The organism is Streptomyces sp. NPDC002324 (genome assembly GCF_053593335.1).
In genome coordinates this window covers 1-57,244 of record NZ_JBSFCF010000029.1, presented here as the reverse complement: position 1 = coordinate 57,244, position 57,244 = coordinate 1, and the positions used below count along the sequence as shown (strand labels likewise).

Genomic DNA, 57,244 nt, shown 5'->3' with positions numbered 1-57,244 from the left:
CGCTCCGCCGTGACGACGTCGGCCGGCTCACGCCGGGCGCGTACGCCGATCTCGCCCTGCTGGACGCGCCCAGCCACGTCCACCTCGCCTACCGTCCCGGGGTGCCGCTGGTCACGGGCGTGTGGCGCAGGGGCGTCCGCGTCGTCTGACCGGCACCGGATCGCACGGGGCTCGGACCGGTCTCAGGCAGAGGCCGGTCCGGACCCGGCCCGCCACCGCTGCCCGTCGCGCCCCGAGGCCACGGTGAAGCCGACGGAACCGAGCACGTCCGGCGTCACGGCGAACCGTCCTGCGATCGCCGGGCGGATCGCACCCCGGGAGTCGACCTCGAACCTGAGGTTGTCGCCGTTGTCCCCGTCGAGCGAGTCGCACTCCCAGACGCCCACACCGTCGTCGATCGCCCCACGGCTGTCGAGGCACAGGTCGGGGTCGGCGAACGACTGCAGGGCGTCGCGCCCGGAGTCGACACGCCACCGCTGGGTGGCGCGCGAGGAGCAGGTGGCCGTGACGACGTCGGTGCCCTTCGCCAGCTCGCCCCGGATGTCCAGGCACAGCCCCGAGGCGATGTTCACCACCTGCGTGTAGGCACCGCTCAGCGGCGGCCCGTACGGCGACGACGGCGTCGGCGGGCCCGTGTCGGACGGACTCGGGCTCGGGCTCCGCGTCGGCTTCTCCTTCCGCGGGGGCTTCGAGGGGCTCGCGGTCTGCGAGGGGGTCGGGGACGGCGTCGGGCTCGACGGGACCGTGGGGGCCACCGCCCCAGACGGCGGCGCCGCGGGCGTGCCGCCGGAACCGGCCGCGTCGTCGGAGGACGACGAGCCGACCGACCCCGAGAACACCAGGAAGGCCAGCAGCGGCGCCAGCGCCACCCCGAGGGCCACCGAGGTGAGCACGATCCGCCGGGACCGGGACCACTTGGCACCCGCCCCCCGCGCCCCACTGCCGCCCTCCGCCGTCCAGACTCCGGCCCCGCTCGCGGTGGTGAAGGGCTCCGTCTCGGGTCCCTCCGCCGCCCAGGGCCCGGCCCTGTTCCCGGCCAAGGCTTCCCCATCGGCCCCGGCTACCGCTCCGGCTCCGTCCCCCACCCCTGCCCAGGTCCCGTCCCCGGGCCCCGCCCAGGCCTCCGCCCAGGCGGACGCACCGCCCGAAGGCTCCGCAGCCGCCCCGTCCACGGAACGATCCCCGGCACCGGCACCGGCACCGCCACCGGGTCCGCCGCGGTGGGCGCCGGATCCTGACCCGACAGGGCCGGAGCCGGAGCCGGGCCCCATGCCCGACCCGGGCACCCCGCTCCCGCCGGACCCGTCGCCCGGGCCGGACCCCGTCCATGCCTCCGCCGCGGCGGCGTCAGCGGCCGCGGCTCCCGCCCACCCGCCCGCTCCGGCGCCCGCCCAAGTCCCGCCGGTCGTCCCGCCGGTGCCGTCCGCACCGTTCCGTGGCTCCGAGAAGTCCGCCGCCGCACCGGCGCCCGCCCGCCTGCCGGCTCCGCCCCGCGTGTACGCCGTACCGCCCCAGGGCAGCAACCCCTCCGCGAGCGTCGCGCGCGGGCTGTCGCGCAGGGCGCACAGCTCCTCGTACGCGCCCGAGCAGTAGGGGCAGTGCTCCATGTGGGCGCGCAGATCGGTGCTGTGGCGAGGGGAGTCCGGCCGTACGGACTCCTCGATCAGCCGCCGGAAGTCCTGGCAGCGCGGGTCGTCGGAGGCGGCGAGACGCACGCGCAGACAGGCCTGGCGCAGGGCCTGGAGCGCGGACTCGCGCATGTACGTCACGTCGTCGGGGGTGAGACCGAGCAGCACGGCCGTGCGGTCCTCCGGTTCCTGCTCCACGACGCCGTACCAGATGAGCCCCTGGGGCCTGGTCGGCAGGGACCGGAACGCCGCGAGCAGGGGCGGGACGGGGCCGTCGGGGCCCGCCGTGGCCAGCACGGGGCGCAGGGCGGGCGCGAGACCGGTCGCGTGTTCGTCCGTGGTCCAGGTGGCGGCCACCCGGACGGTCAGCAGGAGCAGTTGATGGCGCCAGGGGACGGCCGCCTCGGAGCCGCGCGCCGTCTCCCGGGTGGCGATCGTGAACGCCTGCGTCGCCAGCTCCCGGGCCGAGGACTCGCTCGCGGCACACAGCCGGGCGTAGGAGAGGACCGACGGGTGGTGGCGCTCGCGCAGCTCGCGCAGGGCCGTGTACGCGATCGGCGAGTCGGTGCGCAACAGAGCGGTGAGCCGCGCGTCGGACGCGTCTGCGTGCCGGTGCTCGGACCCGTCGTCGGGGCGTGCGTCCGGCGCGCCGGTGCCCTGCCGGTTCTCATGGCTGTCGTCGTCGGGGCGCTCGTCCCGAGCCCGAGTCATCCTCGTGCCTCCTCGCACCCCCGTGCCCGCCAGTCGGCTTCTGGGACACCGAACAGTCTGGCGCGTGACCATAGTGACGGAAGGTGAACCGAAGGGAAGGGGTTTCTTGCGGTAAGGGGGCGAGAGAGTGGGCAGGCCGGAAACGGTTCGGCCGGGTACGGGAGGAGTGTCGGAACTCCTGCCGCACCCGGCCGACTTCATTCACTGCCGCTGCCGCTGCCGCTGCCGCTGCCGCCGTCGCCGTCACGGTCGTCCGTGCTCGTCGACGGTGGCAGTGGCAGCGCTCACTCCTCCAGCGTCAGCCCCTTGCGCAGCCGTACCAGCGTGCGGGACAGCAGCCGGGAGACGTGCATCTGGGAGATGCCCAGCTCGTCCCCGATCTCGGACTGCGTCATGTTGGCCACGAAGCGGAGGGAGAGGATCTGCCGGTCGCGCGGCGGCAGTCCGGCGATCAGCGGCTTCAGGGACTCGACGTACTCGATGCCTTCGAGTCCGTGGTCCTCGTAGCCGATCCGGTCCGCCAGCGCGCCCTCGGAGTCGTCCTCCTCGGGCTGGGCGTCCAGCGACGAGGCGGTGTACGCGTTCGACGCGGCCATGCCCTCGACGACCTCGTCCTTCGTCAGCCCCAGACGCTCCGCCAGCTCGCCCACGGTGGGGGCGCGATCGAGCTTCTGGGCCAGCTCGTCGCCGGCCTTGGCGAGGTCCAGCCGGAGTTCCTGCAGCCTGCGCGGCACCCGCACGGACCAGCTCGTGTCACGGAAGAAACGCTTGATCTCACCGACGATGGTCGGCATCGCGAACGTGGGGAACTCGACGCCACGGCTCAGTTCGAAGCGGTCGATCGCCTTGATGAGGCCGATCGTGCCGACCTGGATGATGTCCTCCATGGGCTCGCTGCGGGAGCGGAACCGGGAGGCGGCGAACTTCACCAGGGCCAGGTTGAGTTCGACGAGCGTGTTGCGCACGTACGAGTACTCGTACGTGCCTTCCTCGAGGGACTCCAGCCGCTCGAAGAGGGTCTTGGACAGCGCCCGGGCGTCCACCGGTCCCACCTCGTCGAACGGGGGGATCTCCGGCAGGTCGGCGAGCGCGTCGCCCGGATCATGGGCGAGGTCGTCCTGAGTCTCTTCCGGGGCGGATGCCGACGTCGCCCTCTGGGTATGCGATGCGTCGAGCCGGGGTGACATGATGTCCTCCATCGTTCTCGGCATATGGCCGCCGATGCCTGTACGTGCACTGCGGTGTGCGGCGCCTCCAAAGCCGGCCGTGTCGTTTGGTGCACTACTAGCCCTACCCGGTTTCAGGACGTCGTCGCAAGTGCGTGGTGTACTGAAATGTCCCTTTTCGGGGGATTGTTCGGGTGTCGGAGAGTGTGGAGAAGGCGTAGTGTTCGAGGCCGAGTCAGCAGTCACAACGGTCGGGAGAGAGACGGCATGGACCGTGGGACGGTCGGCAGCGCACAGTCGGGCCGGCTACGGGTCGAGGTGCGGGAAGAGGGCTCCAGTGCCGTCGTGACGCCGGCGGGTGAGCTGGATCACCACACCGCCGATCTGTTGCGCGAGCCACTCGAAAGCTGCCTGGAAAAGGGATTCACGCGTCTGGTGGTGGACTGCTCGCTGCTGGAGTTCTGCGACTCCACCGGGCTGAACGTCCTGCTGGGCGTGCGGCTCAGGGCGGAGGCGGGGGGCGGTGGCGTCCATCTGGCGGGCATGCTCCCGGCGGTGGCGCGGGTCTTCGAGATCACCGGGGCGGACGCGGTGTTCACCGTCCACGACACCCTCGACGCGGCCCTCGGCGATTAGGTCCGCGCCGGTCGGCCGCGCTCCTGTCCGAGGGGGCCGTCGCTCCGGTCGCCGGAGCCGTCGGACAGGCCCGTCCGGCCTGCGAGGTCGGCCCTGGGCCCCCGTCCCGACCCGTTGGTTGTTCGCGTCACAGCTTCTGTGCCGAAAACATGGGTGTTCTGACGGTTCGCTCGGGCAGGAGACATCCTGAACGGGTCGGCGAACGGGTCGGCCGTGACGCGGGAGGCTCGGTGGCGGGGCGGCGTGGACGGGCGGTGGGGCGTACGGCGGTGCTCCGGCAGCGGCCCGGCGACGGTCCGGCGGAGCTCGACGGCGGCGCGGCGGAGAGTCGACGGTGGCTCGGCGGTACGGCGAAGTGTGACGGGAAGTACGGATGGCGCAACGGATGACAGCACAAGACAGCACGTACCGCGGGGCCGCGCCCCGCACCCTTGATGAGTCCTGAATCGTGTACTGGTGAATCGGTGAGGTGAAGCGCTGATGAGCACCACCCGGCCCTTCTCGCCGGGCGACCGCGGCCCGGAACCGGGTGCCGGCGGCGCTTCGGGGGTGCCCGGGGCGGACCCGCCCGCTGCCCCCTCCACGGGTCGTCAGTCCCGTCGGCTCAGCTTCGAGGGCGAGAGCGGGGTGGTGCCGCTCGCCCGCGACTTCACCCGCCAGGCGCTGCACGAGTGGGGCTGGCTGCCCGCCGCGACCGCGGACCAGCGGGCGGCGGCGGAGGACGTCCTGCTGGTGGTGTCCGAGCTGGTCACCAACGCGTGCCTGCACGCGGAGGGCCCGGCCGAGCTGCGCATCGGGTGCGACAACAAGGTGCTGCGGATCGAGGTGTCCGACCGGGGCGCGGGCAATCCGGCGCCCCGGACGCCGCACCGGGCGGGCCGGCCGGGCGGGCACGGGATGTTCATCGTGCAGCGGCTGTGTCTGGACTGGGGGGTCGTACGGGCCCCGGGGGAGTCCGGGAAGACGGTGTGGGCGGAGCTGGGGGCACCGGCCTGAGCCCCGTGGGAGCGTGATGCGCCGACGGCCGCGAATCCGTGGCGGTCGGCGGTCGGCGTTCGCTGTGCGGGGCGCCTCGTAGGCGTAGGGGGGCACCCCCGTGGACCTGCCGACCCGTCACCGTGTACCCGCGAACCTGTCGCCATGGACCGGCGAACCTGTCGCCATGGATCGGCGAACCCGTCCCCGGTGAACCGGCGGACTTGATCGGCGTGGAGCCTCCCCGGTTCATCGACACTCATCCGACACCTGCGTGTGTCTTCCTTCTCCACGGGCCCCGGCGTACCTTGAGCCGCCGATCTGATGTTCCGTCAGAAATGTGGGGTGCCGAGGTGTCGTACCGGACGTACCAGAAACGAACCGCCGCGCTCGCGTCCCTCGCGGCCCTGGCCGGCTCAGCGGTGCTGATGGCCGCCCCGGTGGCCCATGCCGAGGTCGTGGACGTCGAGTACAACTGCAAGACGCCCATCGGGGACAAGTCCGCGGTGTCGCCGATCGACATCAAGGGTGTCGAGAGCGGCGACGGCTACAAGATCACGATGTCGTGGCAGCAAGGCGTGTCGTCCAGCCCGGTCGAGCTGGGCAAGGGCGCGATGACGCCGAGCGCCACGATCGTGCTGGGCGGGGCCGACAGCGGGACGCTCACGGTGACCGGGCCGGCGAACCAGGAGGCGATTCCGGCCAACACACCGATCAAGATCAATGATCTGAGCGGTACGTACACCCCGAAGAAGACCGGCAAGGTCGACTTCACCGCGGGTGTGCTCACCATCAAGGCTCTCGGCACGGTGACGACCTGCACACCGGGGAACGAGCCCGGACCCTCGCTGACCCTGGACGTCACCGCCGGAAGCGGGGGCACCTCGGGCGGTACGGGAGGCGGGTCCGCCACCGGCGGCTCGGGCGGCTCGGGTGGCGAGCTTCCGCGGACCGGCCCCCTGGACTCCGCGGTCGCGCTCGGCACGCTCGGCGGCACGGTGCTGCTCGCGGGCGCGGCGGGGGCTCTGTGGGTGACACGCAGGAACCAGGCGGTACGTCGCTGACGGGAGCCGGAACGTGATCACAAGGCGGCCGGTCCCGGCGGCGCACCCGACACAGAACCCCACCCCGCGCATCTCGGCGCTCACGGTGGTGCTCGCCCTCGTCGTCGTGCTCCTGGCGCCCTTCGGCGGCGGGAGCGCGCAGGCCGCGGACAAGCCGACCGTGAAGCTGTCCAAGACACAGGCCGGGACCGGCGGTTCGGTCACCGTGACCGGTGGTGGCTGGCGGCCGAAGGCGATCCTGATGGTGCTGATCTGCGGTCGGTCCACGCCGGCGCGGGGGGTGCCCGACGGCACCGACTCCTGTGCCAACGCCGACGGGCGGGCCGTCACCGCCGACGACGAGGGCCGCTTCCGCCGGGAGTTGCCGGTGTCCGAGCCCCCGGTGCCGTGTCCGTGCGTCGTGCACGTCTCCACCATCACGGGCCCGAAGGCGGCGGCCGACGCGGCCTTCCAGGTCGCCGGGCACTCGGTCGAACCGTTGCCGAGGGAGGCGGCCGGCGGGCAGCTCTCGTTGCTGAGGGACGCTCGACTGACGGGCTCCGGCGGGCTGTTGACCTGGTTCGGCGCGCCCCCTGCCCGTGAACTGGTCCTCACCGTCGGCAACGTCGGCACCTCGCCGGTCAGGAACCCCGTCTTCCAGGTCGGCACCTCCCACGGCGTGTTCGCGCCACGCTGGGAGGAACAGCGCTGGCGCGGGACGATCCGGCCGGGCGGCAAGGCCCGGATCATCCTGCCCGTCGACCTCGCCGCCGGAGCGCACGGCGACTACACCGTCTCCCTCGAGTACGGCGGCAGGGTCCTCGCCGAACAGCCGTGGACCGTGGGCCGCCCCTGGGGCGTCACCCTCTTCTGGCTGATGCTCTGCCTCGTCGTACCGGCGACGCTGTTCCGGATCGGGATGGCGGCGGTGGACCGGGCACGCCCGGCGCGCAGGGCTCCCGAGGGGCACAGGCGCGGGCCGCGGCTCCCCGCGTGGGTGCCCCGGCCGAGCCCCTCGACCGCCGCCCACGCACACCCTCGTATGCCCTCCCCCTCACGTACGGCCCCGGCCCCAACCCTGCCGTGGTTCACACCCGACACGGGCACGGGCACGGATGCGGACGCGGGCATGGGCGCGGACACGGAAACCGCCACCGCAACCGACACGGCCATCGGCCCCGGGGCGACACGTCAGTGACCGGGAAAGGGCCCGGAGGTGCGGCGGCCCGTTCCGTAGATCGGCCGGTGTGTGGTCGGGGTTGCCCAGGCTGACGAAGGCGTTGCCGGTCACTCTCACGGGTGATGTCGGTCGAAGGCGTGCGCGGGAGGAGAACGGGGTGTCTAGGTTTGTGGCATGGCGCGTTTCCGGATGTACCCGTCGCGCGCGCAGGCCGAGCAGATGCTCACGCACTGCGCGCACGCGCGCTACGTCTGGAACCTCGCCGTCGAGCAGCACGCGCACTGGCGGCGGTGGCGTAAGTCCGCGCCCGGTTTCGTGGAGCAGTGCCGTCAGCTCACCGAGGCCCGGCGGGACAACGCGTGGCTGGGTGCGGGGAACGCGGATGTTCAGCAGCAGGCACTCAAGGACTTCGCCCGGGCCAAGAATGCCCGGTTCACGTCCGGGTTCGGGGAGCCGACGTGGCGCAGGAAGCATGTGCACGAGGGTTTCCGTGTCATCGGTACCGACCGCGTGCCGGCAGCCGGTGCCGGAGGGACGACACCGCCCACCAAGCGGTCGAGCGTCCGTGAACCTCAACCCACATGGGTTGGAATCCCCCTCTTTTAAGAGGGGGAGGATGTCAAATCTCGGTCATGAAGAGAGTGGCCAGTCCGCGGGGGTGGCCGAAGAAGGTGCCCTCGGTGCCGGGGGTTCCCCGGCCGGCCGAGTCCTTCGTCAGGCTGGACGCCATGGTCGTTCCTTGCAGGTCGGGACGGCGCACGTGGGGCGCGCGCCCGGTGGAGGGGCGGCCGGCACCGGTCGGGCCGGAACGTCCGCCCCGAAGCCGGGGGGAGTCCGCCCCGGGTCACGGGACGGCGGACGGCGACCGCCGGGATCCACGCCCCTCTACGCGCGTCGACGCGTCGATGCGTCCCGCGTGTCCGGGGCCCGGCCACAGGTCATTACGCACAGGAAGGAGACCTTCAGCACGGATATGCCGCCAAAGGTCCCCTCGTGTTGCTACAGGCGTTCCGTCACCATACGTCAGAAGACTGCGGGAGACGGAAGGGCTTGAGAGGCGGATCACAGGTAAGAACGCAACCGTGCGGAACTATTCGAAGGTCATTGCAGGGTTGGGGGCGCGTAGACGCAGGCTGCGGCGGGACACCGTGCGGCACCGGGGGCATCATCCCCACAGGATCGGCTCGTGATCCGCACCGGATCCGGGCGCGTTCTTCGCGTGACCCCGCGAAGCCTTCACGCGATGCCACACGTCCTGCACCTGCCGCCACACACCCTGCACCTGCCTCCACATGTCCGGCACGTGTCGCCATCCGACGGCGCGGATCTTCATGCGATGGCGGGACGAAACGCCCGCCGCCGTGGATCATGCCGGGGGCAGGTAAGAGAACCCTCGGGCAAGGTGTGAATCGTGCTTGCCGATCACCCTCCACCTGCGGTTCTCGGCGGACTACCATCACCCCATGACCCGTGTACTGCTCGCCGAGGACGACGCGTCCATCTCGGAGCCGTTGGCTCGCGCACTGCGCCGGGAGGGGTACGAGGTGGAGGTCCGTGAGGACGGCCCCACCGCGCTGGACGCCGGTATGCAAGGTGGCGTCGACCTGGTCGTCCTGGACCTGGGGCTGCCCGGCATGGACGGCCTGGAGGTGGCCCGCAGGCTGCGCGCCGAGGGCCTCACCGTGCCGATCCTCATCCTGACCGCGCGCGCCGACGAGGTGGACACCGTCGTCGGCCTCGACGCGGGCGCCGACGACTACGTCACCAAGCCCTTCCGGCTCGCCGAGTTGCTGGCCCGTGTCCGGGCCCTGCTCCGGCGCGGCGCCGCGGAGCCGGCGCAGCCGCCCGCCACCCACGGGGTGCGGATCGACGTCGAGTCGCACCGGGCGTGGATGGGCGACGACGAGCTCCAGCTCACGGCCAAGGAGTTCGACCTGCTGCGGGTGCTCGTGCGCGACGCGGGCCGGGTCGTCACCCGCGACCAGCTGATGCGCGAGGTCTGGGACACCACGTGGTGGTCCTCGACCAAGACCCTCGACATGCACATCTCCTGGCTGCGCAAGAAGCTGGGCGACGACGCGGCGAATCCGCGGTACATCGCGACCGTACGAGGCGTCGGGTTCCGGTTCGAGAAGAACTAGAACCCGGACGGGGCCGCCCACCCCGTCGTCCCGGCCGCGCGCCCGCGCGTCGCCGGGGCGCCACGGGGCGCGTGCGTCACCCCGTCCGCGCCGGGGGGCGCCGCCCGCCCCCGTCCAGCCCCCGGCCCGGGTGCCGCCCAAGGCAGCGGCACATCGGACCACGTAAAACACCCCGCCCCGTCCGGAGGGCACCGTGCGCCGCCGTCTCATCCAGTCCACCCTCGCCGTGGTTCTCGTCGTCATCGCCGTCTTCGGGGTCTCCCTCGTCATCGTCGAGACCCGCACCATCAGCAACAGCGCCCAGGAACGGGTGGAGTCCGAGGCCGTCCAGCTGACGAGCATCGTGGACAGCCGCATCATCGGCGACGAGCGGATCACCGCCGAGGTCCTGCGGGACCAGGTCGGGGACCAGCGCTACGCCCGCATCGAGATCCCCGGCCAGAGCACGATCGAGATCGGCGAGAAGCCCGTCGGCGACGTCATCCGCCACGAGGCCAGGGGCGAGAAGGACGAGACCGTCACCGTCGAGGAGTCCCGCTCGGCGGTCAGCCGCGAGGTCGGCCGTACGCTGCTGATCATCGCGGCGGTCGCCCTGCTCGCCGTCATCGCCGCGGTCCTGCTCGCCGTACGCCAGGCCAACCGCCTCGCCTCCCCCCTCACCGATCTCGCCGAGACCGCCGAACGGCTCGGCTCCGGCGACCCCCGCCCCCGCCACAAGCGGTACGGCGTCCCCGAGCTGGACCGGGTCGCGGACGTCCTGGACGCCTCCGCCGAGCGCATCGGCCGCATGCTGACCGCCGAGCGGCGCCTCGCGGCGGACGCCTCCCACCAGCTGCGTACGCCGTTGACCGCGCTGTCGATGCGGCTGGAGGAGATCACCCTCACCGACGACCTCGCCACGGTGAAGGAGGAGGCGCACATCGCGCTCACCCAGGTCGAGCGCCTCACGGACGTCGTGGAACGGCTGCTCACCAACTCCCGCGACCCCCGTAACGGCTCGGCCGTCTCCTTCGAGCTGGACGAGGTCATCAAGCAGCAGCTGGAGGAGTGGCGGCCGGCCTACCGCAGTGCCGGTCGGGCCGTCGTCAGCTCGGGCAAGCGGCATCTGCAGGCCGTGGGCACGCCGGGCGCGGTCGCGCAGGTGCTGGCCGCCCTGATCGAGAACTCGCTCATGCACGGCGGCGGCACGGTGGCCCTGCGCACTCGCGTCATCGGGAACCAGGCGGTGATCGAGGTCACCGACGAGGGGCCGGGCGTGCCCGCCGACCTCGGGGCGCGGATCTTCGAGCGGGCGATCAGCGGTCGCAACTCCACGGGCATCGGGCTGGCCGTCGCGCGTGACCTCGCGGAGGCCGACGGAGGGCGCCTGGAGATGCTCCAGGCGCAGCCGCCGGTGTTCGGGCTGTTCCTGTCCCGCACGCCGGTGCGGACGCCGTCCGGAGACGACCGGCCGGTCCGGTAGGGCTCGCGCCCGCTCGGGCGCGGCCCTCAGTGGTCTCAGCGGCCCTCAGTGGTCTCAGCGGCCCTCAGTGGTCTCAGCGGCCCTCAGTGGTCTCAGCGGCCCTCAGTGGTCTCAGCGGCGCTTGCCCGTGACCGCGGGCGGGTGGGTGGGCGCCGCCTCCAGGAACGACTCCGCGCTCGCCACCGCCTCGCGGGCCGGGAGCGCCCGGAACACCCAGGTGCGGTACGACCAGAACCGGAACAGGGTCGCGACGCCGATGCCGAGGAACTTGAAGACGTTGGACTGCAGCGGGCTGTCCCAGTCGAAGCCGTAGGTGGCCGTGTAGAGCACGCCGTTCTCGATCACCAGTCCGACCGCGCTGAACAGCAGGAACAGCGACAGCTCCTTCGTACGGCCGCTCTTGTCGCGCTCCCGGTACGTGAAGTAGCGGAACCCGACGTAGTTGAACGCGATCGCGACGACCGTGGCTATGACGCTGGCCCGGACGACCTGCAGGTCGGTGGTGTGCCGAACGAGGTTGAACACCGCGAGGTTGACCAGCAGCCCCACACCGCCCACCGCGCCGAACTTGGCGACCTCGCGTACGAGCAGGTCGATCCGGCGGCGCAGGGCGCCGTGGGGCCGTGTATCAGGCCCCGAGCTGGTACTTCCCATCGTGTGCGGCCCCCGTCGCTCGGTCCGGTCGGTGTGGTGCCGGTGGTCAGCCGGTCGCTGCCCCGTCCGAAATGAGTTGATCTTCGGTCGAAATCCACTGGTTCAGCCATGCTAACCAGCGCCCCTGGGCAATGCCTGTGCGGAAGCTCACAGCCGGGGCGCGAAGGAGGTCCGGGGGCGGTCCTGGGGCGCTCCGGTGGGGAAATGGGCGGGGAAATCGGGCACCCGGGAGTGGCCGATTCCATGGCCGATACCCTGGGGGCGTGACGTTCCCGGTAGTCGGCATGGTCGGCGGGGGGCAGCTCGCTCGTATGACACACGAGGCGGGCATCCCGCTCGGCATCAGGTTCAAGCTCCTCAGTGACACCCCTCAGGATTCCGCGGCGCAGGTCGTCGGCGATGTCGTCATCGGCGACTACCGCGACCTCGACACGCTGCGTGCGTTCGCGCAGGGCTGCGACGTGATCACCTTCGATCACGAACACGTACCCACCGAGCATCTACGGGCTCTGGAGGCGGACGGCATCCCCGTGCGCCCCGGCCCGGACGCGCTCCAGCACGCCCAGGACAAGGGGGTGATGCGGGCGAAGCTCATGGAGATCGGCGTGCCCTGTCCACGGCACCGCATCGTCGCGGACCCCGAGGACGTGGCCGCCTTCGCCGCCGAGGGCGAGGGTTTTCCGGTCATCCTCAAGACGGTCCGCGGCGGCTACGACGGCAAGGGCGTCTGGGTCGTCCGCTCCGTCGAGGACGCCGCCGAGCCGTTCCGCGCCGGGGTCCCGGTCCTCGCGGAGGAGAAGGTCGACTTCCTGCGGGAGCTGGCCGCCAACGTCGTACGGTCGCCGCACGGCCAGGCCGTCGCGTACCCGGTCGTGGAGTCGAGGCAGGTGAACGGCGTCTGTGACACCGTCGTCGCGCCCGCCCCCGACCTGGACGAGGCACTCGCCCTCAGGGCCGAGGAGATGGCCCTGCGCATCGCCAAGGAACTGGACGTCGTCGGTCACCTGGCCGTCGAGCTGTTCCAGACCCGCGACGGACGCGTCCTCGTCAACGAGCTGGCCATGCGCCCCCACAACTCCGGCCACTGGAGCCAGGACGGCGCGATCACCTCGCAGTTCGCCAACCACGTACGAGCCGTCCTCGACCTGCCGCTGGGCGACCCGCGCCCGCGCGCGAAGTGGACCGTCATGGTCAACGTCCTCGGCGGCGACTACCCCGACATGTACTCCGCGTACCTGCACTGCATGGCCCGCGACCCCAAGCTCAAGATCCACATGTACGGCAAGGACGTGAAGCCCGGCCGTAAGGTCGGTCACGTGAACACCTACGGCGACGACCTCGACGACGTGCTGGAGCGCGCCCGTCACGCCGCCGGTTACCTGAGAGGCACGATCACAGAATGAGCCCGGTCGTAGGCATCGTCATGGGGTCGGACTCCGACTGGCCCGTCATGGAGGCCGCCGCGCAGGCCCTCGACGAGTTCGAGATCGAGTACGAGGTCGACGTCGTCTCCGCGCACCGGATGCCGCGCGAGATGATCCGTTACGGCGAGGAGGCCGCGGGCCGGGGCGTCAAGGTGATCATCGCGGGTGCGGGCGGCGCCGCCCATCTGCCCGGCATGCTCGCGTCCGTGACCCCGCTGCCGGTCATCGGCGTGCCCGTGCCGCTGAAGTACCTCGACGGCATGGACTCCCTGCTGTCGATCGTGCAGATGCCGGCCGGTGTGCCCGTCGCCACGGTCTCCGTCGCCGGGGCCCGCAACGCCGGTCTGCTGGCCGCGCGCATCCTGGCCACGCAGGACGAGGAACTCCTCGGCCGTATGCGGGAGTTCCAGCAGGAGCTGAACGACCAGGCCACCGAGAAGGGCAAGCGCCTGCGCACCAAGGTCGAGGGCGCCGGCGGCGGCTTCGGCTTCGGGAAGTAGACGCCAGGGATGACGGGGGACACGGGGGATAGGGTCATGAACATGACATCAATGGAGGCGGCCCGGGAGCTGCTGCGGGAGTTCCCGGTCGCGGACGGGCACAACGACCTGCCCTGGGCGCTGCGCGAGCAGGTCCGCTACGACCTCGACGCGCGGGACATCGCCATCGACCAGAGCGCGTTCCTGCACACCGACCTGGCGCGGCTGCGCGCGGGCGGGGTCGGTGCGCAGTTCTGGTCGGTGTACGTGCCCTCGGACGCGGCGTTCCTGCCCCGAGCGGTGTCCGCCACCCTGGAACAGATCGACTGCGTACGGCAGTTGATCGACCGTTACCCCGCCGAGCTGCGGGCCGCGCTGACCGCCGCCGACATGGAGGCGGCCCGCGCCGAGGGCCGCGTCGCCTCCCTGATGGGCGCCGAGGGCGGCCACTCCATCGACAGCAGCCTCGCCACCCTGCGGGCGCTGTACGCGCTCGGCGTCCGCTACATGACGCTCACCCACAACGACAACATCCCCTGGGCGGACTCCGCGACCGACGAGGCGGCGGTCGGCGGTCTGTCGGCCTTCGGCCGGGCGGTGGTGCGGGAGATGAACCGCGAGGGCATGCTCGTCGACCTCTCGCACGTCGCCGCGACGACGATGCGTGACGCGCTCGACACGTCCGTCGCCCCGGTGATCTTCTCCCACTCCTCCTCGCGGGCGGTCTGCGACCACCCCCGCAACATCCCGGACGACGTCCTGGAGCGGCTCCCGGCCAACGGAGGAGTGGCGATGGTGACGTTCGTGCCGAAGTTCGTGCTCCAGGCCGCCGTGGACTGGACGGCCGCCGCCGACGAGAACATGCGGGCCCACGGCCTGCACCACCTCGACACCACCCCGGAGGCGATGGCGGTCCACCGCGCCTTCGAGGAGCGGACCCCCCGCCCGGTCGCCACGGTGTCCACGGTCGCGGACCATCTCGACCACATGCGCGAGGTCGCCGGCATCGACCACCTCGGCATCGGCGGCGATTACGACGGCACGGCCTTCACCCCGGACGGCCTGGGCGACGTCTCCTGCTACCCGCACCTGATCGCCGAGCTGCTCGACCGAGGCTGGTCCCGGACCGACCTGGCCAAGCTGACCTGGCGCAACGCGGTCCGGGTGCTGGGCGCGGCGGAGGACGTGGCCCGGGACCTCCAGGCCCGCACGGGCCCGTCGAACGCGACGCCGGAGCAGCTGGACGGGTGACGCGGCCGGACGGGTGACGCGGCCGGACGGGTGACGCGGCCGGACGGGGTGACCCCGGCCGTCACCCGGGTGGCGTACGGCGGCCCCGGCACCGCCGTACAACCCGAACGCCCCACCCACCAGGAAGGCGGACGGCCCCCGTGCCACGGTGACGAGTACTGCGATCACCCAACGGCTACGGAGGTCCGCCATGGCAGATCTGCAGGACGAACTGCAGGCCGCAGGGGAGGCCGGCGAACTCGACACGCCCCCCGACCCCACCCGCGCCGAGCCCCCGCCGGAACACGGCCACCACCCGCCGGGTGCCGAGCCCATAGCCCCCGGCGACGGCAGCCGACCCGACGACGGCGCGGCCGCCACCCCGCCCGGCACCGCCACCGAAGCCTCCGCCGCCCGGACCGCCGAGCCCTCCTCGGAGCTGGCCGAGGCACACGCCTTCCTGGCCGCGCACCCCGTGGCCGACGGCTACAGCGGTCTGCCCTGGGTGCTGCGGCAGCTGCCCCGGTACGACCTGGAGCTGGGCGAGGGCGGTGTGGACACCGATGTGCCGCGGATGCGCAAGGGCCACATCGGCGCGCTGTTCTGGTCGCTGCACCTCCCGGAGGGCCCGGCGGGCGAGCGGGCCGTCGACGCCACCCTGGAGCAACTGGACCTGGTCCGGACGGTCGTCCACGCCCACCCCGAGGGCCTGCGGCTGGTGAACAGCGCGGGGGAGACCACCGACGCCCGCAACTGCGGCCGCGTCGCCGTGCTGCTCGGCCCCGCCGGAGCGCCGGCGATCGGGGACTCCCTGGGCATCCTGCGCTCGCTGCACGCGCTCGGCCTGAAGGTCCTCACCCTGGCCGGCGCGTCCTGGGCGGGCGAGTCGGGGCTGACCAGGTTCGGCGAGGAGGTGGTCCGCGAGATGAACCGCATCGGCGTCCTCGCCGACCTCTCCGGCGCCTCCGAGGCGACCGTCCGCCGGACGCTCGCGCTCTCGCGCGCGCCGGTCGTGTGCACCCGCTCGGCGGCGCACGCCCTCCGGCCGCACGCCGCCAACCTCCCCGACGACCTCCTCGCCGCGCTGGGCGAGGCACGGGGCCTGTGCATGGTGCCGCTCACCGCCGAGCAGACCGGCCCGTCCGTCCGCGATGTCGCCGACCACCTCGACCACGTCCGCGCGATCGCCGGCCCCGAGTGCGTCGGCCTCTCCGGCACCTACGACTCCGGTGCCGCCCACCCCCAGGACCTCACCGACGCCTCCTGCTACCCCCACCTCGTCGACGAACTCATGCACCGGGGCTGGTCCGAGGCCGACCTCGCCCTGCTCACCTGGGGCAACGTCCAACGGGTCCTGCGCACCGCCGACTTCACGGCGCGAGCGGCACGGGACCGCCGCGAGGCCTCGACGGCGAGAATCGCGGAGCTGGACGGCTGACCGCCGACCCGCGCCCCTGCCGGACGGCGCAGGGGCGCGGTGACCCTTCTGGAGGCTGCGGGGGCCCCGGCCCCTACGGCGTCATCAGCTCCGGCACAGACAGAACGGATGCCCCGCGGGGTCCGCGTACACCCGGAACCCCCGCTCGCGGTCCTCGGCGTCCAGCACCGTCGCCCCCAGCGCCAGCACCTCCTTCTCCGCCGCGTCCATGTCCTCCACGTCCAGGTCGAGGTGGAACTGCTGCGAGCGCTCCGCCGAGGGCCACTGCGGTGCCACGAACCCGGGCGCCTGCTGGAACGCCAGCCGCACACCCCCGCCCGGCACCTCCAGATCCACCCAGTCCCCCTCCCCGCTGACCTTCCCGCCGACCACCTCGGCGTAGAAACCGGCGAGCGCGGCCGGGTCGGGGCAGTCCAGGACGACGACATCCAGCTTGGCGATGGCCATGGCCTTCTCCTTGCTCGTTGGTGCGCGTGACTTCGGTTGCTGCGGTTACCTGTAGAAGAGAGTAACCAGTAACGGTTACCCCATGCACCCCTCTCAGAGGTAACGTCGGCGGCATGAGTGAGAGAGCGTCCGCCCCCGGCGGCCTGGCCCTCGTCGAGAGCCTGGTGAACACGCTGGACCTGGAGACGGGCGCCGACGCGCTGGACGCCCCGGAAGGGAGCGTCCGTCTGGGCCTGGCGGCCGACGAGGACATCACGGCCGTACGCGACCTGCGGGAATCCCTCCGGGCGGCCCTGCTGGCCCACGCCGGTCACGCGCCGCACCGCACGGTGACCCCGCTCGGCGAGCTGCTGGCCGCCGCGCCCCTGGTCGTCGCGGTCTCGGCCGAGGACGGCTCCGCGACCCTGCGCCCGGCCGCCGACCCGGCGCCCCTCGTCTCCCGCGTGGCCGCGGCCGTCGCCGAGGCCCTCACGGCGGGCACCTGGCAGCGCCTCAAGGCCTGCGAGGCCCCCGACTGCCACTGGGCGTACTACGACCGCAGCCCGGCCGGACGGGGCCGCTGGTGCTCGATGCAGGTGTGCGGCGCCCGCGCGAAGATGCGCCGCTACCGGGCGAAGTAAGCGCTTCGCCCCCACCGGCCGCCGGAACGGTGGAGAATGCGGGAAGACGTCGTTCCGGCCGACTGAGCCTCGGCCGGAGCGGCGTCGCCCCGTCTGTCCTCAAGGGACGCCGCCGCCGAGTCCTGGATACGGCCCTACGCCGTCGGCCGCCCCATCGCCCGGTACGTCCACCCCGCCCGGCGCCACAGCTCCGGGTCGAGGGCGTTGCGCCCGTCCAGCACGAGCCGGGTCGACGCGACCTCGCCCAGCGCAGCCGGGTCCAGCTCACGGAACTCGCGCCACTCCGTCAGATGCAGCACGATGTCGGCGTTGCGCACGGCCGCGAGCGCGGAGTCGGCGTACCCGAGCGTCGGGAAGAGCCGCCGGGCGTTCTCCATGCCCTTGGGGTCGTAGACGGTGACCTGGCCGCCCTGGAGGTGGATCTGCCCGGCCACGTTGAGGGCGGGGGAGTCGCGTACGTCGTCGGAGTCGGGCTTGAAGGTGGCGCCGAGCACGGCGACCCGCTTGCCCAGGAACGAACCGCCGCCCAGCGCCTGCCGGGCCAGCTCCACCATCTGACCGCGCTGGCGCATGTTGATGGAGTCGATCTCGCGCAGGAACGTCAGCGCCTGGTCGGCGCCCAGCTCACCGGCACGGGCCATGAACGCCCGGATGTCCTTCGGCAGACAGCCGCCGCCGAAGCCGATACCGGCCCGCAGAAACTTCTTCCCGATCCGGTCGTCGTGCCCGATGGCCTCCGCCAGCTTGGCGACATCGCCCCCGGCGGCCTCGCACACCTCCGCCATGGCGTTGATGAAGGAGATCTTGGTGGCGAGGAAGGAGTTCGCGGAGGTCTTCACCAGCTCGGCGGTCGGGAAGTCGGTGACGACGAACGGGGAGCCCTCGGTCACCGGCGTCGCGTACACCTCCCGCAGCAGCTTCTCGGCCTTCTCGCTCCGCACGCCCACCACGATCCGGTCCGGGTGCAGCGTGTCGTTCACGGCGAAGCCCTCGCGCAGGAACTCCGGGTTCCAGGCCAGCTCGGCATCGGCCCCGGCGGGCGCGTGCTCCGCGAGATACGCGGCCAGCCGGTCGGCGGACCCCACCGGCACCGTCGACTTGCCGACGACCAGGGCCGGGCCCGTCAGGTGCGGGGCGAGCGAGGCGAAGGCCGCGTCGACGTAGGACATGTCACAGGCGTACTCGCCGTGCCGCTGCGGGGTGTTCACACAGACGAAGTGGATGTCACCGAAGGCCGCGACCTCGGCGTAGTCGGTCGTGAAGCGCAGCCGTCCGCCGGACCCCTCGATCCCGGCGACATGCCTCCGCAGCAGCTCCTCCAGCCCCGGCTCGTACATCGGGACCTCGCCCCGGCGGAGCATGTCGATCTTCTCTTCGACGACATCCAGCCCGAGCACCTCGAATCCCAGTTCGGCCATGGCGGCGGCGTGGGTCGCGCCGAGATAGCCGGTGCCGATCACGGTGATCTTGAGGGCCATGGGGTGCTCCTGGGATGTCCGGCCGAGGGTGTCGAACATGTGTCGCACATGCTCTGTCGTGGGCGCTGCACGAGCATAGTCGGGGCGTGTTCGAGCCCCTCACCGGGCAGATCTCCCGGGGTGGCGGCCTGTCGTCAAGCTCACGTATCACTCGCGTGGGCGGACCACTAAAATTGGGTTACTTAACGGTAGTTAGCGTCTGGAGCGTGAGAGACCTTGGCCGGATCGGCTGATTTCGACCTGTACCGCCCGTCCGAGGAGCACGACATGCTCCGCGACGCGATCCGTGCCCTCGCCGAGGCGAAGATCGCGCCCCACGCCGCCGCCGTGGACGAGGAGGCCCGCTTCCCCCAGGAGGCGCTGGACGCGCTCGTCGCCAACGACCTGCACGCCGTGCACGTGCCCGAGGAGTACGGCGGCGCCGGCGCCGACGCCCTCGCCACGGTCATCGTGATCGAGGAGGTGGCCCGCGCCTGCGTGTCCTCCTCCCTCATCCCGGCCGTCAACAAGCTCGGCTCGCTGCCCGTGATCCTCTCCGGCTCCGAGGAGCTGAAGAAGAAGTACCTGGGCCCGCTCGCCAAGGGTGACGGGATGTTCTCGTACTGCCTCTCCGAGCCCGACGCCGGCTCCGACGCGGCCGGCATGAAGACCCGCGCGGTCCGCGACGGCGACCACTGGATCCTCAACGGCGTGAAGCGCTGGATCACCAACGCGGGCGTCTCCGACTACTACACGGTCATGGCCGTCACGGACCCGGACAAGCGCTCCAAGGGCATCTCCGCCTTCGTCGTCGAGAAGTCCGACGAGGGCGTCTCCTTCGGCGCCCCGGAGAAGAAGCTCGGCATCAAGGGCTCCCCGACCCGCGAGGTCTACCTCGACAACGTCCGCATCCCCGCCGACCGCATGATCGGCGAGGAGGGCACCGGCTTCGCCACGGCGATGAAGACCCTGGACCACACCCGTATCACCATCGCCGCCCAGGCCCTCGGCGTCGCCCAGGGCGCCCTCGACTACGCCAAGGGCTACGTCCAGGAGCGCAAGCAGTTCGGCAAGCCGATCGCCGACTTCCAGGGCATCCAGTTCATGCTCGCCGACATGGCCATGAAGATCGAGGCCGCCCGCGCCCTGACCTACCAGGCCGCCGCCAAGTCCGAGCGCGGCGACAAGGACCTCACCTTCCAGGGCGCCGCCGCCAAGTGCTTCGCCTCGGACGTCGCCATGGAGGTCACCACCGACGCCGTCCAGCTGCTGGGCGGCTACGGCTACACGCGCGACTACCCGGTCGAGCGGATGATGCGCGACGCCAAGATCACGCAGATATACGAGGGCACCAACCAGGTCCAGCGGATCGTGATGGCCCGCAACCTGCCGTAACCCCTTCGGCGCAGCGCGTACACAGCCCCCGGCACCCCGCCGGGGGCTGTTGTCTTATGGGGCGGATGGGGCGGATTGTTTCCGTCCGCCCGATGGCGGACGGGGGCGGGCGGGCGTAGGACGGAAGTGCACGGGGTCCGCCCCGGACCCCGCTCCCACCACCCCCAGGAGGAGCCATGACGCAGCACGCCGGAGCCATGACCGCGATGAGCAAGGAGATGCAGGAGTGCGTCAACGCCTGCATGACGTGCCACAGCATGTGCGAGGAGACCATGAGCTCCTGCATGCAGGCCGGCGGCCAGGCCCAGATGCAGATCATGCGCGCCCTGATGGACTGCGCCGAGATGACCCGTATGTGCGCGGACATGATGATGCGGCGCTCGCCGCTGTCCGCCGAGATGTGCGCGATGTGCGCCCGCGCCTGTGACATGTGCGCCGAGGCGTGTATGTCCATGCCGGACGATCAGCAGATGATGCGCTGCGCCGAGGCGTGTCGCCGCTGCTCCGAGACGTGCCGGACGATGGCGGGCGCGACCGCCTGACGCCGACTCGTACGCACGGATACGACGGAGGGGCACCCCGTCATGGAATGCCCCTCCGTCACGCGGTGCGGGTCAGCTGTCCGACACCGTCACCGTCTCGTCGTTCTTCAACTGCTCCACCAGCTGCTTCACCTTCTCGGTGTTCCACTGGAGGTTGCCGTTGCCGGCGTTGCCCGAGATCGGCATGTTCATGGACTTGCCGTCGCCGCCCGTCACACCCTTCATCGCCCAGAACATGTCGGCCAAATCGAACAGGCTCATGTCCTTGTCGACGATCAGGGTGTCCAGGCCCGCGCTCATCGTCGGGTACAGCTTGAAGGGGTTCAGGATCGTGCTCGGCGTCGCCGTCTGGCTGGCGAGGGCCGCGAGGAACTTCTGCTGGTTCTTCGTACGGTCCAGGTCGCTGCGCTGGAGGGCGTAGCGGGTGCGGACGAAGGCGAGGGACTGCTCGCCGTTCAGCGTCTGCTTGCCCGCCTCGAAATTGGCGCCGGACTTGGTGTCCTTCAGACCGCCCTTGGGGATGTCGATCTCCACGCCGCCGACCGCGTCGACGATGTTCGCGAAGCCCGCGAAGCCGATCTCCACGTAGTGGTCGATGTGCAGACCCGTGTTGGCCTCGACGGTGCGGACCAGCAGCTCGGGCCCGTCCTCCGCGTAGGCCGCGTTCAGCTTGACCTGGCGGCCGGTGCCCTTGAACGTCTTGCCGGACTCGGAGCCGACGAACGTCGGGATCGTGACGTTCGAGTCACGGGGCAGTGAGACCAGCGTCGGGCCGTTGGACCCGGTGTGCAGGATCATCATCGAGTCCGTGCGCTTGCCGTCGGCGGAGCCGGTGTGGAGTTCCTTCTTCTGGTCGGCGGACAGGCCCTCACGGCTGTCGGAGCCGACGATCAGGTAGTTGGTGCCCTCGCCCGCCTCCGGCCGGTCGATGACCTTCGACAGGTCGACCTCGCGGTTCAGCTTGGAGTCGGCCCAGAAGTACGTGCCGATCGTCGTCGCGAGCACCACCACGGTGACCGTGATCGCCGTCAGCTTGATGCGGCGCCGCCAGTCCGGCGCGGGACGGTCGCCCCGGCCGCCGCCCGGACCGCCGACGCCGCCGGAGCCGTAGACCTGGCCGGTGTTGTAGTCGCTGTTGTGGCCGCCGCCGTACTGGTCGGGGCCGCTGTTGCCGTAGCCGTCACCGTAGGCGTCGCCGTACGAAGGCTGCTGGGGCACACCACCCTGAGGGGGTGCCGACGGGCCGCGACGGACCTGGCGCATCACACGCGGACCATCGGGCTGGGCGAAGTCGCCGCCGCGGTTGTTGCCGGACCATCCCTCGGGCCAATCGTTCATGCGCCCCAGTGTGCCGGGTCCGGCCATGCCCTTTACAAGGGTCGATGAAAAACAAAGGCAGGGCTGTTGCGAAGCCGACACAAATTGCACGGTTTTGTAGGGGAGCAGACGCTTCGGACGATCGCGGGGCTCACGGGCACGAGACCTGGTCGCCCCGCACCACGCCCGACTCGCCCTGCCCGGGGTTCTCCGCCCGCACCTTGCGGACCCGCTTGAAGTCCGTGCCGGCGACCACCCTGAGGGTGGGGCCCTGGGCACGTACCGGACGCAGTTCCGCGCCCGGGAGGGCGGTCGCGAGGGAATGGGCGGAGCGGTCCCAGCGGGGGTCGTAGACGACGACCGTGCGGCGGACGTCCTGCCGTGGGGCGTTGACCGGAGTTTTCGTGGTGCGGAAGCCGGTGGCGGCCAGCTGGCGGTCCACCTTCCTGCCGAGACCGGGGACCGCCGTGCCGTTCTCGACCTGGACGCGGATCTGCTGGGGGGCGACGTCGACGAGGGTGTGGCGGGCGCGCGCCTTGTAGGGGGCGAGGGGCCGGTCGTCGCGCAGGGCCTCGAACAGCCGGGCGGCCTTCGCGTCGTCCCACTTGAGGGTCGAGCCGATGCCCTTGACGGCGTACCCCATGCGCCCGATGGGCACGGTGGTGAACTCGGAGGAGGCGGGCGTGAGGTTGCGCATCGCGCGGCCGAGGTCGATCAGCTCGCCGGTGCCGAACTCCTTGTCGGCGCGGACGGACCCGAGGACGGCCTGCGTGATGTCGCGGAACTTCATCGGGTTGAGCAGGACGCCGGAGGAAGTCGCCTGCGACATCAGCGAGGCCATGAACCGCTGCTGGCGCTTCATACGGCCGAGGTCGGAGGAGCCGTCGGCGTGCCGGGAACGGACGTACTGCAGCGCCTGGCCGCCGTCCAGCTCATGGGTGCCGGCCGTCAGGTCGAGGCCGGTGTAGGAGTCCTTGAGGGGTTCGGCGGTGCAGATCCTGACGCCGCCGAGGACGTCGACCGTCCGCATGAAGCTGGTGAAGTCGACCTCGACGTAGTGGTCGATCTTCACCTTGGTCATGTGCTCGACCGTGCGCACGGTGAGCTGGGGCCCGCCCTCCGCGTAGGCCGCGTTCAGCTTGATCGGATGGCCCCGGTGGGCCTTGCCGGTGGCGCGGTCGGTCCGCGCGGGCGTCTCGGCGTACGAGTCGCGCGGCAGGCTCACCACGCTCGCGCGCTCCCGGTCCGCCGAGATGTGCACGATCATCATCGTGTCCGTGCAGTGGCAGGGGGCGCCGCCGAGCCGGTACTTGCGCCGCTCCTTCTCGCCGATCCGGTCGCGGCCGTCGGTGCCGACCAGCAGGACGTTCATGCCGTGGCCCGCCTCGGGACGGTTCTTCATGTCCTTGAAGGCGTCGACCCGCTTGATCTCGCCGTCCAGGCGGGTCACCACCGCGTGCCCGATGCCCGCGGCGGCCAGCACCACCACGGAGAGCGTGGTCACCGCCCGCATGGCCCAGCTCCGCCGCCTGGGGCGTACGGGAGGCCGGGGCTGCTGCGGACGAGCTGGACGGCGGGGCGGTGTGGACACGGGGGGACACCTCCGCGAGACCGGTCATGGGGAGTCGGGGAACCGTGAGCACCGTAGGGCCCCGGCATCGGCGGCCCGTCCACGCGACCGGGCGGCGCGCGTCGGTGTCCCCCGTTCGCGGTAACGTGAGCCCTCTATGAACGCCAAGCCCGACGCGCAGCTCCCCGCCGTGTCCGTGATCATGCCCGTCCTCGACGAGGAGCGGCATCTGCGCGGAGCCGTCCAAGCGATCCTCGCGCAGGAGTACGCCGGCGAGATGGAGGTCGTGATCGCCCTCGGTCCGTCCACGGACCGCACGGACGAGATCGCCGCCGCGCTCGTGGCCGAGGACCCGCGCGTGCACACCGTCCCCAATCCCACCGGCCGTACGCCCGCCGCGCTCAACGCCGCGATCAAGGCCTCCCGCCACCCGATCGTGGTCCGTGTCGACGGCCACGGCATCCTCTCGCCGAACTACATCGCCACCGCCGTACGGCTCCTGGAGGAGACCGGCGCGCAGAACGTCGGCGGCATCATGCACGCCGAGGGCGAGAACGACTGGGAGCACGCGGTCGCCGCCGCCATGACCTCGAAGATCGGCGTCGGCAACGCGGCCTTCCACACCGGCGGTCAGGCCGGTCCCGCGGAGACGGTCTATCTGGGGGTCTTCCGGCGCGAGGCGCTGGAGCGACAGGACGGCTACAACGTGGAGTTCGTCCGCGCCCAGGACTGGGAGCTGAACTTCCGCATCCGTGAGGCGGGCGGCCTCATCTGGTTCTCGCCCGAGCTGCGGGTGTCGTACCGGCCGCGGCCGAGCGTCAAGGCGCTCGCCAAGCAGTACAAGGACTACGGGCGCTGGCGGCACGTCGTCGCCCGCTACCACGAGGGTTCCATCAACCTGCGCTATCTCGCCCCGCCGACCGCGGTGTGCGCGATCGTGGCCGGTGTCCTGGTGGGCGCCCTGCTGACCCCGCTGGGCTTCCTGGTCCCCGGCGGCTATCTCGCCGCGATCGTCGCCGGGTCGGTCCCGGCGGGCAGGGGACTGCCGCTCAAGGCCCGCCTCCAGATCCCGGTCGCCCTCGCCACCATGCACATGTCCTGGGGCTTCGGCTTCCTCACCAGCCCCAAGTCCCTGGCGCGCAAGGTCATCGCCTCCCGCCGCCCGGCGGTGCTCGCCGAGAGCTGAGCACGAAGGACGTACGCCTCGGGCCCCTCCCGTTCGCGAGAGGGGCCCGAGGCGTGTGCGGGACCTACCAGCTGAAGGCCGGGTTGACCTCCATGCAGGCGTCCGTCTTCGCCCCGTTCAGCGCGTCCGCCGACTTCGGCGTCCGGTCGTCCTCCTTCGCGGCCCTGTACGTCGTGCCCTCGCGCCAGTCGGCGCCGACGAGCAGCGTGACTCCGCTGACCTCGGTGGACTTCTCCACCTGGCCCAGCGGGATGCCGAGGGCCTTGGCGACCTCCTGGGCGTCGCCCTCCAGCTCGGCGCTCGGATAGCGCACGACCGTCTTGTCCTCGACGACCGCGGTGGTCGAGTCGGACGTGGACTTGGCGAAGCCCTCCTCGACGAGCAGCTGCGACACCGTGTGCGCGCGGCCACTGACCGGGGCGAGGGTGGAGGTCATGGTGCCGTTGCGCACCAGCACGCCGATCTTGTCCTTGGCCGCCGCCGGGTCGTCGGAGCCGGCCTCCTCGACGGCCTCCTTCTTCTTGTCCTTGCCGTCCAGCGCGATGTCCTCCCGCACCAGCCGGAACAGCTTCTCCGCGTCGCCCTCCTTCGGCACGACGCGCGCGCCGACGTACGTGAACGGCATCGTCGTCATCGTGATCCGGGCCGGCTCGACCTTGCGCAGCTCCGTGCTGAGGTCGTAGAGCGCGGCGACGTCACCGAGGCCCTCGTCGACGGTGAGGGACTCGGTGGCCTCCTCGGCGAGCTTGCGCAGCTTGTTCGGGTTGCTGATCGTGGCGTTCGCGCGCAGCTCGCGGACCATCGAGTTCATGTACTGGTGCTGGGCCTTGGCCCGCGCGATGTCGCTGCCGTCCTCGAAGCCGTACCGGGTGCGCAGCCACTGCAGGGCCTGCTTGCCCTTGACGTACGTGGTGCCCTTCTCCAGCTTCAGCCCGGAGCCGTGGCCCTGGCTGTCCTTGGACTCGATGTTGGCGGTCACGCACACCGGCACACCGCCGATCGCGTCGGCCATCGACACCACACCGGAGAAGTCGACCATCATGAAGTGGTCGATACGGATGCCGGTCAGCTTCTCCCAGGTGGCGACCGTGCAGCCGGGACCGCCACGCTCCAGCGACTGGTTGGTCATCGTGTAGGTCAGCGCCCGGTACACCTCGCCGCTGTCCGGGTCGGTGCACTTGGGGATGTCGAGCAGGGTGTCGCGGGGCATGCTGACGACCGACATGTTGCTGCGGTCCGCGGACAGGTGCAGCAGCATCTGCACGTCGGCCAGCGGCGGGCCGTCGAAGGTCTCCCGGGCGCCGCCGAGCTTCTGGTTCTCCGCGGTGTCCCGCGCGTCCGAGCCGATGAGCAGGATGTTCAGCGGGGTCTGGCCGGCCGCGTTCGGCGTCGGCTCGGCGATCTTCGTCTCGCCGAGGTTCAGCTTCTCCTTCTTGATGTTGCCGTTGAGGTGCTGGTAGTAGAGATAACCGGCACCCGCGGTGCCGAGTATCACCACCGCCAGAATCGTCGCCGACCAGCGCAGCACCCGTCTGCGCCGGGGCTTCGCGGCGGTCTTCGCGCGCCCCCGGCCCCCACCGCCCCCGGCGCGGCGGCTCCCCCGGCGCTGCTCGGGAACCTTGACGTCCGTGTCACCGCCCGAGCCGGACGCGTCACCGCCCGAGCCGGAGGCACCGCCGTCCGAGCCGGAGGCACCGCCGTCCGAGCCGGAGGCACCGTCGTCCGAGCCGGACGCGTCGCCCCGCGGTTCCAGGTCCCCCTCCTGATCGCCGGGTTCCTCGACACGCGGTCGCCCCCCGTCCCCGCGCACGTCGCTCCGTACCATCTCCCTGCCCCTCCCCACCCTGCCGTGACGGGGCCGCCCCCGCCTCCTGTTGGACTGTCGAGACCCCGACTGGGATGTACTCATGTTCTGTTGAACGCGTCATACGTTCCGACCGGATGACATGCGGACACGGGTCGGTACGGCGGCACCGGCCGCCCACGGCATCACGACGACATCAGAACCGACCGGCCGGGCGCGTTCCCGCGCCCGCCCGGTGAGTCACCGACGTTCTCTCTCGACTGTTCGCGTCGTACTAGACGCACCATGACCCCGTCAGGTCATCAACTGGCGCACTTTTCCTTGTCCGCGGTGTTCTTCTCGACGTCCAGGTCCGCCGCCGACGTCGCTTTCAGCGGCACCCCGGCTCCCTTGAAGTCCTCGCCGAGGGTCAGCACCATCGAGGGCAGTCCCTGGGCGTTGGTCTCGCTGTTGCCCTTGCCCGGCTTCAGCGCGGACGCGGACAGACCCATGAGGTCGGCCAGCTTGCGCGCCTGGTCGGCCTGGCCGGGGTCGTACGCGAGGGTCGTCTTCTCCAACGTCTTGTCGGCGTTGCCGAGCTGGCTCGACTTGGTCACGCCGACATCATTCTGCAGCCAGCTGAGAGTGGCCTGTGCGCTGCCGGCCTCGGCACCGCCGTTGTAGACGCTGACCCGGACCTCGGAGGCGTCGGCGCGCTTGCCCTTGAGCTTCGCGGCCTCCTTCTCCTTGGCCTGCTTCTTCACCTCGGTGAGCGAGATGTCGTTCCGGATCGTCGAGAACAGCTGCTCGGCCTTGCCCGGCGTGGGCAGCACGGTCGCGCCGTCGGTGTTGTCGACGACCGGCACGGTGGTGAAGGTGATGTTCTTCGTCTTCACCTTGCCGACCTCCTGGCCCAGCGAGGCCAGCTTCTTGATGTCGGAGATCTTGGAGTCGACGGACAGCGCGCTGGTGGCGGCCTCCGCGAGGTCCAGCACCTTCCCCGGGTCGGTGAGCGTGTCCTCCGACTTCATCTGGCGGATCATCGAGCTGAGGAACTGCTGCTGCAGCTCGATCCGGCTCAAGTCGCTGCCGAGGCCCACGCTGTAGCGGGTGCGCAGGAACGCCAGCGCCTGCTCGCCCTCGATGGTGTGCTTGCCCTCGGAGAGGTCGAGCTTGGACTTGGAGTCCTTGATGGGCTTGGCGAGGCAGACCTCGACACCGCCGATCGCCGTGGAGAGCGTCTTCACGGCGTTGAAGTCGGCCACCATGAAGTGGTCGGGGGTGATCCCGGTCAGCTCGGTGACCGTGCGCATGGTGCAGCTCGGGGTACGGCCGTCCTGGCCGAGGCTCGTGTTGAACCGGACGTTCGGCGTACCCGCGATGTCCTTCGTCGAGCCGTCCTCCTGCGTCGTCGGGCACTCCGGGATGTCCACGATCATGTCGCGCGGGATGCTCATCGCGGTCGCGTTCGTCCGGTCCTTGGAGACGTGCAGCAGGATCGTGGTGTCGGCGTGGCCGACGCTCTCCTTGTCGCCGTAGCTCTCGTTGCCCGCGCCGGTGCGCTTGTCCGTGCCGATCACCAGCAGGTTGATCGCCCGGTCCTTGCTGAAGCCGCCGGTGCTCGCGCCGTCGTCCGAGATCTTCTGGATGTTGTTGTTGAGGTGCTGGTAGTAGAGGTAGGCCGCGCCGCTCACGCCGACCAGCACGAAGGCGAGCGTGCCGCCCGTCCACACCAGGATCCGCTTGCCCGTCGACTTCCTGGGCTTGGCCTTGGACTTGCCCCGGCCGCTCCGGCGGCCCGGCAGCGGGTCCTCCTCGGGCGTGCCCCGCCGGCGCCGGGGTCCCGGCAGCGTGTCGGGGATCTCCCGGGTGTCCGTGCCCACCGACGCGGAACGCGTGGTGGTGGTTGCCCTGGCCCCTGTCGCGGCGGGCGTGGCCCGACGCGGCCTCGGTACCGCCGACTGCGGTGCGGAAGGACTCAGTCGCAGTTCGTATTCACCGGTGCTCGGGTTGAGTACCCACTGATCTGCGGGGTCGATGTCGTCCGCCCGCCCACGGCCTTGCGCGTCCACGGTTGTCTGATTCCTCCGTCGGGGCCACGCGGCGCCTTCCCCCTCAAAGGACGCTCGGGTCTCGATACAACTGGTGCGCGACCGAAGGGCCGACGCACCGGATCGCTCACACTAGCCGCCCGATCAGGCGTCAAGCGACGGCGGTGACAAATTGCACGTCCCTACAACTGGGCAATCTGCCCATTTCCTAGAGCATTTGTTCCTGGTGTTGACGCGCGCTTTACCTGCGGAACCCCTTCGGGGTCACACGCAGTCCTCCTCCGCGGCCGTACTTCCGCGGAAAGTCGGCATCGGATCCGGTGTCCCGGAGAGGCTTCCCGAAAGCTGTTCCGGGCGCCCTTCCCGCTTCCCGCCGGGCAGTTCCCGGGCGATCGCCAGGGGTTCGTCGGCGCGCAGTCGTGCGAAAAGTCGCCGTGCCGCCGGTTCGACGAGCTCATCACGATTGGCGTCATACGCATACGACTTCCTGGGAACGGTCAGGAATTGCACCTTTTCCATGGGAATCGTGCGCAGACCGCGCACAAGGTCGTAGAGCCCGCGCAGACTCGCTAGCCCGGGATCCGTGGTGAGTGAGGACGTGGCCGCGTCCAGGACCGGATACAGCTTCACCGGATTCAGCAGGACCTCGTTGCCGCGCACCTTCGCGGCCAGCGCCGCGAGGAAACGCTGCTGCCGGTCCATCCGTTCCGTGTCGCTTCCGTCCCCCAGCGACTTACGGGCCCGCACGTATCCCAGCGCCTGTTCCCCGCTGAGCTTCACCCGGCCCGCGGGCAGCCGCAGATCGGCCTGTTTGTCGTGAATGGGTTCGGCGAGGCACACCTCGACCCCGTCGACGGCGTCGACCATCTCCTTGAACCCGCTGAAGTCCACGACGATGTGATGGTCGATCCGGATATCGGTCAGCCGCTCGACCGTCCGAATCGTGCAGGCCGAACCACCCGCCTGGAACGCGTAGTTGAACAGGGTGAACGCCGGTTCGGTACGACGTCCGTCCGCCCGCCGGCAGCTCGGCACCTCCACCATCAGATCCCGCGGCAGCGACACCGCGGTCGCGCTCCGCCGGTCAGCCGCGAGATGCAGCAGGATCGTGGTGTCCGACCGCTCGGTCCCGGAATCCCGCCCGTACTCGTCGTTGCCGTCTCCCGCCCGTGAGTCCGACCCGATCACGAGGATGTTCTGCGCGCCCCGCACGAGCGCCGTCGGTCGCTCCTTCTCGAACCGCGCCAGCTCGTCCGCCGCCGTCCGGTCCGACGTGATGTTCCCGTCCAGCTTCCGGTACGCCGCCCACCCCACCCCCACGGCCCCGACGATCACCAGCCCCGCCCCGCCGGCCACCCACCGCACCCACCGCCGCCGACGCCGCGCCCCGGCCCCGGTGGGCGTGCCCCCCGCACCGGGCCCCAGCCCCACCACCCTGCCTCCGGCGTCGTCCACTTCCGGCCACCCCTCACGGCGTACGAGCGAGTCGCTGCTCCTACGACGATGGCCCGCGAGAAGCCCCGAGGGCGGCCGGGACTAGGCCGAACGGGGGACGGCTGGGGGAGGGGGGCGTGTTGCGCGGGGGTGAGGCGGGAGGGACGGGCCGTCTGACGGCTCGCAGGGGCGAGCTTGGAAGGGGACCGATTGCCCTACGGGCCCGAGGGAAAGCGAGCCGGCTGCCCCGAGGGCCCGAGGGGGAGGGCTGGCTGTGGCGTGGGTGCCCTGGGGGCCTGGGGAGGAGGGCTGGCTGTGGCGTGGGTGCCGTGGGGGCCTGAGGGGGAGGGCTGGCTGTGGCGTGGGTGCCCTGGGGGCCTGGGGAGGAGGGCTGGCTGTGGCGTGGGTGCCGTGCCGGCCCGGAGGGGGAGGTCCGGCTGTGGGGTGGGTGCCGTGGGGGCCTGGGGAGGAGGGCTGGCTGTGGCGTGGGTGCCGTGCGGGCCCGAGGGGGAAGTCCGGCTGAGGCGTGGGTTCGAGCGCGGAGGGGCCCGTTGTCCTGCGGGCCCGGCAAGGGCTGCGCTGTCCTACGCGGCCGAGCGGCAGCCGCGCCCCAAAGGGGCGCGGGGAACTGCGCGAGCAACCCCAACGAACCCGCAGCCGCCCGACCACCGCACCCCCACGGTGTCACCGCGCGCGTGAAGGGGCGCGGGGAACTGCGCGAGCAACCCCAACGAACCCGCAGCCGCCACCACACAGCAACCCCCGGACCCCGGACCCCCAGACCCCGCCGCGCGTCACCGCGCAGTCGAAGTAACCCGCTCACTCTCGATCCGCTTGGCCAGCGCATCCTCACCCAACGCCCCAAGATGCCGGCACAACACCACGGACCCCCCACTCGCGAGCGGCCCGTACAACCCCGCGGACAGCCCCTCCCACGTGTCGTACCCCAGCCCCGACAACAACCGGGACCCGGGCCCCGTCAGCCCGAGCCCCCCCGCCTCCGCCCGAGCCCGCTCCACGACCTCCGCCCCACTGAACTCCCGCCCCGCCACGACCAACGCCGCCTCCTCGGGATCCACCGGCGCGTACGCCACGAACCGATCCCCCTGCGACGGCACCTCCACGGCATAGTCGGCGAAGCCGTCCGGCACCTGCGCGAACCGCCCCCCGAGCGGCCGCAACGCGAGAGCGACCCGCTCCCCGGAGCACGCCCGAGCCGCGTCCAGCGTGTCCGGCCCGCTCACCACGAGGTCCGCCGCCCCCGGATCCCCACCGACCTCGGCGACCACCCCCACCGACGAACACGCCAGCAGCCACACCGCCGTCTGCCAGTGCGCCGGCAGCAGCAGCGCGACCCGGTCACCCGGCTCCGCGGACAGCTCGCCCTGCAGAAGATTCGCGGTCTTGGCCACCCAATTGGCGAAGGTGGCCACGGACAATTCGACCCGCTCGCCCGTGGCGTCGTCGTAGAAGGTCACCAGGGGGCGCGCGGGATCCGCGGTCAGCGCGGATCGCAGCAGGTCGGCAGGGGTGCGGTCGGTGGCGTTCACCCGCGTAAGCGTACGCGCGACCCCGCCCGCCCGCGGCCCCGGGCGGACCGGGATCGCCACCGGTTCGGCGGAGCGCGGCCGACGACCCGTCAATTCCGCGATGGACAGATATGTATGACTATGTCCAGGATCGGACACATGCGTAGATCACGATTCCTCGCGTCCTCGATCGGCGTCACCTGCGCGGCGGCACTCGCCCTCCCGGCGGCACTCCCGGCGACGGCATCCGCGGCGACCCCGACGGACTCGTCCTCCACGGCGACCCTGGCCCCGGCGCGGACCCCGGCCCCGGCCGCCCCGCTCGCGCCCGCGTCCGGCAGCACCCAGTCCCTCCCCCTCCTCCCCCTCGGCACGGACCGGCACCTCGGCCCGGCCGCCCCCGAACAGGGCCTCGGCAAGCGGGACGTACGGTCCTTCTCCCTGGTCGGTGTCGTCTGGGACAACCCGGACACCGAACTCCAGGGCCGCGTCCAGGTCCGCACCCGCGCCAGGGGCACCGACCGCTGGTCCGGCTGGCAGGACGTGGAGACGCACAACCACGAGCACGCCGCCGACCTGGACACCGCCGAGCGCTCCTCGGGCCGCGTGCGCGGCTCCACCGCCCCGCTGTGGGTCGGCGACTCCGACGGCGTCGAGGTGCGTGTACGCGCCGAGACCCAGGGCCGTACGACCGCTCCGGGCGTCCAGGCGCTCCCGGACGGCCTACGTCTCGAACTGGTCGACCCCGGCTCCGGCACCCTGGAGGGCGCCGCGGGACCGGGCGCCGTGCACGCGGCCGACCCCCCGCCCGTCGGCACCCCCGTGGACGCGCCGCGGCTGGGCACCCTGACCGCCGAGTCGGCCGCCGCCTCCGCCGTCAACGCCGACCTCGCGCCGCTCGGCGCCACCTCGATCCCGGCGCTGTCGCGCAAGGAGACGGAGGAGCGGCTGGCGAACGTGGCACCCGGGGTGAAGCCGTTCATCGGGCCGCGCCCCCGCATCGTCACGCGAGCCGGCTGGGGCGCCGACGAGAAGCTGCGCGAGCGCGACTTCCGCTACACCACGCGGGTCAGCGCGGCCTTCGTGCACCACACGGCGTCGGGCAACAACTACAAGTGCGCGCAGGCCCCTTCCGTCATCCGCAGTATCTACCGCTACCACGTCGTGAGCAGCGGCTGGCGGGACATCGGCTACAACTTCCTCGTCGACAAGTGCGGAAACATCTACGAGGGACGTGCGGGTGGTGTCGCGAAGGCCGTCATGGGGGCGCACACCCTCGGCTTCAACACGAACACCATGGGTGTCGCGGTCCTCGGCAGCTACGGGACCACCAAGCCCCCCGCGGTGACGGTGAAGGGAATCGCGCAACTAACCGCCTGGAAACTCGGTCTTTACGGAGCGAACCCCAAGGGCAAGACATACCTCACTTCGGGTGGTGGCAATCTCTACGCAAAAGGTAAGAAGGTACGACTGCACGTGATCTCCGGCCACCGCGACGGGTTCGCGACCGAGTGCCCGGGGGGGCGCCTTTACGGAAAGCTCGGTACGGCCCGCACGGAGGCCGCCCGCTATCAAGGCCGATAGCGGGGCGGCGGCAGGGCGAGGGGGAAACCGGGGTGCGAGCCCCGATCGGAATCCGGTGACCCGCCGGGGGTACCCCGGACCCGACACGCAGCACGACCCGAGGGCGCGCACGCCGCGCCCTCGACGGACTTCACCGCCGACGCGCCTCGCCGCACGTCGACGGCCCACCACCGCACGGCCGCGAAGGCGCCATGGAACGGTCTGCATAGACTGGCCGGTCGAATGACAGTTCGGCCGGTCCCGGCAGGAAGCAGAGACGACAGGTGACAGAAGCGATCCTCCTGGTCGGCGGCAGAGGCACCCGGCTGCGTCCGCTCACGGTGCACACTCCCAAGCCCATGGTCCCGGCGGCCGGAGTCCCCTTCCTCACCCACCAGTTGGCGAGAGCCAGAGCCGCGGGCGTCGACCACATAGTTCTCGCCACCTCCTATCTGGCCGAGGTCTTCGAACCCCACTTCGGCGACGGCTCCGCCCTCGGCCTCCACCTGGAGTACGTCACGGAGGAGGAACCCCTGGGCACGGGCGGCGCGATCCGCAACGCCGCCTCGCATCTCCACTCCGGTCCCGAGGACCCGGTCCTCGTCTTCAACGGCGACATCCTCACCGGCCTCGACATCCGCCGCCTGGTCGCCACCCACGAGAGGACCGGCGCGGACGTCTCCCTCCACCTGACCCAGGTGACCGACCCGCGCGCCTACGGCCTCGTCCCCACCGACGAGACGGGCAAGGTCCTCGCCTTCCTCGAAAAGCCCCAGACCCCCGAGGAGATCGTCACCGACCAGATCAACGCGGGGGCGTACGTCTTCCGCCGCTCGGTCATCGACACGATCCCGGCGGGCCGCCCGGTCTCGGTGGAACGCGAGACGTTCCCGGACCTGCTGGCGGCGGGCGCCCATCTGCAGGGCATGGTCGACTCGACGTACTGGCTGGACCTCGGCACCCCCGCGGCCTTCGTCCGCGGCTCGGCGGACCTCGTCCTCGGCCGCGCCCCGTCCCCCGCCGTCCCGGGCCGCTGCGGCGACCGCCTCGTCCTGCCCACCGCCCGGGTCGCGGGCGACGCCAAGCTGACCGGCGGCACGGTGGTGGGCGAGGGCGCGTTCGTCGGCGAGGGCGCCCGCGTCTTCGGCAGCACGGTCCTGGCCGGCGCGGTCGTCGAACCGGGAGCGGTCATCACCGACTCCCTCATCGGCGCCCGAGCCCGCATCGGCGAACGCTCCATCCTCACCGGCGCCGTCATCGGCGACGGCGCGATCATCGGCGCCGACAACGAACTCCGCACGGGAGTCCGAGTCTGGTGCGACGCCCAGATCCCCACGGGGGCGCTCCGCTTCTCGTCGGACCAGTAATCGCCAGAGATGGCGGGCCTGAAAAGCAGTGGGCGCAGCCCCTGCTTTTCAGGGGCGCGGGGAACTGCGCGACCAGCCCCCACCGGGCCGGCACATGGGGGTCGAAGGGGCGTAGCCCCTCAAGGACGGGTAGGGGCGGCGGGGGCGGGGGCGAAAAAACTACAGACGCCCGATATCCCCGCGCGGCATCCGCGGCGCCCGCCGAGCCGGCCCCCGCCCCGACAACAGAATCAACCGAGCCGCCCGATGCCGCTGCCCCGCATACGGCTCCAGCAACGACAGCATCACCGAGTCGTCCGCATCCCGGTCCCCCGCCAGTACGAACCCCACGATCCCCGGCAGATGCAGATCCCCCACGGTCACCTCATCCGCCGCCCCATGACTGCGCTGCACCGTCTCCGCCGAGGTCCACGGCCCGATCCCCGGCACCAACTCCCACCGAGCCCGCGCCTCCACCGGCGACATCCCCACGGCCTCCTCCAGCCGCCCCGCCACCCGCACCGCCCGCAGAATCGTCGACGCCCGCTTGTCGTCGACCCCGGCCCGATGCCACTCCCAGGACGGAATCAACGCCCACTCCCGGGCCGAGGGCATCACGAACATCCCCGGCGGCACGGGCCCCGGCGCCGGCTCCCCGAACTTCCCGACGAGCAACCGCCACGCCCGATACGCCTCGTCCGTCGTGACCTTCTGCTCCAGCACCGACGGGATCAACGACTCCAGCACCAGCCCGGTCCGCGTCAGCCGCAACCCCGGCCGCCGCCGCCAGGCCATCGCCACGACCCGGTGCCGGGGCGCGAAGGCGTCCGGCTGGTCCGACGCCCCGAGCAGCGACGGCACCCGGTCGAGCAGCCACTCGCCCCCGGGCCCCCACGCCTCCGCCTCGACGGCCCCGCCCCGCACGGCGACCCGTAGCGTCCCGGCCCCCACCGGGGTTCGGCTCGTCCGCCACACGGACCCGTCCGGCACGGCCCGGAAGGTCGGGTCCCGGGGTCCCCGCCGAAGCGGCCCCAGTACGAGCCCCAGGTCGAGCGGCCACTCCGGCACCCAGGTCCGCCGCTTCCCCGCCGCCACGGCCTGCCGAGGCACCCCTCCGGGCACGACGACATGCCCACCCCGCACGGTCGTACGGGTGGGCCGCTGAGGGAAACGTCCGGCCAAGAGGAGGTCCTAAGCAGAGAGGCGGCGCCCTATGAGCCTAGGGCGCCCACAGAAACACAGAAACCCACGATCAGCCACGACGAACGCCACACGCGCACGCACCCCCCGCATCCGCTCACCGAACCTCGATGAACGCCCCCGCGTCCCGCTCCCCCCGAGCCGCAGGCGCCACGGCCGCATGTCCTACAGCCACCGCCCCCATCGGGTCCCACTCCCGCGGCAGCCCCAGCACCTCCCGCACGACATCCCGGCAGAACATCGTGGACGACACCCACGCGGACCCCAGCCGCTCCCCGGCCAGCGCGACGAGGAAGTTCTGCACCCCGGCGCCGGCCGCGACGACGAACATCTCCCGCTCGGCCGCGTCCCGCCGCGCGTCCCCGTAGGAGTGCGACCCGTCCATCACCAGACACGGCACCACCAGATACGGCGCGTGGCGCAGCACGTCCCCGCGCCGCACCCGCTTCGCGACGGACTCCTCGCTCTTGCCGTCCCGCCGCAGGTCCGCGATCCACGCGTCCCGCATGGCGTCGAGCAGTCGTACCCGCGACTCCTCGGACTCCAGCAGCACGAACCGCCACGGAGTCGTGTGGTGCGGCGCCGGCGCGGTCACCGCCGCGGCCACGGCCCGCCGCACCGCCCCGGGATCGACCGGCTCGTCCGTGAACGCCCGGACCGTACGCCGCTGCGTCACCGCCAGCCGTACGGCCTCGGAGGTGCCGAGCCGGAACATGTCGTCCTGTGCGCCCCGCACCAGGGCCCGCGTCCCCTCGCCGTCGTCCTCGGCCACCACGTGCCCCAGCCCGCGGACGACGGCGACGGGCAGCCCGGCGGCCTTGCCCTTCACCAGATCGCCGGCGCCGGCGAGCTCGTCGGCGGTGGCGACGACGGTGGCGCTCAGCGGATTGCCGTGCGCGTCGGTGCCGCCCCGCAGGTCGTCGAGGACGCGCACACCGGCCGCGCCGATGGCGACATCGGTCAGCCCGCTGCGCCAGGGTCGCCCGAACGTGTCGGTGACGACGACCCCGACCTCGACGCCGAGCGCGTCCCGGACGCCGTCGCGGATCGCCCGCGCGGAGGCGTCGGGGTCCTCGGGCAGCAACAGCACGGTCCCGGCGGGGGTGTTGGAGGCGTCGACCCCGGCGGCGGCCATGACCAGCCCCTGCCGGTTCTCCACGATCCGCAACGCACCGCGCCGCGCGACCACCCGTACAGTCTCGGCGTCGATCGCGGCCTCCCGGTCGACGGCCTCGACGACGCGCCCCTCCGCCTTGGACACGATCTTCGAGGTGACGAGCAGCACGTCCCCGTCGACCAGCCCCGGCTCGGCCGCGGCGATCAGCTTGGCGAGGTCGTCCCCCTCCCGCACCTCGGGGATGCCGTCCAGGGCCCAGACCCGGTATCCGGCACCGGGCGTCGCCTCGCTCCCGCTCCGCTCGCTCACGCTCCCCGTACCTCCTCCGCGAGTGCCAGCGCCTCGCGGGCCATCTCGGCCGTCGTGTCCAGGTCGGTCATCATCAGCGGCACGGCCCGGCACCGGATCCCGGCGCTCTCCACGCGCTCGACGACGCCCGCGTCGACCGTGTCGACGAGCCAGCCGTCCAGCAGCCCCGAGCCGTAGTGCTCGGCCACGGCCGCGGCCGTGGACTCCACGCCGACGGCGGCGAGGACCTTGTCGGCCATACCGCGCACGGGCGCGTCGCCGACGATGGGGGAGAGGCCCACGACCGGCACCCCGGCCTCCGCGATCGCCTCCCGGATCCCGGGCACGGCGAGGATGGTGCCGATGGAGACCACCGGGTTGGACGGCGGGAAGAGGATCACGTCCGCCTCGGCGAGCGCCTCCAGGACCCCGGGCGCCGGCTTCGCCTGCTCGGCGCCGACCGGCACGATCGCCTCGGCCGGCACGGAGGCCCGCAGCCGCACCCAGTACTCCTGGAAGTGGATCGCCCTGCGCTCGCCGGACCCCGCGGCGGAGCCGCTGTCGGGCACCGCGACGGCGACATGGGTCTCGACGCGGTCGTCGGTCATCGGGATGAGCCGCACACCCGGCTTCCACCGGTCGCACAGCGCCTCGGTGACGGCGCTCAGCGGATACCCGGCGCTGATCATCTGCGTCCGCACGATGTGCGTGGCGAAGTCCCGGTCACCGAGCCCGAACCACTCGGGCCCGACGCCGTACGCCGCGAGCTCCTCCTTGAGGTGGAAGGTCTCGTCGGCCCGGCCCCAGCCCTGCTCCTCATTGATGCCGCCGCCGAGCGTGTACATCACCGTGTCGAGGTCCGGGCAGACCTTCAGCCCGAAGAGGTGGATGTCGTCCCCCGTGTTGCCGACGACCGTGATGTCCGCGTCCGGCGCGGCCCGCTTCAGACCGCGCAGGAACCGGGCACCACCGATGCCGCCTGCCAGAACCACAATGCGCATGGGAGCAGTCTCGCAGGCGGGTCGGACATCGGGTCGCCCGCCCGCGACCACGGCCGGTTCCCCGGGTTTCCGCTCAGGCCGTGACGGCCGCCGTCGCCGCCGCGCGGGCCTTCGGGTGCATCGGCATGTCCGTCAGGCCCGGGTAGTAGACGTGCAGACTGACGGCCGGTTCCAGCGTGTCGTTGACGACCTCGTGCGCGTAACCCGGCGCGAACACGCGTTGCGCGCCCGCGCCGAGCACGCGCGTGCCCCGGTCGGTGCGCTCGGTCAGCGTGCCGTCGAGCACCGTCAGTACGCCGGAGGAGCCCCCGTGGTCGTGCAGCCCGGTGCCCTGCCCCGGCAGCCACGACAGCAGCCACACCTCGTAGCCGGGACCGGTCAGCAGCCGGTGGTACCAGCGTGTGGTCGCGTCGTACTCGACGAGGTGCTCCCACTGGGAGCGGTCCTCGGCGAGGGAACGGGCCAGTCCGGCGAACTCGGCCACGGTGACCGGGTGTTGGCGCGGCGCCTGGAGGAGGTGCGGTACTTCGAGAAGGTCGCCGGCGATCTGGAGGTCGCTGTCGCTGTTCATGAAGTGGGGAGGTCCTCGACGGAGTGCGTGGGGGAAGGCGGGGTGTCACCTGCCGTCCGCGTGGGTCGCGGACGGGGCGGGTGCCCGGTCTCCGGGCGAAAGGGGGCAGCGGTCGAGCCAGGACGGGCTCAGTGGCAGCCGGAGCGCGTCAGGCTCAACAGCTGGGACAGCAACAGCTACAGCGACAGCGAGCAGCACCGAGGGACCCGGCGGAGCGGGTCGAGGTGAGTGCCAAGTTCGCGAGCATGCCCACAAGCACAGCGGTTCACACCTCCGCTGTCAACTTCACGTCCGGTATGTGGATGCCGGTTCACCTCTTTCGGTGCATCCGCGCGGCGAAAGGTTTGTGCCCCCGGTGTCGGGGAGACATGGCGTCCAACCGGGCAAGCCGTCGGCACGCGCGCATGGAGGGTCGTGGGTGCGTCCGGAGCGAGCCGGCTCGAACGAGTCGGAACGAGATCGAACTCCTGGGCGTCTCTTCCCGTAAGGAAGGGAGAACCCCCTCCGGAACTCCCGCCTGCCGTCAGGCTGCTGTCAGGTTTATGCCGATTTGAACACTTTCCGCATAGCCTTGGTTCCGCAGAGTGAATAAGGGGCTCAATAGCAGATCTCGGCTTGACTCGCCCGTAGCAGCACACTTGTAATTTCACTCGTGTCGTTCAGCCGAAATCGGTAACGGCCGCACGACGGGGACGCGAAAGACGGACGAGGGGCGCACATGACCGAGCTCGTGCAGCAACTGCTGGTCGACGACGCGGACGAAGAACTCGGCTGGCAGGAGCGCGCGCTGTGCGCCCAGACCGATCCCGAGTCCTTCTTCCCCGAGAAGGGCGGCTCGACCCGTGAGGCCAAGAAGGTCTGCCTCGCCTGCGAGGTCCGCTCCGAATGCCTTGAGTACGCCCTCGCCAACGACGAGCGGTTCGGTATCTGGGGCGGCCTGTCGGAGCGCGAGCGCCGCCGCCTGAAGAAGGCGGCCGTCTGACCCGTCCCGGAGCACCTGACCCGTCCCGGAACAGTCGAACAGCGATGACCGAACATGTACGGCCCGTCGCACGTGGGTTGTCCACAGGCGGCGGGCCGCCGTGCTGCTCAGCCGTTAGTGTGGGCCCTCGTCCGAGACGTCCCGCTGTCCCCGCCGGACACAGACGTCCACCGCAGTCCATCGAACCGGGGCCCGTACCTCGATGTCCGTGCACAGCCACACCTCAGCTCACCAGGACGCCGCTCCTGAGTTCCCACGTCATGTGGTGACCGCGGTCCTCGTCGCGCACGACGGCGCCCGCTGGCTGCCCGACGCGCTCGCCGGGCTGCTCGGCCAGGAGCGCCCCGTCCAGAGCGCCATGGCGGCCGACACCGGCAGCGCGGACGACTCCGCCCAGCTCCTCTCCGACGCCCTCGGCGCCGACCGCGTGCTGCACCTCGCCCGACGGACCGGTTTCGGCCAGGCCGTCGAGGAGGCCAACCGCACCGCGGGCGTCCTCACCCAGGACGACCTGGCGTACCTCAGGCGCCCCAGTGGCTGGGACCCGGTGACCCGCAGCTGGCGCGACGACGCGTACGACATGCCCGAGCTCCCCCACGGAGAACCGGTCCAGTGGCTGTGGCTGCTGCACGACGACTGCGCCCCCGAGCCCGACGCCCTCGCCCAGCTGCTGCGCGTCGTGGAGAACGAACACGAGCTGGGCCGCGACGACGTCGCCGTCGTCGGCCCCAAGCTGCGCGGCTGGTACGACCGCCGGCAGCTCCTGGAGGTCGGCGTCACCATCGCCGACTCCGGCCGCCGCTGGACCGGCCTGGACCGCCGCGAGCAGGACCAGGGGCAGCACGACCACGTCAAGCCCAGCCTCGCCGTGTCCACCGCCGGCATGCTGATCCGCCGCGACGTCTTCGAGGAGCTGGGCGGCTTCGACCGCCGCCTGCCCCTCATGCGTGACGACATCGACCTGTGCTGGCGCGCGACCACCGCCGGGCACCGCGTCCTCGTCGCCCCCGAAGCCGTCGTACGGCACGCCGAGGCGGCCTCGCGCGAGCGCCGCACCGTCGACTGCGTGGGCCGCAGCGCCGCCTCCCCGCACATGGTCGACAAGGCCGGCGCGGTCTACACCCTCCTCGTCAACTCCCGTACGGCCCAGCTGCCCTGGGTGCTGCTGCGCATCGTCCTCGGCACCCTGCTCAGGACCGTCGCCTACCTCGTCGGCAAGGTCCCCGGACAGGCCGTCGACGAGATCCGCGGTCTGCTGAGCACGCTGCTGCGCCCCGAGCGGATCATCGCCGGGCGGCGCAGACGAGGCCGTTCGCAGCTCGACAAGGGCGAGCTGCGCCCGCTGTTCCCGCCCCCCGGCGCGACCGTCCGGGCCACCGTCGAACAGGTCGCGGGCGACCTGTTCGGCAGCGCCGACGCCGAGACCTCCCCGGCCGGACGGCACGGCGGCGCGGTCGAGTCGGGGCCCGGTGACGACGACGCCGACTTCCCGCAGGTCGAGCAGTTCGCCCGGCTCAAGCGCGTCGCGCGCGCACCCGGGCCCGTGCTCTTCGCCCTGCTGCTGCTCGCCTCGCTGGCCGCCTGCCGTGAACTGCTCGGCGGCGGCGCGCTCGCGGGCGGCACCCTGCTGCCCGCCCCCGCCGACTCCGCCGCGCTGTGGTCGCGCTATCTGGACGGCTGGCACCCGGTCGGCGCGGGCGGCGCCGAGGCCGCGCCGCCGTACCTGGCGATCGTGGCCATGCTCGGCTCCCTGCTGTTCGGCTCCGCCGGACTCGCGGTCACCGTGCTCCTCGTGGCCTCCGTGCCCCTGGCCGGCTTCACCGCCTACTTCGCCTCCCGCTCCCTCGTCGAGTCCCGGCTGCTGCGGGCCTGGGCGGCCGTCGTGTACGCCTTCCTGCCCGCCGTCACCGGCGCGCTCGCCACCGGCCGCATCGGCACCGCCGTCCTCGCCGTCCTGCTGCCCCTCGTCGCCCGCGCGGGCGCAGCGGCCGGCGGCCTCACCAACCGCACGGGCGCGCGCGGCAGTTGGCGTGCCACCTGGGCGTACGCGCTGCTGCTGACGATCACCACCGCGTTCACCCCCGTCGTCTGGCCCCTCGCGCTGCTCCTCGGCCTCGGGATCCTCGTCGTGCGCCGCCGCGAGATCACCGCCTACGGCCCGCGCTTCGTCGCCCAGCTGGGCACTCCGCTGCTGATGCTCGCCCCCTGGTCGCTGACGCTGCTGCCGTTCGGCTTCTTCGCAGAGGCCGGTCTGGAGTACGGCGGGAGCCCGGCCTCGGCGACCGATCTGCTCGGCATCAGCCCCGGCGGACCCGGCACGGTCGGCGGGCTGACCCTCATCGGCGTCGTCCTCGCGGCGCTGGCCGCCCTGCTGCGCGCGGAGCGCCGGCCGGCGATCCGGACCGCATGGACAGCCGCCCTGGTGGCCCTCGTCCTCGCGGTCCTCTCCAACGGCTCCACCTGGGCCGGACCCTCGACCCTCGTCTACGGCATCGCCCTCCTCGCCGCCGCCGTGCTCGGCGCCGACGGCGCCCGCCACCGCGTGGCCGAGCAGAGCTTCGGCTGGCGGCAGCCGGTGGCCGTGCTCATCGCGCTCGCCGCCGCCGTCGGCCCGCTGCTGGCCGCCGCCGGATGGGTGCTCGGCGGCGCCGACGGCCCCGTGGAGCGCCGGGACCCCGTCCAGGTGCCCGCGTTCGTGGCCGAGGAGAGCGGCACCCGTGACCAGGCCCGCACCCTGGTCCTCGACAGCGACTCCACCGCCGAGGTCGGCTACACCCTGGTCCGCGGCTCCGGCGTCCGCCTCGGCGACGCCGAACTCACGGCCGCCGCGGGGGAGAACAAGCAGCTCGACAAGGTCGTCGCCAACCTCGTGGCGGGCTCCGGCGCCGACCAGAGCGCCGAACTCGGCGGCTTCGCCGTGCGCTACGTCCTCGTCCGCCCCGGCTCCCCCCGCGAGGTCAGCCGCGTCCTGGACGCCACCCCCGGCCTGAGCCGCCTCAGCCAGCAGGACGGCAGCGCCCTGTGGCGGGTGGACCGCCAGGTCGCCCGTGTCACCGTCGAGGCCGCCTCCGGCACTCCGAAGGCGGTCGCCGCGGGCCCCGTCGAGGTGCACACCACCCTCCCGGCCGGCGGCTCGGGCCGCGTCCTGCGCCTCGCCGACACCGCCGACGAGTCCTGGACCGCCACCCTCGACGGCAAGCCGCTCACCCCGACCACGGTCGACGGCTGGGCCCAGGGCTTCCAGTTGCCCGTGGACGGCGGCAGGCTGGACGTCACCTTCGACGCGCCCGTCAGCCACACCGGTTGGCTGTGGGCCCAGGGCGCGCTAGCCGTCGTCCTCGTGGTCCTCGCCCTGCCCGGCCGCCGCCGGGACGTCGACGACGACCTCCCCGACGAGCCCGTCGCCGTACCCGCCCAGGACGTCACCGGCGACGGCCGCCGCGCCCGCCGCCTGCGCGCCCAGGCGGAGGCCGACGCGGAGGCCGAACAGTCCACCGACCCCGGTCTGCCCGTGCCCCCCGAGGAGGCACCGGTCGCCGCTCCCGTCCCGCAGCAGCAGGCCTATGGGGAGTGGGAGACGCCGACCCACGCGGGCGCGGGCGCCGCGTACGGCCAGTACGACCAGCAGTACCAGAGCGCCCAGCAGCAGTACCCGGCGGGCACGTACGACCAGCAGCACTACCAGGCCGACCCCTACCAGGGCGGCCAGTACGACCCGTACGCCACCTACGGGGGCAACACGGGCACGTACGACCAGACGTACACCCAGGGCTACGACGCGACGTACGACCCGTCGCACGGCACCGGCGCCGACAGTGAGCGCCCCGACGGGAGCCAGCAGTGAACCGCCAGACCCTGTCCCTGATCGCCGGCGCGACCGCCCTCGCCGCCGTCACCGGCTTCGCCGTGCTCACCGCCCCCGACACCTCCGGCGGCGGGACCACCGCGAAGGCGGCCGCCCAACTGCCCGTGCAGCGCACGAGTCTGCTCTGCCCCCAGCCGAGTACCTCGGACCTGGCGGAGACCGCGTACACGTCCTTCACCCCCGTCACCAAGGGCACCGGCGGTGAAGGCGGCGCCGAACTCGTCGCGGCGGGCGGGCAGTCGACGGACGCGGGCGACAAGGACGACAAGGACGGCAAGGACGACAAGGACGGCAAGGCCGCCAAGCCCGTCGTCGAGGCCAAGGAGCCCGGCAAGCCCGTCACCGGCAGCACCGACGGCGGCGACTCCCCCGCGCTGATCGGCACGGCCGAGGGGAGGTTCGCGCCCGGCTGGACGGTCCAGGAGACCACCGAGGTCGCCGCCGGCACCGGCCGCGGTCTGCTCGGCGTCAACTGCACCGCCCCGGACACGGAGTTCTGGTTCCCGGGGGCCGGCACGGCCGCGGGGCGCACCGACTACGTCCACCTCGTCAACCCGGACGACTCGGCGGCCGTCGTCGACATCGAGCTGTACGGCAAGAACGGCGCCCTGAAGTCGACGGTGGGGGACGGCATCACGGTCCAGCCCCGCGCGGCCGAACCGGTCCTGCTGTCGACGCTCGTCACGGCGAAGGAGGCCGACCTCACGGTCCACGTCAGCGTCCGCAGCGGCCGGGTCGCCGCCGCGGTCCAGGCCCTCGACGACAAGCTGGGCGGCGACTGGCTCGCCACCGCGGCCGACCCGGCCGGCAGCCTGGTCCTCCCCGGCATTCCGAAGGACGCGACCTCCGTGACCCTCGTCGCCTTCACCCCGGGCGACACCGACGCCGACCTGAAGCTCCGTCTCGCCTCGCCGGGCGGCCCGATCACCCCGGCGGGCAACGAGACGCTGCACGTCAAGGCGGGCATGACCGCCTCCGCCGATCTGGGTGACATCACCCGGGGCGAGGAGGGCTCCCTCTTCCTCACCCCCACCGGTCGGCCGGTCCCGGTGGTGGCCGCGCTCCGCGTCGTCCGCGGCAAGGGCGACAACCAGGAGACGGCCTTCATCCCGGCGACCCGCCCGGTAGGCGCGCGCGCCACGGTCACCGACAACCGCGCCAAGGGCACGACCCTCGCCCTCACCGCCCCGACCGGCACGGCGAAGGTCAAGGTCACCGCGTCCGCCGGCAGTGGTGGCGGCGAGGCCGCGACCAAGACCTTCACGATCAAGGCAGGCACCACCCAGCACGTCGACATGCCGGCCCCCACCGGCCTCAAGGGCACCTACGCCCTCACGGTCGAGCCGATCTCCGGCGGCCCCGTCTACGCCTCCCGCCTCCTGGAGTCCAAGCTCGACTCCGTCCCCGCCTTCACCATCCAGACCCTCCCGGACGACCGGGGAACGGTAGCGGTCCCGAAGGCCCACCAGGACTTGTCGATCCTGCAGAGGTGATTCCCGAGGCGCCTGGAGAGCAGTGGGCGCAGCCCCTGCTCTCCAGGGGCGCGAGAAGCCCCCACCGGGCGGACGTCTGGGGGTCGAAGGGGCGCAGCCCCTTATGGATGGGACGGGTAGGGGCGGCGGGGGCGAAACCCCCCAGGCACCCCCCTCCGCGTCAGTCCTCCCCGTACCGAGGATCCACAGTCTCCGGATTCAGCCCCAGCAACTCGGCCACCTGCTCCACCACGACCTCATGCACCAGCGCGGCCCGCTCATCACGCCCCTTGGTGCGGATCTCCACCGGCCGCCGGTAGATCACCACCCGGGCCGGCCGCCCCTCCCGCGCCGCGACGGTCCCCCCGAGCGGCACGGCCTCGTCGTTCCAGGCCCCGTCCCCGGGCCCGTCGAGCCGAGGCACCTCCAGCACGAGAAAGTCGATGTCCGCCAGCTGCGGCAACCGCCGCTCCAGCCGCTCCACGGAGTCCTGCACCAGATCCGCGAACACATCCGCGCGACTCGCCGCGAGCGGTACCTGGGGCGGCGCGATGGGCCCGCGCATCCCCCGGCCGTGCCGATCTCGGCGGCGGGGCCCGGGTGCGGAGGCGGCGCGGGGCGGTACGAGGTTGTCCATCACCTGTGAAGCGTAATCCCCGAGGGGCCCGCCCGCCCGGCTCCACGCCCCCGCCGCCACCGCCGACCCGCCACCCCGACCCACCCCCGGCCCGCCGCCGCTGACCTGCCACGGCCGACCCGGCACGTCCAACCGGCTCGCCGAGCGACGGCGCCATGAGGGGTGTCGGCCGTGTCGGGGGATGACCATTCCAGCCAACGTTGGGCTCGATTCCGTACCCCTGCGAGACCGTTGATCTCGCGCCAATTGGCATGGTTTATACGCATGCTTGACCGGATTCTGTGTCGTTCGGCATCCCGGACGAGGGGTTACTCCCAGGTCACGACGCTGGGTCCGGAGGGGTGTGTGGGGCGTTTCACAGCACGACACGGTGGAGTGACCTGGTGGAGAGTCGTCGCGGCCCGCTCAAGAGTGCGGTACCGTCCAACGTCGTGAGCCCTGTACGTCGCTGTTCGCGCACCGCTTGCGGCCGCCCCGCCGTCGCGACGCTGACGTACGTCTACGCCGACTCGACCGCGGTCCTCGGCCCGCTCGCCACCTACGCCGAACCCCACTGCTACGACCTGTGTGCCGAGCACTCCGAGCGCCTCACCGCGCCGCGCGGCTGGGAGGTCGTACGGCTGCTGGACGCCTCGGCCCCAGCGCGCCCCAGCGGTGACGATCTGGAAGCCCTTGCCAACGCCGTGCGCGAGGCGGCCCGTCCGCAGCAGCGCACCGCGGAGGCCGGCGGCGGCCCCCGCACGGCGGACCCCATGGAGGTCGCCCGCCGCGGCCACCTCCGGGTACTGCGCTCTCCCGACAACTGAGCACCGCTTTCTCCCGGCAGCTGGCAGCCGACAGCCGTCAACCGCCGCCCTGAGCGCGGCCGTTGCCGGGCCCGTGGGCGCTCGCCGAGCGGTCACCACCGCCTGTCGTCCACACCGCCCCGTGCCGTCCCCGGCGCGGTGAAGCCGGAGTTCCAGGAGGTCACACGGCCCACCGCCGGCACAGGCGGGTAGTTTGGGTCGCCGCCGAGGACTTTGGAGGATGTGGCCGTGGCTGCTGATCTGTCGACGATCGTGAAGGCGTACGACGTGCGCGGGGTGGTCCCGGACCAGTGGGACGAGACCCTGGCCGAACTCTTCGGGGCGGCCTTCGCGCGGGTGACCGGAGCGGACGCCATCGTGACCGGCCACGACATGCGGCCCTCCTCGCCCGGCCTGTCGCGTGCCTTCGCGCGCGGAGCGGCGGCGCTCGGGGTGGACGTGACCGAGATCGGCCTCTGCTCGACGGACCAGCTGTACTACGCGTCGGGCGCGCTGAACCTGCCCGGCGCGATGTTCACGGCCTCCCACAACCCCGCTCGGTACAACGGCATCAAGCTGTGCCGCGCGGGCGCCGCCCCCGTCGGCCAGGACACCGGCCTCGTCGAGATCCGCGAACTGGTGGAGGACTGGAGCGAGTCGGGCGCGCCGTCACCGGCCGCCACGCGGGGCACGATCACCCGGCGGGACACGCTGGAGGACTACGCGGCACACCTGCTCGGCCTCGTCGACCTGACCACCGTCCGCCCGCTGAAGGTGGTCGTCGACGCGGGCAACGGCATGGGCGGCCACACCGTCCCCACGGTCTTCGCCGGCCTGCCCCTCGACCTCGTCCCGATGTACTTCGAGCTGGACGGCACGTTCCCCAACCACGAGGCCAACCCCCTCGACCCGGCCAACATCGTCGACCTGCAGCAGCGGGTCCGCGAGGAGGGCGCCGACCTCGGTATCGCCTTCGACGGCGACGCCGACCGCTGCTTCGTCGTCGACGAGCAGGGCCGTCCCGTCCCGCCCTCCGCGATCACCGCCCTGGTCGCCGCCCGCGAACTCGCCAGGCACGGCGGCAAGGGCACGGTCATCCACAACCTGATCACCTCCTGGTCCGTCCCGGAGGTGGTGCGCGAGCACGGCGGCACGCCCGTACGCACCCGTGTCGGCCACTCCTTCATCAAGGCCGAGATGGCCAGAACCGGCGCGATCTTCGGCGGCGAACACTCCGCCCACTACTACTTCGCCGACTTCTGGAACGCCGACACGGGCATGCTGGCCGCCCTTCACGTCCTCGCCGCCCTCGGCGGCCAGGACGGCCCGCTCTCCGGCCTCGTCGCCCGGTACGACCGTTACGCCGGCTCCGGCGAGATCAACTCCACGGTCGCCGACCAGGCGGACCGCATGGCCGCGGTGCGCTCCGCCTACGGGGAGCGGGAGGACGTCACCCTCGACGACCTCGACGGCCTCACCGTCTCCTCGGCGGACTGGTGGTTCAACGTCCGCCCCTCCAACACGGAACCGCTGCTGAGGCTGAACGCGGAGGCGAGGGACGAGGCGACGATGGCGAAGATCCGCGACGACGTCCTGGGGATCATCAGGGCGTGAGCACCGACCGGCGGGCCCCGCGCGCACAGGGCGTGCGGGGCGCGCGGGGTCGAGGGGGCGCGGCCGCCGGCGCGGGGGACGGGGAGACGGAACGCCTTGGGCCCCAACCCCGGCGCCGACCCCCGCACGGCGGTACTCTGACCAGGCCGCACCGCACGAATTCCGCCCCCCGAAGGGACCCGTCATGCCGCTCGAAGCCGGCCTCCTGGAGATCCTCGCCTGCCCGGCGTGCCACGCCCCCCTCACGGAGGAGGACACCGAGCTGACCTGCACGAGCCAGAACTGCGGCCTCGCCTACCCGATCCGGGACGGCATCCCCGTACTCCTCGTCGACGAGGCCCGCCGCCCCGCGTGACCCGCGCGGTCAAGCTCTCGCGCAAGGCGTGACCCGCACGAGCCGGGAAACCCGGCGAACAAGCGACAAGGCGCACCAGGGCACCCGGCGAATCGGAGGCTGCCGCCCATGCTGGACGAATCGCTGCTAGACACCCCCGACGCCCTGTCGGAGGCCGACCGCCGCGACCTGCTGCGCGGCGCCGCCGAAGCGGGCGCCCGGGTCCGTACGGCCATCCGCCTCGGCATCGAGGCCGGAATCCCCGACCTGAAACCGGACGGGCGCCCGCGCGCCCTCCTCATCGCGGGCCCCGGCATGGCGTCCGCGGGCGTCGCCGACCTGCTCGGCGCCCTCGCGGGGGCCAACTGCCCCCTCACCCGCCTCCACCCCACCGGCGTGGCCCCCGCTCCGGGCGCCCTCCGCTGGGAGCTGCCCGGCTGGGCGGGCCCGGTCGACCTCCTCCTGGTCGCCACCGCGGACGGCAGCGAGCCCGGCCTCTCCCTCCTCGTCGACCAGGCGTACCGCCGGGGCAGCACGGTCGTCGCCGTGGCCCCCGCCCGCACCCCCGTCGCCGAGGCGGTGGAACGCGCCCACGGCCTCTTCGTACCGATGGCGACCAGCCCGTACGAGCAGGAGGTGCCCCTGGGCGCCGCCGCCCCCGGCGTCCTGTGGGCGCTGCTCACACCGATGCTCGCGCTGCTGGACCGCACCGGTGTCGTCACCGCCCCGCCCGACGCCCTGCAGAAGGTCGCCGACCGCCTCGACCAGGTCGCCGAGCGCTGCGGCCCGGCCATCGCCACCTACGGCAACCCCGCCAAGACGCTCGCCGCCGAGCTGGCCGACTCGCTCCCGCTGATCTGGACCGAGGGCCGGGACGCGGGCCCCGTGGGCCGCCGTTTCGCCTCCGCCCTCGCCGATCTCGCGGGCCGCCCCGCTCTGGCCGCCCAGCTCCCGGAGGCCCTCGCCGCCCACACGGTGCTGCTCACCGGCCCGCTCGCCGCGAACGCCGACCCCGACGACTTCTTCCGCGACCGCGTCGAGGACGCACCCGTCCTGCACGCGCGCGTGGTCCTCGTCCGCGACCGCCCGGCCGGTGGGCTGAGCGCCGTCCCGGCCGCCCGCGAGCTGGCCCTCGGCCATGACACCGCGATCAGCGAGCTGGAACCGGAGGAGGGCAGCGACCTGGAAACCCTCGCGGAGATGATCGCCATCACGGATTTCGCCGCCGTTTACCTGTCGCTCGCTTCCGGAGCCTGACCTTGACCGGAGCCCGACCCGACCGGGCCCTCGGCCGGCTCCCCACCTACGGAGAAACGCACACGATGGACCGCCTCGACAACACCGTCCGCCCCTACGCCTGGGGTTCGGCCACCGCCATCCCGCAGCTCCTCGGCGTGGCCCCCACCGGCGAACCGCAGGCGGAGATGTGGATGGGCGCCCACCCCGGCGCCCCCTCACGCACCGGTCGCGGCCCCCTCACCGAGGTGATCGACGCGGCCCCGGAACGCGAGTTGGGGTCCCGGGCGGTCGCCAGGTTCGGCCCGCGCCTCCCGTTCCTCCTCAAGCTCCTCGCCGCCGGCGCCCCCCTCTCCCTCCAGGTCCACCCCGACCTCGCACAGGCCAAGGAGGGGTACGAGGACGAGGAGCGGCGCGGCGTCCCGATCGACGCGGGCCACCGCAACTACAAGGACGCCAACCACAAGCCCGAACTGATCTGCGCCCTCACGGAGTTCGACGGCCTGTGCGGCTTCCGCGACCCGGCCCGGGCCGCCGACCTGCTCGCCGCACTGGAGGTCGACTCCCTCAAGCCGTACGTCGACCTCCTGCACGCCCACCCCGAAGAGGCCGCCCTGCGCGAGGTGTTGACGGCCGTCCTGGGCGCCGACCCCGAGGAGATGACCCACACGGTCACCGAGGCCGCGGCCGCCTGCGCCCGCCTCGGCGGCGCCTACACCCCGTACGCCGACATCGCCCACCACTACCCCGGCGACCCCGGCGTCATCGCCGCCATGCTCCTCAACCACGTGACCCTGCAGCCCGGCGAGGCCCTGTTCCTCGGCGCCGGCATCCCGCACGCCTACCTGAGCGGCCTCGGCGTCGAGATCATGGCCAACTCCGACAACGTGCTGCGCTGCGGCCTGACCCCCAAGCACGTCGACGTCCCCGAACTCCTGCGCATCGTCCGCTTCGAGGCGACCGACCCCGGCGTGCTGCGCCCCGAGGCGTCCCCCGACGGCGAAGAGGTCTACGAGACCTCCATCGACGAGTTCCGCCTCTCCCGCTACGTCCTGCCCGAGGCCACCGCCGCGCACGACCTCACGCGCGCCACCCCGCAGATCCTCCTCTGCACGGCCGGCTCGGTCCGCGCGGGCGAACACACGCTCGCCCCCGGAGAGTCCGTCTTCGTACCGGCCGACGAGAAGGCGGAGGTGTCAGGACCGGGCACCCTGTTCCGCGCCACCGTCATCGCCTGAGCGGGCGCCACGCCCGAGGAAGAGGCGGCAACGCCCTTATCCACAGCCTGGCGCACCGACACCGGACCGGGCTGCAACAATGCCCCCTGCAAAAGGCGGGCAAAGCCCGGCCGGTGACGGACGGAAGCGTGGGTACCCATGTCCACGCACAGACACACGCGTAGGCGAAGGGACACCTCGGACTCATGAGCGCGTCAGGCGGCACCAAGGCGATCGTGGCGGCACTCGCCGCCAACCTCGCGATCGCGGCAGCGAAGTTCGTGGCGTTCGTCTTCAGCGGCTCGTCATCGATGCTCGCGGAGTCGGTGCACTCCCTGGCCGACTCCGGCAACCAGGGGCTGCTCCTCCTCGGCGGCAAGAAGGCCAAGCGCGAGGCGACCCCGCAACACCCCTTCGGGTACGGCCGAGAACGCTACATCTACGCCTTCCTCGTCTCCATCGTCCTCTTCTCCGTCGGTGGCATGTTCGCCATCTACGAGGGCTACGAGAAGATCAAGGAACCGCACGAGATCGAGCACTGGTACTGGCCGGTCGGTGTCCTCGTCTTCGCGATCATCGCCGAGTCCTTCTCCTTCCGGACCGCGATCAAGGAATCCAACGGCCTGCGCGGCGGCAAGTCCTGGACCGATTTCGTCCGTCACGCCAAGGCCCCCGAGCTGCCCGTCGTCCTGCTGGAGGACCTCGGCGCCCTCGTCGGTCTGGTCCTCGCCCTCGGCGGCGTCGGCCTCGCCCTGCTCACCGGCGACGGGGTCTGGGACGGCATCGGCACCCTCTGCATCGGCGTCCTGCTCATCCTGATCGCGATCATCCTCGCCGCCGAGACCAAGTCCCTGCTCCTCGGCGAGGCCGCCGGTGTGGAGCAGGTCAGGAAGATCGAGGCCGCGATCGTCGACGGCGACACGGTCCCCGCCATCATCCACATGCGCACACTCCACCTCGGCCCCGAGGAACTGCTGGTCGCCGCCAAGATCGCCGTCCGGCACGACGAGACGGCCACCGAGGTCGCCCGGGCGATCGACGCCGCCGAGGCCCGCATCCGCGAGGCCGTCCCGATCGCCCGCGTCATCTACCTCGAACCCGACATCTACAGCGAGGCGGAGGCCGCCAGGGGCGCCGACCCCGAGGCCGCCCCCGGCGGCCCGGTCCCCACCGCCGAGCACTGACCCACCGGCCGCACCACGGCCCACCGTCGCCCCGGGGCCCGTCGCGCACGCGCGCGACGGGCCTTTCCCCGTTCCCGCCCCGCACGAGCCGCCGCGCACGCACCTCAGCCGCGGATCGCGCCTGCCCCCTCACCCGCTTCGCCTCGATCCGTACACAGGCGGACTGGGGCAGGCAGGGCCGACCGGTGTAGCTTGGGACGGAGCCAGACGTCGCTGCTGATGGCGGTCGGGCGGTCCCACGAGGACCGGCCGAGGGAGAGAGGGCCTCCGACGGACTGCGCTGCGCGCACGCGGGCATGCCCGTGTCCCTTCGGGGCACCCCTGTGTCCGCCGCCGCGCAGACCAGCCCTATCCACCCTCGACCCGACACACCGAGGAGCAGCTCTTCATGACGACTGTCGACAACCGGCAGGACTTCAAGGTCGCCGACCTCTCCCTGGCCGCGTTCGGCCGCAAGGAGATCACCCTCGCCGAGCACGAGATGCCCGGCCTGATGGCGATCCGCAAGGAGTACGCCGAGGCCCAGCCCCTCGCCGGCGCCCGCGTCACCGGCTCCCTGCACATGACCGTGCAGACGGCCGTTCTCATCGAGACCCTGGTCGCCCTCGGCGCCCAGGTCCGCTGGGCCTCCTGCAACATCTTCTCCACCCAGGACCACGCCGCCGCCGCGATCGCCGTCGGCCCGAACGGCACCGTGGACAACCCCCAGGGCGTCCCGGTCTTCGCCTGGAAGGGCGAGACCCTGGAGGAGTACTGGTGGTGCACCGAGCAGGCGCTGACCTGGCCGGACAGCCCCACCGGCGGCCCCAACATGATCCTCGACGACGGCGGTGACGCCACGCTCCTCGTCCACAAGGGCGTCGAGTACGAGAAGGACGGCAAGGTCCCCGCCGTCGACACCGCCGAGAACGACGAGCACCGCGTCATCCTCGAACTCCTGAACCGCACCATCAGCGACGGCTCCCAGAAGTGGACCCAGCTCGCCTCGGAGATCCGCGGCGTGACGGAGGAGACCACGACCGGCGTCCACCGCCTGTACGAGATGCAGCGCGACGGTCAGCTGCTCTTCCCGGCGATCAACGTCAACGACGCCGTGACGAAGTCGAAGTTCGACAACAAGTACGGCTGCCGCCACTCCCTGATCGACGGCATCAACCGCGCCACCGACGTCCTGATCGGCGGCAAGACCGCCGTCGTGTTCGGCTACGGCGACGTGGGCAAGGGATGCGCGGAGTCCCTGCGCGGACAGGGCGCCCGCGTCATCGTCACCGAGATCGACCCGATCTGCGCACTGCAGGCGGCGATGGACGGCTACCAGGTCACGACCCTCGACGAGGTCGTCGAGACGGCCGACATCTTCATCACCACGACCGGCAACAAGGACATCATCATGGCCTCGGACATGGCCAGGATGAAGCACCAGGCGATCGTCGGGAACATCGGTCACTTCGACAACGAGATCGACATGGCCGGCCTCGCCAAGGTCCCGGGCATCGTCAAGGACGAGGTCAAGCCGCAGGTCCACACCTGGACCTTCCCCGACGGCAAGGTCCTCATCGTCCTGTCCGAGGGCCGCCTGCTGAACCTGGGCAACGCCACCGGTCACCCGTCGTTCGTGATGTCCAACTCCTTCGCGGACCAGACCCTGGCCCAGATCGAGCTGTTCACCAAGCCCGACGAGTACCCCACCGGCGTCTACACGCTGCCCAAGCACCTCGACGAGAAGGTCGCCCGCCTCCACCTGGCCGCGCTCGGCGTGAAGCTCACCACGCTCCGCCCCGAGCAGGCCTCGTACATCGGCGTGGCGGTCGAGGGCCCCTACAAGTCGGACCACTACCGCTACTGATCCACCGGCCGGCGGGTGCGTCCGCGCACGGACGCACCCGTCCCGGCAACAGCTCCCAGGCAGGCCCCCGCACCCCCGTGCCGGGGGCCTGCCCGTTCGCCCCGCGCTCCGCCCGTCGACCGGGCCGGCCCGTCAAGACCCAGGACCCCCATGCCCCGCGGCCGGTATTCGCTCCACGACACGCACGACCACACCCCCCTCGCCGAAGAACACTTCCACTGCGCCCCCGGCCCGTCCGGCTGGCGCTATGTCTCGCAACTGACCACCCCGTCCGGTGATCACGCCGGTTCCGTCGACCTCGCCCTCGACGAACTCGGCCGCCCCATCCGCCTCGAACTGCACGCCGCGAGCTGGCAGGTCCGCGGCGCCGCCCTCGACGGCGTCACCTGGGTCCGCACCGATCCCTCCGGCACGGAGGCCACCGAAGGCAACGTCCGCGCCCACGCCTTCACCGGAACCTCCCCCGCCTTCCTGATCGCCACCGCCCGCCTCCTGCGCCTCACCCCCTCCGCGCCCGCCACTCGCGTACGCCTCGTCGCCTTCACCGACCCGGTCCTCGCCCCCCGCACCCTGGACCAGTCCTGGGCGTTGATCGAAAGAGAAGCACACGCCACTGACAACGGCCCGCTGACCGTGGACGCGTACCAGGTCACAGCCCTGGACACAGGTGAGCAGCACACCGTTCACCTCGCGGGCGACGTCGTCCTGGCCGCACCCGGAATCGAGCTGGAGCACCTGGAGACACCGCCGTCGACGTTCGACTGAGGGCGATGCCCGGCGGACAGCGGATCGGCGGGCGGGCAGGGGCTCACGCGGGCGGCGCGAACCCGGTGCTGGGCCGTTCGGCAGGCGGTGCCGTCTGCGGCGACTGGGGGGCCACCGGCGGCTGGGGGGCCACCGGCGCCTGGGGAGCGGCCGCGCCGGGCGCACCGGCACTCGCGGCTCCCGCCGACGCCGCGTACGGCGGGACGCCCGCAGGCGGAGTGGGGTTCACGTACCCCCCGGGCGGCGCATACGCCGGAGCGACGACCGGGGGCTGAGCCCCCGGCCCACCCCATCCGGCCCCTCCGGCCGACGCGCCCGGCCCACCGGGCCCCCCGGTCGCGCCCGCGAACGCCTGCCGAGCCTCCCGCGCCTGCCGCTCGTGCACCACGGCCGCCAGATAGGCGCCCGGCGGCACCCCGAACGGCGCCGGGGCTCCCGTACGTGCCGCGAGCTCCGCGGCGAGACGTTCCGCCATCGCCGCGCCGACGTGCGGGTCCAGCTGCCGCATCCGCGTCAGGTACTGGCGGACGGCCAGCCACAGTCCGTCGGGAACGGCCGACAGGTCGAGTTCGGAGAACCGCCCCACGAGCCAGGGCGGCGGCGGAGGCACGAACGCCGTCTGACCGGTCGGCACCCGCTCCCGCACCACCAGCGTCCCCGCGAACACGTCACCCAGCCGTCGGCCCCGCGCCGAGACGAGCGAGGCGATGCACGCGACGACACCGAACGTCATCAGGATCTCGACCACCCCGACCGCGCCCCGCACCAGCGCGTGCCGGAACCGGATCGGACCTCCGTCGTCCCGCACCACCCGCAGTCCGCACGCCAGCTTCCCCAGCGAACGGCCATGACTCAGCGTCTCCACCGCGATCGGCCCGCCCACCAGGACGAGCAGGAAACTCGCGATGGATATCGCCATCTGCGCGGCCTCGTCGAGGCCGGCCGTCGACAGCACCAGGATCAGGACCACCGTCAGGTACACGACCACGGCCACGACCAGGTCGAGCAGCACGGCCAGCGCCCGGCTCGGCAGCTTCGCGGGACGCAGTTCCAGCGCCACCGCCTCGCCCGTCACTAGCTCACTCACACCCGTAGTCCTTCCGGTTTCATCCCCTGACCTGCCCCGCGAGTGGCCAGTCTGCCAAGCTGAGGACACATCGCGCCGCAGTACGACCAGTGCGACCAGTACGACAAGCCGACACGCGGTATGCAGAGGGACGAGGAGCAGCACACCCGATGGACCTCGATGTCTTCGTGTCCGCCCATCGTGCCGAGTGGGACCGCCTCGACGCCCTGCTCCGCCGTCAGCGCCGCCTCGACGGCGCCGAGGTCGACGAACTCGTCACCCTCTACCAGCGCACGGCCACCCACCTCTCCCTGATCCAGTCGAGCGCTCCCGACCCCCAGCTGACCGGACGCCTCAGCCAATTGGTGGCACGCGCGCGTAGCGCCGTGACAGGAAACCGCCGGGCCTCCTGGGGCGACGTCACCCGCTTCCTGACCCACGGCTTCCCCGCGGCGGTCTACCGCTCCCGGCACTGGTGGGTCCCCACGGCGCTGCTCTCCACGCTCGTCGCCGTGCTCCTCGGCTGGTGGATCGGCACCCATCCGGAGGTACAGGCCTCCATCGCGGCCCCCGACGCACTGCGCGAGATGACCCGCCCCGGCGGCCAGTACGAGACGTACTACTCCAGCCATCCCGCCGCGTCCTTCGCCGCCCAGGTGTGGACGAACAACGCCCAGGCCGCCGCGATGTGCCTGGTCCTGGGCATCTTCCTGGGCCTGCCCGTCCTCTGGATCCTGCTCCTGAACATGCTCAACCTGGGTGTCGGCATCGGCCTGATGACCTCGGCCGGACGTCTGGACGTCTTCCTCGGCCTGATCCTCCCGCACGGACTTCTGGAACTGACCGCCGTCTTCGTGGCCGCCGGCACCGGCCTGCGTCTCGGCTGGACCGTCATCGACCCGGGCCCCCGCACCCGGCGCGTGGCGCTGGCCGAGGAGGGACGGGCCGCTCTGGGCATGGCGATAGGTCTGGCGCTGGTGCTCTTCGTCTCCGGCGCCATCGAAGGCTTCGTCACCCCGTCCGGCCTGCCCACCTGGGCCCGCATCACCATCGGCGTCCTCGCCGAACTCGCCTTCCTCGCCTACGTCTATGTCCTGGGCGGACGTGCCGTGCGCGCCGGTGGCACGGGCGACGTGGAGGAGCACGAACGCAGCGCCGCGGTCCCCACAGCCGCCTGATGTGCATCCACCCCCGCCGGACTGTTAGTCTCCTCTTCGTTCCCGCAAGAGCCGTTGACACGGTGCGCGTGGGGAGGTAGATTAGAACAGTTGCCTAGAGGTGAATATGCCCCAGGGCGCAGTGAGAATCTATCGGCTTCTCGTGAATATGATTTCCCGAGTGAGCCCACCCGATGATTCGGAACGAACGGCCGGTCAGTCCGGCCGAAAACTTCTGATAAAGTCGGACTCGCCGAAAGAAAGCCGCGAGGCAGTCAATTAGGCAAGGCCCTCCAAACGGCCACTGGAAATGAATTCCGACCGGAAACGGAACGGAAAACGGATCTGGTAAGGTTGGAAACGCAAGACCGAAGGGAAACTGCCCGGAGGAAAGCCCGAGAGTAGCTTGGGTGAGTACAAAGGAAGCGTCCGTTCCTTGAGAACTCAACAGCGTGCCAAAAATCAACGCCAGATATGTTGATACCCCGTCCGCCGGGCAG

Annotated in this window: 48 protein-coding genes (1 of these 48 cut by a window edge); 30 read left to right on the top strand and 18 right to left on the bottom strand. The window is 71.9% G+C overall.

Annotated elements, in window-relative coordinates:
• Positions 1-149, top strand: partial view of an imidazolonepropionase gene (hutI, locus tag ACWCRJ_RS30810; protein ID WP_450942378.1) — the 3' portion only. The gene continues 1,159 nt to the left of window position 1, outside the view; only the last 149 of its 1,308 coding nucleotides appear in the window; its start codon lies off the left edge, out of view; the stop codon is at positions 147-149.
• Positions 150-182: 33 nt separating this feature from the next.
• Here the strand turns inward: hutI and ACWCRJ_RS30805 are convergent, their stop codons facing one another.
• Positions 183-2,339 (bottom strand): ricin-type beta-trefoil lectin domain protein, encoded by a 2,157-nt coding sequence (locus tag ACWCRJ_RS30805; RefSeq protein WP_450942377.1) that lies wholly within the window; start codon positions 2,337-2,339, stop codon positions 183-185.
• 284 nt (positions 2,340-2,623) lie between these two features.
• Positions 2,624-3,538, bottom strand: coding sequence for an RNA polymerase sigma factor SigF (locus ACWCRJ_RS30800; protein ID WP_450942376.1), 915 nt, complete (start codon positions 3,536-3,538; stop codon positions 2,624-2,626).
• A 234-nt stretch (positions 3,539-3,772) separates the two neighbouring features.
• On the opposite strand from ACWCRJ_RS30800, the gene ACWCRJ_RS30795 reads away from it, so the two are divergent.
• The 7 genes from ACWCRJ_RS30795 (at position 3,773) to ACWCRJ_RS30765 (ending at position 10,942) form a co-directional block, all read left to right on the top strand.
• Entirely contained in the window at positions 3,773-4,141 is a 369-nt protein-coding gene (locus ACWCRJ_RS30795; protein ID WP_450942375.1) for an STAS domain-containing protein, read from the top strand.
• Between the two features lie 480 nt (positions 4,142-4,621).
• The gene (locus ACWCRJ_RS30790; protein ID WP_450942374.1) at positions 4,622-5,137 is read left to right on the top strand and encodes an ATP-binding protein; all 516 of its coding nucleotides are present in this window, start codon (positions 4,622-4,624) and stop codon (positions 5,135-5,137) included.
• Between the two features lie 317 nt (positions 5,138-5,454).
• Complete coding sequence (locus ACWCRJ_RS30785; RefSeq protein ID WP_450942373.1) at positions 5,455-6,180, top strand: peptidase; 726 nt, start codon at positions 5,455-5,457, stop codon at positions 6,178-6,180.
• Positions 6,181-6,193: 13 nt separating this feature from the next.
• A complete protein-coding gene (locus ACWCRJ_RS30780) occupies positions 6,194-7,357 on the top strand; it encodes a hypothetical protein (protein WP_450942372.1) in 1,164 nt (387 codons plus the stop codon).
• A 156-nt stretch (positions 7,358-7,513) separates the two neighbouring features.
• Positions 7,514-7,945 carry a helix-turn-helix domain-containing protein gene (locus ACWCRJ_RS30775; RefSeq protein WP_450942371.1) on the top strand — a complete coding sequence of 144 codons (432 nt, stop codon included), beginning with the start codon at positions 7,514-7,516 and terminating at the stop codon, positions 7,943-7,945.
• 857 nt (positions 7,946-8,802) lie between these two features.
• Positions 8,803-9,480: a response regulator transcription factor gene (locus ACWCRJ_RS30770; RefSeq protein WP_450942370.1), complete on the top strand. Its 678-nt coding sequence runs from the start codon at positions 8,803-8,805 to the stop codon at positions 9,478-9,480.
• Between the two features lie 193 nt (positions 9,481-9,673).
• Entirely contained in the window at positions 9,674-10,942 is a 1,269-nt protein-coding gene (locus ACWCRJ_RS30765; RefSeq protein WP_013003091.1) for an ATP-binding protein, read from the top strand.
• Between the two features lie 111 nt (positions 10,943-11,053).
• Here ACWCRJ_RS30765 and ACWCRJ_RS30760 read toward each other — a convergent pair whose 3' ends face one another.
• Entirely contained in the window at positions 11,054-11,596 is a 543-nt protein-coding gene (locus ACWCRJ_RS30760; RefSeq protein ID WP_450942369.1) for a GtrA family protein, read from the bottom strand.
• 263 nt (positions 11,597-11,859) lie between these two features.
• Between ACWCRJ_RS30760 and ACWCRJ_RS30755 the strand changes: the two genes are divergently transcribed.
• From ACWCRJ_RS30755 to ACWCRJ_RS30740, 4 genes are all read left to right on the top strand, one after another.
• On the top strand, positions 11,860-12,999 hold the full coding sequence (locus tag ACWCRJ_RS30755) for a 5-(carboxyamino)imidazole ribonucleotide synthase (RefSeq protein ID WP_450942368.1): 1,140 nt from the start codon (positions 11,860-11,862) through the stop codon (positions 12,997-12,999).
• A complete protein-coding gene (gene purE / locus ACWCRJ_RS30750) occupies positions 12,996-13,520 on the top strand; it encodes a 5-(carboxyamino)imidazole ribonucleotide mutase (RefSeq protein ID WP_450942367.1) in 525 nt (174 codons plus the stop codon). The genes ACWCRJ_RS30755 and purE overlap by 4 nt, the downstream gene beginning before the upstream one ends.
• Before the next feature lie 42 nt (positions 13,521-13,562).
• The gene (locus tag ACWCRJ_RS30745; protein ID WP_450942366.1) at positions 13,563-14,750 is read left to right on the top strand and encodes a dipeptidase; all 1,188 of its coding nucleotides are present in this window, start codon (positions 13,563-13,565) and stop codon (positions 14,748-14,750) included.
• A 190-nt stretch (positions 14,751-14,940) separates the two neighbouring features.
• Positions 14,941-16,167, top strand: coding sequence for a dipeptidase (locus ACWCRJ_RS30740; RefSeq protein WP_450942365.1), 1,227 nt, complete (start codon positions 14,941-14,943; stop codon positions 16,165-16,167).
• Between the two features lie 84 nt (positions 16,168-16,251).
• Here ACWCRJ_RS30740 and ACWCRJ_RS30735 read toward each other — a convergent pair whose 3' ends face one another.
• Complete coding sequence (locus tag ACWCRJ_RS30735; protein WP_450942364.1) at positions 16,252-16,614, bottom strand: VOC family protein; 363 nt, start codon at positions 16,612-16,614, stop codon at positions 16,252-16,254.
• 113 nt (positions 16,615-16,727) lie between these two features.
• Here ACWCRJ_RS30735 and ACWCRJ_RS30730 point away from each other — a divergent pair, with 113 nt between their 5' ends.
• Positions 16,728-17,234, top strand: coding sequence for a CGNR zinc finger domain-containing protein (locus ACWCRJ_RS30730; protein ID WP_450942363.1), 507 nt, complete (start codon positions 16,728-16,730; stop codon positions 17,232-17,234).
• Positions 17,235-17,368: 134 nt separating this feature from the next.
• Here ACWCRJ_RS30730 and ACWCRJ_RS30725 read toward each other — a convergent pair whose 3' ends face one another.
• Positions 17,369-18,712, bottom strand: a complete 1,344-nt coding sequence (locus ACWCRJ_RS30725) for a UDP-glucose dehydrogenase family protein (RefSeq protein ID WP_450942362.1) — start codon at positions 18,710-18,712, stop codon at positions 17,369-17,371.
• A gap of 216 nt (positions 18,713-18,928) precedes the next feature.
• On the opposite strand from ACWCRJ_RS30725, the gene ACWCRJ_RS30720 reads away from it, so the two are divergent.
• On the top strand, positions 18,929-20,086 hold the full coding sequence (locus ACWCRJ_RS30720) for an acyl-CoA dehydrogenase (RefSeq protein ID WP_450942361.1): 1,158 nt from the start codon (positions 18,929-18,931) through the stop codon (positions 20,084-20,086).
• A gap of 176 nt (positions 20,087-20,262) precedes the next feature.
• Complete coding sequence (locus ACWCRJ_RS30715) at positions 20,263-20,628, top strand: four-helix bundle copper-binding protein (protein WP_005485702.1); 366 nt, start codon at positions 20,263-20,265, stop codon at positions 20,626-20,628.
• 72 nt (positions 20,629-20,700) lie between these two features.
• Here the strand turns inward: ACWCRJ_RS30715 and ACWCRJ_RS30710 are convergent, their stop codons facing one another.
• Together ACWCRJ_RS30710 and ACWCRJ_RS30705 are read right to left on the bottom strand one after the other, a co-directional pair.
• Positions 20,701-21,966: an LCP family protein gene (locus ACWCRJ_RS30710; protein ID WP_450942360.1), complete on the bottom strand. Its 1,266-nt coding sequence runs from the start codon at positions 21,964-21,966 to the stop codon at positions 20,701-20,703.
• Positions 21,967-22,096: 130 nt separating this feature from the next.
• Positions 22,097-23,536: an LCP family protein gene (locus ACWCRJ_RS30705; protein ID WP_450942359.1), complete on the bottom strand. Its 1,440-nt coding sequence runs from the start codon at positions 23,534-23,536 to the stop codon at positions 22,097-22,099.
• 136 nt (positions 23,537-23,672) lie between these two features.
• Between ACWCRJ_RS30705 and ACWCRJ_RS30700 the strand changes: the two genes are divergently transcribed.
• Positions 23,673-24,701: a glycosyltransferase family 2 protein gene (locus ACWCRJ_RS30700; RefSeq protein ID WP_450942358.1), complete on the top strand. Its 1,029-nt coding sequence runs from the start codon at positions 23,673-23,675 to the stop codon at positions 24,699-24,701.
• Positions 24,702-24,765: 64 nt separating this feature from the next.
• On the opposite strand, the gene ACWCRJ_RS30695 is transcribed toward ACWCRJ_RS30700, so the two are convergent.
• The 4 genes from ACWCRJ_RS30695 to ACWCRJ_RS30680 form a co-directional block, all read right to left on the bottom strand.
• Positions 24,766-26,526 (bottom strand): LCP family protein, encoded by a 1,761-nt coding sequence (locus tag ACWCRJ_RS30695; protein WP_450942357.1) that lies wholly within the window; start codon positions 26,524-26,526, stop codon positions 24,766-24,768.
• A gap of 281 nt (positions 26,527-26,807) precedes the next feature.
• Positions 26,808-28,556: an LCP family protein gene (locus tag ACWCRJ_RS30690; protein WP_450942356.1), complete on the bottom strand. Its 1,749-nt coding sequence runs from the start codon at positions 28,554-28,556 to the stop codon at positions 26,808-26,810.
• Positions 28,557-28,799: 243 nt separating this feature from the next.
• Positions 28,800-29,990 carry an LCP family protein gene (locus tag ACWCRJ_RS30685; protein WP_450942355.1) on the bottom strand — a complete coding sequence of 397 codons (1,191 nt, stop codon included), beginning with the start codon at positions 29,988-29,990 and terminating at the stop codon, positions 28,800-28,802.
• Positions 29,991-30,763: 773 nt separating this feature from the next.
• A complete protein-coding gene (locus tag ACWCRJ_RS30680; protein ID WP_450942354.1) occupies positions 30,764-31,519 on the bottom strand; it encodes a TIGR03089 family protein in 756 nt (251 codons plus the stop codon).
• A gap of 120 nt (positions 31,520-31,639) precedes the next feature.
• On the opposite strand from ACWCRJ_RS30680, the gene ACWCRJ_RS30675 reads away from it, so the two are divergent.
• On the top strand, positions 31,640-33,082 hold the full coding sequence (locus ACWCRJ_RS30675; protein ID WP_450942453.1) for a peptidoglycan recognition protein family protein: 1,443 nt from the start codon (positions 31,640-31,642) through the stop codon (positions 33,080-33,082).
• Positions 33,083-33,345: 263 nt separating this feature from the next.
• A complete protein-coding gene (locus ACWCRJ_RS30670; protein WP_005485687.1) occupies positions 33,346-34,428 on the top strand; it encodes a mannose-1-phosphate guanylyltransferase in 1,083 nt (360 codons plus the stop codon).
• Positions 34,429-34,587: 159 nt separating this feature from the next.
• Here ACWCRJ_RS30670 and ACWCRJ_RS30665 read toward each other — a convergent pair whose 3' ends face one another.
• The 4 genes from ACWCRJ_RS30665 to ACWCRJ_RS30650 form a co-directional block, all read right to left on the bottom strand.
• The gene (locus ACWCRJ_RS30665) at positions 34,588-35,589 is read right to left on the bottom strand and encodes a DNA-3-methyladenine glycosylase family protein (RefSeq protein ID WP_450942353.1); all 1,002 of its coding nucleotides are present in this window, start codon (positions 35,587-35,589) and stop codon (positions 34,588-34,590) included.
• 115 nt (positions 35,590-35,704) lie between these two features.
• Complete coding sequence (locus ACWCRJ_RS30660) at positions 35,705-37,033, bottom strand: coenzyme F420-0:L-glutamate ligase (protein WP_450942352.1); 1,329 nt, start codon at positions 37,031-37,033, stop codon at positions 35,705-35,707.
• Entirely contained in the window at positions 37,030-38,013 is a 984-nt protein-coding gene (gene cofD / locus ACWCRJ_RS30655) for a 2-phospho-L-lactate transferase (RefSeq protein WP_450942351.1), read from the bottom strand. Before cofD ends, ACWCRJ_RS30660 begins: the two co-directional genes overlap by 4 nt.
• Positions 38,014-38,086: 73 nt before the next feature.
• Positions 38,087-38,584 carry a cysteine dioxygenase gene (locus ACWCRJ_RS30650; RefSeq protein WP_450942350.1) on the bottom strand — a complete coding sequence of 166 codons (498 nt, stop codon included), beginning with the start codon at positions 38,582-38,584 and terminating at the stop codon, positions 38,087-38,089.
• Positions 38,585-39,302: 718 nt separating this feature from the next.
• On the opposite strand from ACWCRJ_RS30650, the gene ACWCRJ_RS30645 reads away from it, so the two are divergent.
• From ACWCRJ_RS30645 to ACWCRJ_RS30635, 3 genes are all read left to right on the top strand, one after another.
• Positions 39,303-39,566: a WhiB family transcriptional regulator gene (locus tag ACWCRJ_RS30645; protein ID WP_003975777.1), complete on the top strand. Its 264-nt coding sequence runs from the start codon at positions 39,303-39,305 to the stop codon at positions 39,564-39,566.
• A 202-nt stretch (positions 39,567-39,768) separates the two neighbouring features.
• Entirely contained in the window at positions 39,769-43,410 is a 3,642-nt protein-coding gene (locus ACWCRJ_RS30640; RefSeq protein ID WP_450942349.1) for a glycosyltransferase, read from the top strand.
• Positions 43,407-44,924 carry a DUF5719 family protein gene (locus tag ACWCRJ_RS30635; protein ID WP_450942348.1) on the top strand — a complete coding sequence of 506 codons (1,518 nt, stop codon included), beginning with the start codon at positions 43,407-43,409 and terminating at the stop codon, positions 44,922-44,924. Before ACWCRJ_RS30640 ends, ACWCRJ_RS30635 begins: the two co-directional genes overlap by 4 nt.
• A gap of 160 nt (positions 44,925-45,084) precedes the next feature.
• Here ACWCRJ_RS30635 and ACWCRJ_RS30630 read toward each other — a convergent pair whose 3' ends face one another.
• Positions 45,085-45,540, bottom strand: coding sequence for a metallopeptidase family protein (locus ACWCRJ_RS30630; RefSeq protein WP_097251401.1), 456 nt, complete (start codon positions 45,538-45,540; stop codon positions 45,085-45,087).
• A 383-nt stretch (positions 45,541-45,923) separates the two neighbouring features.
• Here ACWCRJ_RS30630 and ACWCRJ_RS30625 point away from each other — a divergent pair, with 383 nt between their 5' ends.
• The 8 genes from ACWCRJ_RS30625 to ACWCRJ_RS30590 all read left to right on the top strand — a co-directional run bounded on the left by ACWCRJ_RS30625 (position 45,924) and on the right by ACWCRJ_RS30590 (position 54,521).
• Positions 45,924-46,346, top strand: a complete 423-nt coding sequence (locus ACWCRJ_RS30625; RefSeq protein WP_097250039.1) for a DUF3499 domain-containing protein — start codon at positions 45,924-45,926, stop codon at positions 46,344-46,346.
• A gap of 228 nt (positions 46,347-46,574) precedes the next feature.
• Entirely contained in the window at positions 46,575-47,939 is a 1,365-nt protein-coding gene (locus ACWCRJ_RS30620) for a phosphomannomutase/phosphoglucomutase (protein WP_450942347.1), read from the top strand.
• Between the two features lie 184 nt (positions 47,940-48,123).
• On the top strand, positions 48,124-48,294 hold the full coding sequence (locus ACWCRJ_RS30615; RefSeq protein ID WP_450942346.1) for a Trm112 family protein: 171 nt from the start codon (positions 48,124-48,126) through the stop codon (positions 48,292-48,294).
• Between the two features lie 108 nt (positions 48,295-48,402).
• Positions 48,403-49,530 (top strand): SIS domain-containing protein, encoded by a 1,128-nt coding sequence (locus ACWCRJ_RS30610; RefSeq protein WP_450942345.1) that lies wholly within the window; start codon positions 48,403-48,405, stop codon positions 49,528-49,530.
• A 65-nt stretch (positions 49,531-49,595) separates the two neighbouring features.
• Positions 49,596-50,747, top strand: coding sequence for a mannose-6-phosphate isomerase, class I (gene manA / locus ACWCRJ_RS30605; RefSeq protein WP_450942452.1), 1,152 nt, complete (start codon positions 49,596-49,598; stop codon positions 50,745-50,747).
• A 185-nt stretch (positions 50,748-50,932) separates the two neighbouring features.
• Positions 50,933-51,910, top strand: coding sequence for a cation diffusion facilitator family transporter (locus tag ACWCRJ_RS30600; RefSeq protein ID WP_450942344.1), 978 nt, complete (start codon positions 50,933-50,935; stop codon positions 51,908-51,910).
• A gap of 388 nt (positions 51,911-52,298) precedes the next feature.
• On the top strand, positions 52,299-53,756 hold the full coding sequence (ahcY, locus tag ACWCRJ_RS30595) for an adenosylhomocysteinase (protein WP_450942343.1): 1,458 nt from the start codon (positions 52,299-52,301) through the stop codon (positions 53,754-53,756).
• A gap of 150 nt (positions 53,757-53,906) precedes the next feature.
• Positions 53,907-54,521 (top strand): hypothetical protein, encoded by a 615-nt coding sequence (locus ACWCRJ_RS30590; protein WP_450942342.1) that lies wholly within the window; start codon positions 53,907-53,909, stop codon positions 54,519-54,521.
• Between the two features lie 43 nt (positions 54,522-54,564).
• Here ACWCRJ_RS30590 and ACWCRJ_RS30585 read toward each other — a convergent pair whose 3' ends face one another.
• Positions 54,565-55,608: an RDD family protein gene (locus ACWCRJ_RS30585; protein ID WP_450942341.1), complete on the bottom strand. Its 1,044-nt coding sequence runs from the start codon at positions 55,606-55,608 to the stop codon at positions 54,565-54,567.
• A gap of 149 nt (positions 55,609-55,757) precedes the next feature.
• Between ACWCRJ_RS30585 and ACWCRJ_RS30580 the strand changes: the two genes are divergently transcribed.
• Positions 55,758-56,765: a stage II sporulation protein M gene (locus tag ACWCRJ_RS30580; RefSeq protein WP_450942340.1), complete on the top strand. Its 1,008-nt coding sequence runs from the start codon at positions 55,758-55,760 to the stop codon at positions 56,763-56,765.
• A 94-nt stretch (positions 56,766-56,859) separates the two neighbouring features.
• Here ACWCRJ_RS30580 and ACWCRJ_RS30575 read toward each other — a convergent pair.
• Positions 56,860-57,244: hypothetical protein (locus ACWCRJ_RS30575; protein ID WP_450942339.1), on the bottom strand; the 385-nt coding region annotated here is incomplete at its 5' end.

What these genes read in the sequence shown, in the direction of transcription:
- cofD (WP_450942351.1), bottom strand. Translation starts at nt 38,013, where the DNA reads ATGCGCATTGTGGTTCTGGCAGGCGGCATCGGTGGTGCCCGGTTCCTG.
- ACWCRJ_RS30650 (WP_450942350.1), bottom strand. Translation starts at nt 38,584, where the DNA reads ATGAACAGCGACAGCGACCTCCAGATCGCCGGCGACCTTCTCGAAGTA.
- ACWCRJ_RS30580 (WP_450942340.1), top strand. Translation starts at nt 55,758, where the DNA reads ATGGACCTCGATGTCTTCGTGTCCGCCCATCGTGCCGAGTGGGACCGC.
- ACWCRJ_RS30710 (WP_450942360.1), bottom strand. Translation starts at nt 21,966, where the DNA reads ATGAACGATTGGCCCGAGGGATGGTCCGGCAACAACCGCGGCGGCGAC.
- ACWCRJ_RS30590 (WP_450942342.1), top strand. Translation starts at nt 53,907, where the DNA reads ATGCCCCGCGGCCGGTATTCGCTCCACGACACGCACGACCACACCCCC.
- ACWCRJ_RS30675 (WP_450942453.1), top strand. Translation starts at nt 31,640, where the DNA reads ATGTCCAGGATCGGACACATGCGTAGATCACGATTCCTCGCGTCCTCG.
- ACWCRJ_RS30800 (WP_450942376.1), bottom strand. Translation starts at nt 3,538, where the DNA reads ATGGAGGACATCATGTCACCCCGGCTCGACGCATCGCATACCCAGAGG.
- ACWCRJ_RS30790 (WP_450942374.1), top strand. Translation starts at nt 4,622, where the DNA reads ATGAGCACCACCCGGCCCTTCTCGCCGGGCGACCGCGGCCCGGAACCG.
- ACWCRJ_RS30695 (WP_450942357.1), bottom strand. Translation starts at nt 26,526, where the DNA reads ATGGTACGGAGCGACGTGCGCGGGGACGGGGGGCGACCGCGTGTCGAG.
- ACWCRJ_RS30805 (WP_450942377.1), bottom strand. Translation starts at nt 2,339, where the DNA reads ATGACTCGGGCTCGGGACGAGCGCCCCGACGACGACAGCCATGAGAAC.
- ACWCRJ_RS30630 (WP_097251401.1), bottom strand. Translation starts at nt 45,540, where the DNA reads ATGGACAACCTCGTACCGCCCCGCGCCGCCTCCGCACCCGGGCCCCGC.
- ahcY (WP_450942343.1), top strand. Translation starts at nt 52,299, where the DNA reads ATGACGACTGTCGACAACCGGCAGGACTTCAAGGTCGCCGACCTCTCC.
- ACWCRJ_RS30730 (WP_450942363.1), top strand. Translation starts at nt 16,728, where the DNA reads ATGAGTGAGAGAGCGTCCGCCCCCGGCGGCCTGGCCCTCGTCGAGAGC.
- ACWCRJ_RS30610 (WP_450942345.1), top strand. Translation starts at nt 48,403, where the DNA reads ATGCTGGACGAATCGCTGCTAGACACCCCCGACGCCCTGTCGGAGGCC.
- ACWCRJ_RS30700 (WP_450942358.1), top strand. Translation starts at nt 23,673, where the DNA reads ATGAACGCCAAGCCCGACGCGCAGCTCCCCGCCGTGTCCGTGATCATG.
- ACWCRJ_RS30725 (WP_450942362.1), bottom strand. Translation starts at nt 18,712, where the DNA reads ATGGCCCTCAAGATCACCGTGATCGGCACCGGCTATCTCGGCGCGACC.
- ACWCRJ_RS30740 (WP_450942365.1), top strand. Translation starts at nt 14,941, where the DNA reads ATGGCAGATCTGCAGGACGAACTGCAGGCCGCAGGGGAGGCCGGCGAA.
- ACWCRJ_RS30615 (WP_450942346.1), top strand. Translation starts at nt 48,124, where the DNA reads ATGCCGCTCGAAGCCGGCCTCCTGGAGATCCTCGCCTGCCCGGCGTGC.
- ACWCRJ_RS30785 (WP_450942373.1), top strand. Translation starts at nt 5,455, where the DNA reads ATGTGGGGTGCCGAGGTGTCGTACCGGACGTACCAGAAACGAACCGCC.
- purE (WP_450942367.1), top strand. Translation starts at nt 12,996, where the DNA reads ATGAGCCCGGTCGTAGGCATCGTCATGGGGTCGGACTCCGACTGGCCC.
- ACWCRJ_RS30735 (WP_450942364.1), bottom strand. Translation starts at nt 16,614, where the DNA reads ATGGCCATCGCCAAGCTGGATGTCGTCGTCCTGGACTGCCCCGACCCG.
- ACWCRJ_RS30640 (WP_450942349.1), top strand. Translation starts at nt 39,769, where the DNA reads ATGTCCGTGCACAGCCACACCTCAGCTCACCAGGACGCCGCTCCTGAG.
- ACWCRJ_RS30745 (WP_450942366.1), top strand. Translation starts at nt 13,563, where the DNA reads ATGACATCAATGGAGGCGGCCCGGGAGCTGCTGCGGGAGTTCCCGGTC.
- manA (WP_450942452.1), top strand. Translation starts at nt 49,596, where the DNA reads ATGGACCGCCTCGACAACACCGTCCGCCCCTACGCCTGGGGTTCGGCC.
- ACWCRJ_RS30600 (WP_450942344.1), top strand. Translation starts at nt 50,933, where the DNA reads ATGAGCGCGTCAGGCGGCACCAAGGCGATCGTGGCGGCACTCGCCGCC.
- ACWCRJ_RS30715 (WP_005485702.1), top strand. Translation starts at nt 20,263, where the DNA reads ATGACGCAGCACGCCGGAGCCATGACCGCGATGAGCAAGGAGATGCAG.
- ACWCRJ_RS30760 (WP_450942369.1), bottom strand. Translation starts at nt 11,596, where the DNA reads ATGGGAAGTACCAGCTCGGGGCCTGATACACGGCCCCACGGCGCCCTG.
- ACWCRJ_RS30645 (WP_003975777.1), top strand. Translation starts at nt 39,303, where the DNA reads ATGACCGAGCTCGTGCAGCAACTGCTGGTCGACGACGCGGACGAAGAA.
- ACWCRJ_RS30770 (WP_450942370.1), top strand. Translation starts at nt 8,803, where the DNA reads ATGACCCGTGTACTGCTCGCCGAGGACGACGCGTCCATCTCGGAGCCG.
- ACWCRJ_RS30775 (WP_450942371.1), top strand. Translation starts at nt 7,514, where the DNA reads ATGGCGCGTTTCCGGATGTACCCGTCGCGCGCGCAGGCCGAGCAGATG.
- ACWCRJ_RS30795 (WP_450942375.1), top strand. Translation starts at nt 3,773, where the DNA reads ATGGACCGTGGGACGGTCGGCAGCGCACAGTCGGGCCGGCTACGGGTC.